The 53,345-nt window shown below is 40.9% G+C and carries 47 protein-coding genes and 1 CRISPR repeat array; of the genes, 31 read left to right on the plus strand and 16 right to left on the minus strand.

Annotation, left to right across the window (positions count from 1 at the left end; translation table 11 throughout):
- The first annotated feature begins 92 nt into the window (after window positions 1–92).
- Window positions 93–296: a DUF3173 family protein gene (locus tag ADI74_RS08935; protein ID WP_000498227.1), complete on the plus strand. Its 204-nt coding sequence runs from the start codon at window positions 93–95 to the stop codon at window positions 294–296.
- Window positions 289–1,404 (plus strand): tyrosine-type recombinase/integrase, encoded by a 1,116-nt coding sequence (locus tag ADI74_RS08940; RefSeq protein ID WP_049538400.1) that lies wholly within the window; start codon window positions 289–291, stop codon window positions 1,402–1,404. Before ADI74_RS08935 ends, ADI74_RS08940 begins: the two co-directional genes overlap by 8 nt.
- A gap of 169 nt (window positions 1,405–1,573) precedes the next feature.
- Here the strand turns inward: ADI74_RS08940 and rpmG are convergent, their stop codons facing one another.
- Both rpmG and rpmF read right to left on the minus strand, forming a co-directional pair.
- The gene (gene rpmG / locus ADI74_RS08945) at window positions 1,574–1,723 is read right to left on the minus strand and encodes a 50S ribosomal protein L33 (RefSeq protein WP_001265622.1); all 150 of its coding nucleotides are present in this window, start codon (window positions 1,721–1,723) and stop codon (window positions 1,574–1,576) included.
- Window positions 1,724–1,738: 15 nt separating this feature from the next.
- A complete protein-coding gene (rpmF, locus tag ADI74_RS08950) occupies window positions 1,739–1,921 on the minus strand; it encodes a 50S ribosomal protein L32 (protein ID WP_000290417.1) in 183 nt (60 codons plus the stop codon).
- A 220-nt stretch (window positions 1,922–2,141) separates the two neighbouring features.
- On the opposite strand from rpmF, the gene ilvD reads away from it, so the two are divergent.
- Complete coding sequence (ilvD, locus tag ADI74_RS08955; RefSeq protein WP_049538401.1) at window positions 2,142–3,845, plus strand: dihydroxy-acid dehydratase; 1,704 nt, start codon at window positions 2,142–2,144, stop codon at window positions 3,843–3,845.
- 165 nt (window positions 3,846–4,010) lie between these two features.
- Here ilvD and ADI74_RS08960 read toward each other — a convergent pair whose 3' ends face one another.
- Window positions 4,011–4,352 (minus strand): metal-sulfur cluster assembly factor, encoded by a 342-nt coding sequence (locus ADI74_RS08960; protein WP_049538402.1) that lies wholly within the window; start codon window positions 4,350–4,352, stop codon window positions 4,011–4,013.
- Window positions 4,353–4,519: 167 nt separating this feature from the next.
- Here ADI74_RS08960 and hisS point away from each other — a divergent pair, with 167 nt between their 5' ends.
- From hisS to ADI74_RS09015, 11 genes are all read left to right on the plus strand, one after another.
- Window positions 4,520–5,800, plus strand: coding sequence for a histidine--tRNA ligase (gene hisS, locus ADI74_RS08965; RefSeq protein WP_049538403.1), 1,281 nt, complete (start codon window positions 4,520–4,522; stop codon window positions 5,798–5,800).
- A 143-nt stretch (window positions 5,801–5,943) separates the two neighbouring features.
- Entirely contained in the window at window positions 5,944–6,147 is a 204-nt protein-coding gene (locus ADI74_RS11130) for a helix-turn-helix transcriptional regulator (protein WP_000916947.1), read from the plus strand.
- Entirely contained in the window at window positions 6,147–6,350 is a 204-nt protein-coding gene (locus ADI74_RS11365; RefSeq protein ID WP_049538405.1) for a hypothetical protein, read from the plus strand. Before ADI74_RS11130 ends, ADI74_RS11365 begins: the two co-directional genes overlap by 1 nt.
- Window positions 6,347–6,697 carry a PspC domain-containing protein gene (locus ADI74_RS08980; RefSeq protein ID WP_049538407.1) on the plus strand — a complete coding sequence of 117 codons (351 nt, stop codon included), beginning with the start codon at window positions 6,347–6,349 and terminating at the stop codon, window positions 6,695–6,697. The genes ADI74_RS11365 and ADI74_RS08980 overlap by 4 nt, the downstream gene beginning before the upstream one ends.
- 18 nt (window positions 6,698–6,715) lie before the next feature.
- Window positions 6,716–7,450: a DUF3169 family protein gene (locus ADI74_RS08985; protein ID WP_049538408.1), complete on the plus strand. Its 735-nt coding sequence runs from the start codon at window positions 6,716–6,718 to the stop codon at window positions 7,448–7,450.
- A 10-nt stretch (window positions 7,451–7,460) separates the two neighbouring features.
- Complete coding sequence (locus ADI74_RS08990) at window positions 7,461–8,285, plus strand: ABC transporter ATP-binding protein (RefSeq protein ID WP_049538411.1); 825 nt, start codon at window positions 7,461–7,463, stop codon at window positions 8,283–8,285.
- The gene (locus ADI74_RS08995; protein ID WP_049538412.1) at window positions 8,278–8,976 is read left to right on the plus strand and encodes an ABC transporter permease; all 699 of its coding nucleotides are present in this window, start codon (window positions 8,278–8,280) and stop codon (window positions 8,974–8,976) included. The genes ADI74_RS08990 and ADI74_RS08995 overlap by 8 nt, the downstream gene beginning before the upstream one ends.
- A gap of 9 nt (window positions 8,977–8,985) precedes the next feature.
- The gene (locus ADI74_RS09000) at window positions 8,986–9,627 is read left to right on the plus strand and encodes a CPBP family intramembrane glutamic endopeptidase (RefSeq protein WP_049538413.1); all 642 of its coding nucleotides are present in this window, start codon (window positions 8,986–8,988) and stop codon (window positions 9,625–9,627) included.
- A gap of 17 nt (window positions 9,628–9,644) precedes the next feature.
- Complete coding sequence (locus tag ADI74_RS09005; protein ID WP_049538415.1) at window positions 9,645–9,875, plus strand: hypothetical protein; 231 nt, start codon at window positions 9,645–9,647, stop codon at window positions 9,873–9,875.
- A 158-nt stretch (window positions 9,876–10,033) separates the two neighbouring features.
- On the plus strand, window positions 10,034–11,797 hold the full coding sequence (gene aspS, locus ADI74_RS09010; RefSeq protein WP_049538417.1) for an aspartate--tRNA ligase: 1,764 nt from the start codon (window positions 10,034–10,036) through the stop codon (window positions 11,795–11,797).
- Window positions 11,775–12,716, plus strand: coding sequence for a YitT family protein (locus tag ADI74_RS09015; protein ID WP_049538419.1), 942 nt, complete (start codon window positions 11,775–11,777; stop codon window positions 12,714–12,716). The genes aspS and ADI74_RS09015 overlap by 23 nt, the downstream gene beginning before the upstream one ends.
- 30 nt (window positions 12,717–12,746) lie before the next feature.
- Here the strand turns inward: ADI74_RS09015 and ADI74_RS09020 are convergent, their stop codons facing one another.
- The 5 genes from ADI74_RS09020 to ADI74_RS09045 all read right to left on the minus strand — a co-directional run bounded on the left by ADI74_RS09020 (window position 12,747) and on the right by ADI74_RS09045 (window position 18,337).
- The gene (locus ADI74_RS09020) at window positions 12,747–13,733 is read right to left on the minus strand and encodes a LacI family DNA-binding transcriptional regulator (RefSeq protein ID WP_049538420.1); all 987 of its coding nucleotides are present in this window, start codon (window positions 13,731–13,733) and stop codon (window positions 12,747–12,749) included.
- Window positions 13,734–13,742: 9 nt separating this feature from the next.
- Entirely contained in the window at window positions 13,743–14,543 is an 801-nt protein-coding gene (locus ADI74_RS09025) for a DUF1189 domain-containing protein (RefSeq protein ID WP_049538421.1), read from the minus strand.
- 259 nt (window positions 14,544–14,802) lie between these two features.
- Window positions 14,803–15,645, minus strand: coding sequence for a sugar ABC transporter permease (locus ADI74_RS09035; RefSeq protein ID WP_001065649.1), 843 nt, complete (start codon window positions 15,643–15,645; stop codon window positions 14,803–14,805).
- Between the two features lies 1 nt (window position 15,646).
- Window positions 15,647–16,939 carry a carbohydrate ABC transporter permease gene (locus ADI74_RS09040; RefSeq protein WP_049538423.1) on the minus strand — a complete coding sequence of 431 codons (1,293 nt, stop codon included), beginning with the start codon at window positions 16,937–16,939 and terminating at the stop codon, window positions 15,647–15,649.
- 126 nt (window positions 16,940–17,065) lie between these two features.
- Window positions 17,066–18,337 carry an extracellular solute-binding protein gene (locus tag ADI74_RS09045; RefSeq protein WP_000095461.1) on the minus strand — a complete coding sequence of 424 codons (1,272 nt, stop codon included), beginning with the start codon at window positions 18,335–18,337 and terminating at the stop codon, window positions 17,066–17,068.
- A gap of 477 nt (window positions 18,338–18,814) precedes the next feature.
- Between ADI74_RS09045 and malQ the strand changes: the two genes are divergently transcribed.
- From malQ to ADI74_RS09075, 6 genes are all read left to right on the plus strand, one after another.
- On the plus strand, window positions 18,815–20,332 hold the full coding sequence (gene malQ / locus ADI74_RS09050) for a 4-alpha-glucanotransferase (RefSeq protein WP_049538424.1): 1,518 nt from the start codon (window positions 18,815–18,817) through the stop codon (window positions 20,330–20,332).
- Window positions 20,333–20,354: 22 nt separating this feature from the next.
- Window positions 20,355–22,613 (plus strand): glycogen/starch/alpha-glucan family phosphorylase, encoded by a 2,259-nt coding sequence (gene glgP / locus ADI74_RS09055; RefSeq protein ID WP_049538425.1) that lies wholly within the window; start codon window positions 20,355–20,357, stop codon window positions 22,611–22,613.
- A gap of 238 nt (window positions 22,614–22,851) precedes the next feature.
- On the plus strand, window positions 22,852–23,754 hold the full coding sequence (locus ADI74_RS09060) for a helix-turn-helix domain-containing protein (protein ID WP_049538427.1): 903 nt from the start codon (window positions 22,852–22,854) through the stop codon (window positions 23,752–23,754).
- A gap of 197 nt (window positions 23,755–23,951) precedes the next feature.
- Complete coding sequence (locus tag ADI74_RS09065; RefSeq protein ID WP_049538429.1) at window positions 23,952–24,161, plus strand: hypothetical protein; 210 nt, start codon at window positions 23,952–23,954, stop codon at window positions 24,159–24,161.
- A gap of 82 nt (window positions 24,162–24,243) precedes the next feature.
- Window positions 24,244–25,068, plus strand: coding sequence for an ABC transporter ATP-binding protein (locus tag ADI74_RS09070; RefSeq protein ID WP_049538431.1), 825 nt, complete (start codon window positions 24,244–24,246; stop codon window positions 25,066–25,068).
- Window positions 25,061–25,810, plus strand: a complete 750-nt coding sequence (locus tag ADI74_RS09075) for an ABC transporter permease (protein WP_049538432.1) — start codon at window positions 25,061–25,063, stop codon at window positions 25,808–25,810. Before ADI74_RS09070 ends, ADI74_RS09075 begins: the two co-directional genes overlap by 8 nt.
- Window positions 25,811–25,913: 103 nt before the next feature.
- Here ADI74_RS09075 and ADI74_RS09080 read toward each other — a convergent pair whose 3' ends face one another.
- Entirely contained in the window at window positions 25,914–26,762 is an 849-nt protein-coding gene (locus tag ADI74_RS09080) for a putative RNA methyltransferase (protein ID WP_049538434.1), read from the minus strand.
- Window positions 26,763–26,816: 54 nt separating this feature from the next.
- Window positions 26,817–28,073 carry a tyrosine--tRNA ligase gene (gene tyrS / locus ADI74_RS09085; RefSeq protein ID WP_049538436.1) on the minus strand — a complete coding sequence of 419 codons (1,257 nt, stop codon included), beginning with the start codon at window positions 28,071–28,073 and terminating at the stop codon, window positions 26,817–26,819.
- Between the two features lie 140 nt (window positions 28,074–28,213).
- Here tyrS and pbp1b point away from each other — a divergent pair, with 140 nt between their 5' ends.
- From pbp1b to ADI74_RS09115, 6 genes are all read left to right on the plus strand, one after another.
- Window positions 28,214–30,715 (plus strand): penicillin-binding protein PBP1B, encoded by a 2,502-nt coding sequence (pbp1b, locus tag ADI74_RS09090; RefSeq protein WP_049538439.1) that lies wholly within the window; start codon window positions 28,214–28,216, stop codon window positions 30,713–30,715.
- A 76-nt stretch (window positions 30,716–30,791) separates the two neighbouring features.
- Window positions 30,792–31,703, plus strand: coding sequence for a DMT family transporter (locus ADI74_RS09095; RefSeq protein WP_049538440.1), 912 nt, complete (start codon window positions 30,792–30,794; stop codon window positions 31,701–31,703).
- Between the two features lie 85 nt (window positions 31,704–31,788).
- Window positions 31,789–32,487 carry a 2,3,4,5-tetrahydropyridine-2,6-dicarboxylate N-acetyltransferase gene (gene dapD / locus ADI74_RS09100; protein ID WP_049538442.1) on the plus strand — a complete coding sequence of 233 codons (699 nt, stop codon included), beginning with the start codon at window positions 31,789–31,791 and terminating at the stop codon, window positions 32,485–32,487.
- Window positions 32,488–32,548: 61 nt separating this feature from the next.
- The gene (locus ADI74_RS09105) at window positions 32,549–33,679 is read left to right on the plus strand and encodes an N-acetyldiaminopimelate deacetylase (RefSeq protein ID WP_049538443.1); all 1,131 of its coding nucleotides are present in this window, start codon (window positions 32,549–32,551) and stop codon (window positions 33,677–33,679) included.
- Between the two features lie 11 nt (window positions 33,680–33,690).
- Entirely contained in the window at window positions 33,691–34,230 is a 540-nt protein-coding gene (locus ADI74_RS09110) for a 5-formyltetrahydrofolate cyclo-ligase (RefSeq protein ID WP_049538445.1), read from the plus strand.
- A complete protein-coding gene (locus tag ADI74_RS09115; RefSeq protein ID WP_049538446.1) occupies window positions 34,214–34,894 on the plus strand; it encodes a rhomboid family intramembrane serine protease in 681 nt (226 codons plus the stop codon). Before ADI74_RS09110 ends, ADI74_RS09115 begins: the two co-directional genes overlap by 17 nt.
- Before the next feature lie 46 nt (window positions 34,895–34,940).
- Window positions 34,941–36,958: direct repeats of the CRISPR family, unit length 36 nt; unit sequence GTTTTGGAACCATTCGAAACAACACAGCTCTAAAAC.
- Between the two features lie 90 nt (window positions 36,959–37,048).
- On the opposite strand, the gene csn2 is transcribed toward ADI74_RS09115, so the two are convergent.
- The 6 genes from csn2 to ADI74_RS09145 all read right to left on the minus strand — a co-directional run bounded on the left by csn2 (window position 37,049) and on the right by ADI74_RS09145 (window position 45,492).
- Entirely contained in the window at window positions 37,049–37,711 is a 663-nt protein-coding gene (csn2, locus tag ADI74_RS09120; protein WP_049538448.1) for a type II-A CRISPR-associated protein Csn2, read from the minus strand.
- A complete protein-coding gene (gene cas2, locus ADI74_RS09125; protein WP_002895389.1) occupies window positions 37,701–38,045 on the minus strand; it encodes a CRISPR-associated endonuclease Cas2 in 345 nt (114 codons plus the stop codon). The genes csn2 and cas2 overlap by 11 nt, the downstream gene beginning before the upstream one ends.
- Entirely contained in the window at window positions 38,042–38,908 is an 867-nt protein-coding gene (gene cas1, locus ADI74_RS09130; RefSeq protein WP_049538451.1) for a type II CRISPR-associated endonuclease Cas1, read from the minus strand. Before cas1 ends, cas2 begins: the two co-directional genes overlap by 4 nt.
- The gene (gene cas9 / locus ADI74_RS09135) at window positions 38,908–43,038 is read right to left on the minus strand and encodes a type II CRISPR RNA-guided endonuclease Cas9 (RefSeq protein ID WP_049538452.1); all 4,131 of its coding nucleotides are present in this window, start codon (window positions 43,036–43,038) and stop codon (window positions 38,908–38,910) included. Before cas9 ends, cas1 begins: the two co-directional genes overlap by 1 nt.
- Window positions 43,039–43,554: 516 nt before the next feature.
- Window positions 43,555–44,454: a UTP--glucose-1-phosphate uridylyltransferase GalU gene (galU, locus tag ADI74_RS09140; RefSeq protein ID WP_049538453.1), complete on the minus strand. Its 900-nt coding sequence runs from the start codon at window positions 44,452–44,454 to the stop codon at window positions 43,555–43,557.
- Window positions 44,455–44,475: 21 nt separating this feature from the next.
- Window positions 44,476–45,492, minus strand: a complete 1,017-nt coding sequence (locus ADI74_RS09145; RefSeq protein WP_049538455.1) for an NAD(P)H-dependent glycerol-3-phosphate dehydrogenase — start codon at window positions 45,490–45,492, stop codon at window positions 44,476–44,478.
- Window positions 45,493–45,698: 206 nt separating this feature from the next.
- On the opposite strand from ADI74_RS09145, the gene ADI74_RS09150 reads away from it, so the two are divergent.
- The 5 genes from ADI74_RS09150 (at window position 45,699) to gltX (ending at window position 53,108) form a co-directional block, all read left to right on the plus strand.
- Window positions 45,699–47,405: an ABC transporter ATP-binding protein gene (locus ADI74_RS09150; RefSeq protein WP_049538458.1), complete on the plus strand. Its 1,707-nt coding sequence runs from the start codon at window positions 45,699–45,701 to the stop codon at window positions 47,403–47,405.
- 1 nt (window position 47,406) lies between these two features.
- Entirely contained in the window at window positions 47,407–49,173 is a 1,767-nt protein-coding gene (locus ADI74_RS09155; protein WP_049505383.1) for an ABC transporter ATP-binding protein, read from the plus strand.
- 139 nt (window positions 49,174–49,312) lie between these two features.
- Window positions 49,313–50,002, plus strand: coding sequence for a gamma-glutamyl-gamma-aminobutyrate hydrolase family protein (locus ADI74_RS09160; RefSeq protein ID WP_042768238.1), 690 nt, complete (start codon window positions 49,313–49,315; stop codon window positions 50,000–50,002).
- 168 nt (window positions 50,003–50,170) lie between these two features.
- Complete coding sequence (locus tag ADI74_RS09170) at window positions 50,171–51,520, plus strand: glucose-6-phosphate isomerase (protein ID WP_000018244.1); 1,350 nt, start codon at window positions 50,171–50,173, stop codon at window positions 51,518–51,520.
- Between the two features lie 127 nt (window positions 51,521–51,647).
- Window positions 51,648–53,108: a glutamate--tRNA ligase gene (gene gltX / locus ADI74_RS09175; RefSeq protein WP_049538461.1), complete on the plus strand. Its 1,461-nt coding sequence runs from the start codon at window positions 51,648–51,650 to the stop codon at window positions 53,106–53,108.
- The last annotated feature ends 237 nt before the right edge of the window (window positions 53,109–53,345 follow it).

The following is a 53,345-nucleotide window of genomic DNA, read 5'->3' on the forward strand; positions in this document are numbered from 1 at the left end:
TGGAATAGATGCAAAAAAAAGATGCGTGAAAATCAATCACACATCAAAATAAAAAACCAAAATAATTATAACATGAAAAGGAGAAAAATGCTATGTTCGTAACAAAAGAAGATTTGAAAAAATTGGGTTTTGGAAATTATCAGGCTTATAGTTTGATTAAACAGGCTAAGGCTTTGATGGTACAAAAGGGCTTTGCTTACTATAATTCTAAGGGATTAGGTCAAGTTCCTGTTGAAGCTGTTGAGGAAATTCTGGGTACAAAATTAAATTTTGAGGAAGTGGAAGAATATGCCTAAAATCCCTCATGTATATTATGACAAGGCTAGTAGCTCTTATTATGCGGTTGCTTCTCTGGGTTTTGATGAAGTGACTGGTAAAAGAATGCAGAAAAAGAAAAGAGGGTTTAAAACTCAAACAGAAGCCAAGAAATGGTATGATGATTTTATAGCGAAACACTCGAAAAAAGCTATTGTACATGGTGCGACTTTAACGGTTAAGTTGTTCCTGGAAAAGTATTTTATTCCACATTACAAGAATAAGGTGACAGCTCGGACATTTATGACCTTTTCTTCTAAGTTGAAAAGATTGAAATATTTTTATCCTATGAAAATGGTTGATGTTAAACCTATTCATATAAAAAAATGGCATACAGACATCTTGGAAGAGGGGCTATCTAATAACTATTTGAAAGATTTACATCAAACAGTAAAAGAGCTATTTGATATGGCGCTTACTTTGGGTGTTGTGAGCGAAAATCCTGCTCGGCAGGTTGGAAATATGAAGAGGACTAGAAAAAAGGTTGATTTTTGGACAAAGGAAGAATTTGAAAAATTTATTAAAACCTTTGAAAAAGATGATATTGTAGAACATTTGAAATATATCTGTTTTCTATTTCTCTTTATGACAGGATTGAGGATAAGCGAATTACAAGCTTTAACATGGGAAGATTTTGATTTTGAGAATAAAGCTGTACAAGTCAATAAGTCTATGTTTTATCAAAATAAAAATAATTGGCAAATTAACCCTACAAAAACATTTTCAAGCAATAGAAAAATTTATCTTGATGATACGACGATTAAGGCGCTATCCTCATGGAAAAATCATCAGAAGCAGTTAGGAAAAATAAGTTTTGTCTTTTCTTGTAACTGTTTACCTGTGACTAAGACAATGCTTGCTAATAGCATGAAGAAGCACGGAGAAATAGCTGAAGTCAAAAGTATTCGTATACATGACTTAAGGCACTCCCACGCAAGTCTATTGCTGTCTTTGGGTATGAATGACCTAGAACTTAAAAATAGGTTAGGACATGCGGATATACAGACGACTTTAGGAGTATATTCCCATCTTCGCCCTTCAGCTATGAAAGAGGTAGCGGATAAACTAGAGGGGGTAATATCGCTTTAATTTCAATCACGGCTTTCGTATCACTAGCGAAGTCTGTTATACGAAAACGGAGATTATAAAAAGGTAGCAAGATTATGTCTTACTACCTTTTTTGTTGCCAAAATGTTCCCACTCGGCTAGTATTAAGTGTTTAAACGTTGATTTAACGCTATTTTCACTAATTTAACTCTTATTTAACTTCTGTAAACACAACGTGTTTGCGAAGTTTTGGTGAGTATTTCTTCAATTGAAGACGGTCTGGAGTGTTACGTTTGTTTTTAGAAGTAAGGTACAAGCGTTCACCAGATTCTTTGTGTTCAAGTGTAATATTTACGCGCATGGTATCTCCCTTCTATTATTCAGCTGATGCAGCTTTAGCGATTTTACGTCCTTTGTAGTATCCTTTAAGTGATACACGGTGAGAACGTGAGTAATCTCCAGTAGTTTCGTCAAAGTTTACAGATGGAGCTGTTACTTTGTAGTGTGTACGACGTTTGTTTTTCTTCGCTTTTGAAGTGCGACGTGCAGGTACTGCCATTTTCTTTTCTCCTTTAGGTATTTAAATTCGATTCAATCTACTGATTTTCATCAACCATACTAGGATAACACATTTTTTTTGTAAAGTAAAGTTACTTGACAAAAAAAGATGAAAAAATTAGAAGCTAGTAATCGAAATTTTCTGAAAATTCAAGAATTTTATTCTGTTCTTCATGCGGAAATTGTGCTATAATGGTAAAAACTGAAATGGGAGGGATAAGATGACAGAATTAGATACACGTCACCGTAGTAGCGTTTATGACAGCATGGTTAAATCGCCAAACCGTGCCATGCTTCGTGCGACTGGAATGACAGATAAGGACTTTGAAACACCGATTGTGGGAGTGATTTCGACTTGGGCGGAAAATACCCCTTGTAACATTCACTTGCATGATTTCGGGAAATTGGCCAAAGAGGGTGTCAAATCGGCAGGTGCTTGGCCTGTTCAGTTTGGAACGATCACCGTAGCGGATGGGATTGCCATGGGAACGCCTGGGATGCGTTTTTCTCTAACATCTCGTGACATCATCGCGGACTCAATCGAGGCAGCTATGGGTGGTCACAACGTGGATGCCTTTGTCGCTATCGGTGGCTGTGACAAGAACATGCCTGGTTCTATGATTGCCATTGCCAACATGAATATCCCAGCTATTTTTGCCTATGGTGGAACCATTGCACCGGGAAATCTTGATGGAAAAGACATCGATTTGGTTTCTGTCTTTGAGGGAATCGGGAAATGGAACCACGGTGATATGACAGCTGAGGACGTGAAACGTCTCGAATGCAATGCCTGCCCTGGCCCTGGTGGTTGTGGTGGTATGTATACAGCTAATACCATGGCGACAGCTATCGAAGTTCTCGGTATGAGTTTGCCAGGATCTTCCTCTCACCCAGCTGAATCAGCTGACAAGAAAGAAGATATCGAAGCAGCAGGACGTGCTGTTGTCAAGATGCTGGAGCTTGGTCTCAAACCATCAGATATCTTGACTCGTGAAGCCTTTGAAGATGCTATCACTGTAACGATGGCTCTCGGTGGTTCTACAAATGCCACTCTTCACTTGCTTGCCATTGCCCATGCGGCTAATGTTGACTTGTCACTTGAGGACTTCAATACGATCCAAGAGCGTGTGCCTCACTTGGCTGATTTGAAACCATCTGGTCAGTATGTCTTCCAAGACCTCTACGAAGTCGGTGGTGTCCCTGCGGTTATGAAATATCTCTTAGCGAATGGCTTCCTTCACGGAGACCGTATCACATGTACTGGTAAGACAGTTGCTGAGAACTTGGCTGACTTTGCAGACCTCACACCAGGTCAAAAAGTCATCATGCCACTGGAAAATCCAAAACGTGCAGATGGACCATTGATCATCTTGAACGGGAACCTTGCCCCTGATGGAGCAGTTGCCAAGGTATCAGGTGTTAAAGTGCGTCGCCACGTTGGACCAGCTAAGGTATTTGACTCAGAAGAAGATGCTATCCAGGCTGTTTTGACAGATGAAATTGTTGATGGCGATGTAGTCGTTGTTCGTTTCGTAGGACCTAAGGGTGGTCCTGGTATGCCTGAGATGCTATCCCTTTCATCCATGATCGTTGGTAAAGGTCAAGGAGACAAGGTTGCTCTCTTGACAGACGGACGTTTCTCTGGTGGTACTTATGGTCTGGTTGTCGGACATATCGCCCCTGAAGCTCAGGATGGGGGACCGATTGCTTACCTCCGTACAGGCGATATCGTTACAGTTGACCAAGATACCAAAGAAATTTCCATGGCCGTATCCGACGAAGAACTTGAAAAACGCAAGGCAGAAACAACCTTGCCACCACTCTATAGCCGTGGTGTCCTCGGTAAATACGCCCATATCGTATCATCTGCTTCACGCGGAGCCGTGACAGACTTCTGGAATATGGACAAGTCAGGTAAAAAATAAACTCAAAAAGCAAGCCATCTTCGGCTTGCTTCTTTTCATCTTCAAAAGTGATTTGCCTGCTTATACTCAATAAAAATCAAAGAGCAAACTAGAAAGCTAGGCGCAGGCAGTACTTGAGTACGACAAGCCGACGCTGACGTGGTTTGAAGAGATTTTTGAAGAGTATTAACGAGGTGGCAGTCCAAGGGCAATACGGCCATAGCGACTGATTCGTGTAATCTTCCAAGCGGGCGACCAGGTAACTTCAACTTTGACATCTTCGATACCCTCGATTTGTTTCAGACCTGCGACGATTTCGATAGGCAGGCTTTCAGCGCAATCACAGGCAGTGTCGGTGAAGGTCATGACAATCTTACAGAGATCCGTTTCATCCAGATTGATTTCATAAATCAGCCCTAGATTGTAAACATCCAATTCCACATCTGTATCAAAAACTTTCTCTAGTTTTTCGATAATTTGGTCTTGTAAGGCCAAAGCGCGGTCATTGATTTTGATATCGTCTCTCATAACAGTCCCTCCACGTGATAAATATCCTCTATTTTCTCATAATTCTGACAATTTGGCAAGTTTTTGATGAATTTTATGAAAAGACTCTCTTGAGATTTTCTACTCTCACTGTTTTAATCCCTCTATTTATGGTAAAATAAGACTATTAAGTTTAAAGAGGATTCCCTATGAAATTACAAAAACCAAAAGGAACGCAGGATATTTTACCTGCTGAGTCTGCCAAGTGGCAGTACGTTGAGGGCTTTGCCCGTGAAATTTTCAAGCGCTATAATTACGCAGAAGTGCGCACGCCTATTTTTGAGCATTACGAGGTCATCAGCCGCTCTGTCGGAGATACAACGGATATCGTAACCAAGGAAATGTACGATTTCTATGACAAGGGTGACCGCCATATTACCCTCCGTCCAGAAGGAACTGCGCCCGTTGTCCGTTCCTATGTGGAAAATAAACTCTTTGCTCCAGAAGTGCAAAAGCCAAGTAAGTTCTATTACATGGGACCTATGTTCCGTTATGAGCGTCCGCAAGCAGGTCGTTTGCGCCAGTTCCACCAGATCGGTGTTGAGTGTTTTGGCTCAAGCAATCCAGCTACCGATGTGGAAACCATCGCTATGGCAGCCCATTTCTTGAAAGAGATTGGCATTAAAGATGTGAAACTGCACCTTAACACTCTAGGGAATCCTGAGAGCCGTGCGGCCTATCGTCAAGCCTTGATAGACTATTTGACACCGCTCAAGGAGACCTTGTCTAAGGATAGCCAACGTCGCTTGGAGGAAAATCCTCTTCGTGTCTTGGACTCTAAGGAAAAAGAAGACAAGGTGGCAGTAGAGAATGCGCCGTCTATCTTGGACTTCCTTGATGAAGAAAGCCAAGCCCACTTTTGTGCTGTGCGGCAGATGCTTGAAACTCTCGGAGTAGACTACATCATCGATACCAATATGGTGCGTGGTCTGGACTACTACAACCACACAATTTTCGAGTTCATCACTGAAATCGAGGGCAATGAATTGACAGTCTGTGCGGGTGGTCGCTATGATGGCTTAGTTGCCTATTTTGGTGGTCCTGAGACTGCTGGATTTGGATTTGGACTTGGTATAGAGCGCCTGCTTCTCATTCTTGAAAAGCAAGGTGTGGCCCTTCCTATAGAGAACGCTCTAGATGTTTATATCGCAGTTTTGGGTGAAGGAGCAAATGTTAAGGCCTTGGAGTTGGTACAAGCCCTTCGCCAACAAGGTTTCAAAGCAGAGCGTGATTACCTCAACCGTAAACTCAAAGCTCAATTCAAGTCAGCCGATGTCTTTGCGGCTAAGGCTCTCATTACTCTAGGTGAAAGTGAAGTCGAAAGCGGACAAGTGACGGTTAAGAACAACCAAACTCGAGAAGAAGTTCAAGTGTTACTTGATACTATCAGCCAAAACTTCTCAGAAATCTTTGAAAAATTAGGCTTTTAATAGTAGAAAAACTGGTCAGGACCTTATTCCTGACCTTTTTCTTTTGCAAAATGACAAAAATCATAAACTTTTTGACAAATATAATTGTCAAAAAGAAAAAGATGTGTTACAATATAAGCAAGTTAAGAGAAAAGGAGAAAGGAATGCTTAAAAATCGTTTAAAAGAGCTTCGAGCTCGCGATGGTCTCAATCAAACCGAACTGGCCAAGTTAGCAGGGGTTTCCAGACAGACCATTAGCCTACTAGAACGGGACGAATACACCCCGTCGATTGTGATTGCCCTGAAGATTTCACAGATATTCAATGAACCAGTCGAGTCGGTATTTCGTATAGAGGAGGATGAGTGATGAACAAGTGTAAAGTGATTTATTATCTATCTATAGTTGTGTTTATCGTAAATCTTTTAGCTATGATTGGAAGCCTATTTGGTTGGTTTACAATTGTTGAAAGTAAATACCTCTTCTGGATTAACATAGTTTTACTATTAGTCTTTAGATGGGTAGAGAGAAAGATAAAGTTTAAAGAGATCCTAAAAGGAGAAAAGTTATGAAAGAGTTTTTAGCGGGTTTTCAAGTCGATACTGAGAACAAAGAATTTGCCGGTGTTTGTGCAGGTTTAGGAAATTATTTTAACATTCAAGCCAATATCGTTCGTTTGGTGACAGTCTTGTTGTTTCTCTCTTCTACGGAGATTGGGATTATAACAGTAACTCTCTATGCCTATCTAGCAGGTTGGCTTGGGAATGAACTCTTGGGAGATGGAGCAAAAAAAGCAAGAAATCAAGCTATTCTCTTACTTACTGTTTGTTTGATTTTAGTATCACTTGGAACAGAGGGTTTGACAGCAATTTATGAATCAGGAAAAGCTTTTGGTCAGTGGTTAGTTGGATTGGTGTAGTTTAGAAAGAAGATGAATATGAAAAATAAACGTGTATTGTTATTTTTAATGTCTGTTGTCTTGGGATGTTTCTTGGGCGTGTTTGTAGGGATGTTTAAGGCTGTTGCCGAATCCAACGGAATTATTTTAGATGTAAAAGTCTTGATACCATGGATATCAGCTATTTGTTTACTGTTAGGTTTCATTGGCATTCTTTTGACTTTCAATTTCTTAAAGAAAAGCAGAACATTTCACTCCTTGTATCAAGAGGAAATGGATGATAATCTGAATGAAACCTATTATGTGCAAATGAATCGTAATCTTGAGTTTGGGACAGTTGCTTTTAATATTACAGGTGTAGCGATTCCATTGGCTATTTTTATCTCATTAAATGAAGTGATTATATTGCATACGAGCCATCAAACATTTTTCCTTTCTTTCTTACTCTTTGTGGGATTCTTAATCGTTCAAAAATATTTTTATAAGACCATTGCGATTGTTCGTCAGTTTGATTTGGCATTTTTCTCTACACCAAAGGATGTTTTGGACTATATAAATTCTCATGATGAAGGGGAGCGTCAGGCTAATTTGGAACAGAGTTTTCGAATTTTATTCCAATTACACCAATATGTCTTACCAGCCTTATATATTTTTCTTCTTATCATTTCTTTTCTGACAGGTGAGATTCAGCTGCTAGCTTTCTTGCTTGTAGTAGCGATCCATATTTATATCAATGTGATGCAATTACCTATGGTAAAACGCTATTTCAAATAAAGGAGTTTCTATGATTCGTGTTGAAAATGTAAGCAAAAGTTTTGGGAGTAAAAAAGCTCTTCATCAGATTTCTTTTGAGATTAAGGAGGGTGAAATCTTTGGTTTTCTTGGTCCTTCTGGCTCAGGTAAAACAACCATGATCAATGTCTTGACAGGTCAGTTGGCTGTAGATCAAGGTAAAACAATTTTGTTAGGTAAGAATTCTCAAGATTTAACCTCAAATGATTTGGAACAAATCGGGATTGTTAGTGATACCAGTGGTTTTTATGAAAAGATGAGCCTCTATAAAAATCTGCTCATTTATGCAAAATTATATGGTCTTAAAGCTTCTAGAGTAGATACAGTACTTGATCAAGTTGGGTTATCAGATGCCAAAAACATTATCGCAGAAAAACTATCCACAGGTATGAAACAACGGATGTTCTTGGCTCGTGCTCTTCTAAATGCTCCCAAAATCCTCTTTCTGGATGAGCCAACAAGTGGTCTTGATCCTACCACCTCAAAATCGATTCATGCTCTCTTACAAGAATTGAAGCAGGCTGGGACAACGATTTTCTTAACAACCCACGATATGAATGAAGCAACCTTGCTTTGCGATCGCCTCTCTCTTTTAAATAAGGGAATCTTGATTGAGTATGGTAGCCCACAAGAGATTATCCAGAAATACCATGTGGATAAAAAGGTTCGTTTACGCTATCAAGATGGACGCGAACAAGTGGTTCCTTTTGAAGAATTGCCTCATTTGAATACGACAAATCTGATAGCTGTTCATTCTTGTGAACCGACTTTAGAAGAAATCTTTATTAGATTGACAGGAGAAAAGTTAGATGTTTAGAAAATTAAATGCCCTTCTTTGGTTAAGGTTACAAGTTCTTATTAGCAATTCAACCTTGTTAGCGACATTATTGATGCCTTTTGGACTGACTGTTCTATATAATGAGTTCTTAAACAAGAGTGGAGAATTAAGTATGTTTCTCCTTTCTATGAGTTTGACGATGGTCTTGAGTATGGGAAGTGGTTATATGGTATCGATTATGATGGCTGAGGATAAGGAAAAACGTAATCTTAAATCACTTATACTAAGTGGTGTGACAGCAACAGAGTATACTTTGAGTATGATGGCTCTTCCTCTTCTCGTGATGCTTCTTTCGATGGTTGTTCTACCTCTATATCTAAAAGTTGACTTGACAAACTACTTTCTTGTCTATGGTCTCTATCTGCTTTTGGCAACTATCAGCATGATCTTTCTTAATCTTCTTATCGGTGCAGTATCAGATACTCAGTCTAAGGCGCAAGTGTATAGTATTTTTCCTATGCTGACTTTCTCTTTCTTGCCCATTCTTGCCGTTCAAAATGACACTGCTCAAAAACTGTTGGACTATTCCTTCATTGGGCCTTTGGTAAGTCTGTTAAAAGCAGGTGGTGGAGAGTTATCTTTGAGAAGTCTCGGTCTTTTGCTAGCATGGATTCTTTTACTAGGATTAGCTAGTCTCTTTGTATTGAAAAATAGTTATAAAGGAAAATAGGAGCCTCATATGAAACTACTTAAAAACCTTGGCTGGTTTCTTCTAGCTGTTCTATCCTTTTTCTTTGGCTATGGTCTGGTTCAGAGTATGGCTTTATCAGCGCTTGACCTAGGGGCTCCGATCTTTGGAGTCTTGCCACTTTATATTGTCCTGTCAGGGGCCTATGTTTATGGAGTTTACAAATGGTATCAGACACAAAAGGTTAGCATCCAGACGACTGCTTTTAATCGTTATATCTGGTTGCCAACTCTGGTTTTGCTAGTGGCGATTACAGCCCAGTTCTTTTTACCAGATGATCCGTCGGTCAATCAACAAATCGTATCACAACTGACAGTTGCTCAGCCTGTCTTTGGTTTCTTTATGGTAGTGGTCTTTGCTCCTCTGACGGAAGAACTGATTTTTAGAGGGATGTTAGCGTGCTATCTCTTTCCTAAGCAGGACAATAGCAAACAGACAGCTCTGTTTCTCCTTGTATCAAGTGTACTATTTGCCTTGATTCATTTTCCAGGGACTTTGCAACAGTTTTTCGTCTATGCTAGTCTGGGATTGAGTTTGGGTCTGGCTTATGTAAGCCGAAAAGGCCTTCTTTACAGCATTTCTTTACATGCCTTGAATAATTTAATCGGCTTTTTGATGATACTCATGCTATAATAGAGTCAGGAGGTCACATGAAACGAGTAATTTTATTAGCAGTGATACAGGCAGTCGTTCTCTTCTTTATTATTGGGGGCCTTGCCTATGCCTTTAAAGGCGATTTCTTTTACAACAATCTAGCAGTAGTTTTTGCACCTATTGCAGGAATCATGCGTTTTGCGACGGCCTATGCAACAGCGATTGTTCTGCCTAAAAAAGCGGCTGAAATCGCAGAAAAACGTAAAGAGGGTCAAGAATCAAAATAAGAAAATCCGATGGCGTCTTCATCGGATTTTTCGATGTTGTCACTATTTTTTAGCTCTTCGTTTTGATTTTTACAGACAATCAAACTTTTCTGCTGATTTTCATGAAGAGCCTGCGCTTTTATGGTAAAATAGTAACAGAATAAAAGAGGAGAGAAAACATGAAACGTAGTATGTATGCTGGTCGTGTTCGTGAGGAACACATCGGACAAGAAATGACCTTGAAAGGATGGGTTGGTCGTCGTCGTGACCTTGGTGGTTTGATCTTTATCGACCTTCGTGACCGTGAAGGAATCATGCAGTTGGTTATCAACCCTGAAAAAGTTTCTGCAGAGGTTATGGCAACAGCTGAAAGCCTTCGTAGCGAATTTGTCATCGAGGTGACTGGACAAGTCGTTGCGCGTGAGCAAGCCAATGATAAATTGGCGACTGGTGCAGTTGAGTTGAACGTGACAGCTCTTACAGTGCTGAATACAGCCAAAACAACACCTTTTGAGATTAAGGATGGGATTGAGGCAAATGACGATACACGTTTGCGTTACCGTTACCTTGACCTTCGTCGTCCAGAGATGTTGGAAAATCTCAAACTTCGTGCCAAGGTGACTCACTCTATCCGTAACTACTTGGATGAGTTGGAGTTTATCGATGTGGAAACACCCTTCCTTTCTAAGTCAACACCAGAAGGGGCGCGTGACTATTTGGTTCCATCTCGTGTCAATAAAGGGCATTTTTACGCTCTTCCTCAAAGTCCACAAATCACTAAACAGCTCTTGATGAATGCTGGGTTTGACCGTTACTACCAAATCGTTAAATGTTTCCGTGATGAAGACTTGCGTGGAGACCGTCAGCCTGAGTTTACCCAGGTCGACTTGGAAACGTCATTCCTTAGTGAGCAAGAAATCCAAGATATCACAGAAGGCTTGATTGCGCGCGTGATGAAGGAAACAAAAGGGATTGAAGTAACCCTTCCCTTCCCTCGTATGAAGTATGACGATGCTATGGCCCTTTATGGTTCTGACAAGCCTGATACTCGTTTTGACATGTTGCTTCAGGATTTGACAGAAGTGGTCAAAGGTGTCGACTTCAAGGTCTTTTCAGAAGCTCCTGCAGTTAAAGCTATCGTCGTTAAAGGCGCTGCAGACAACTATTCACGTAAAGACATCGACAAGATGACCGAAGTAGCCAAACAGTACGGTGCCAAAGGTCTTGCTTGGGTCAAGGTTGTGGATGGAGAATTGAACGGACCAGTTGCTAAGTTCTTGACGGACATTCAAGCAGAGTCGACAAATGCCCTTGGTTTAGAAGACAAGGATTTGGTTCTCTTTGTGGCTGATACACTTGAAGTGGCGAATGCAACCCTTGGTGCCCTTCGTGGACGTATTGCCAAAGAACTTGGCTTGATTGACAGCGACAAATTCAACTTCCTTTGGGTTGTTGACTGGCCGATGTTTGAATGGTCTGAAGAAGAAGGTCGTTACATGAGCGCCCACCATCCATTCACCCTTCCACAGGAAGAGACAGCTCACGAACTAGAAGGTAATTTGGCTAAGGTTCGTGCTATTGCCTACGACATCGTCTTGAACGGTTATGAGCTGGGTGGTGGTAGCCTTCGTATCAACCAAAAAGACCTCCAAGAACGCATGTTTAAGGCTCTTGGTTTCTCAGCTGAAGAAGCCAATGACCAGTTTGGTTTCCTTCTTGAGGCTATGGACTATGGTTTCCCACCACACGGTGGTTTGGCTATCGGACTTGACCGATTTGTTATGCTCTTAGCAGGAGAAGAAAACATCCGTGAAGTCATTGCTTTTCCTAAGAACAACAAGGCGACGGATCCAATGACACAAGCCCCATCAACAGTCGCTCTCAAACAACTAGAGGAACTCAGCTTACAAGTAGAACAAGATGAAACAAGCAAAACAAATTAAGCGGTGGCGCTATTATCTGCGCCGCTTTGCTTATCAGATAAAGATGTTACGAGTCTTGCAGGGCATCTCTAAGGAAAAATATGATGAGAAGATTTCTGCTTCTCTGGTATACGGTTTTCTATCAGCAGTTGCGGTCAATTTCTTTTTCCAACCAGGGCATGTTTATTCGAGTGGTGCGACAGGTTTGGCGCAAATTATCTCCAGTTTGAGTACTCATTGGTTTGGTCTCCAACTACCCGTATCTGCAACCTTTTATGCCATTAATATCCCACTGATGATTTTGGCTTGGTATCAGATTGGACATAAATTTACAGTTTTTACCTTTATCACGGTATCCATGAGTTCTCTTTTTATCCAGTTTATGCCCGTTGTGACGCTGACAGAGGATCCCATTATCAATGCTCTCTTTGGGGGTGTTGTCATGGGCTTGGGGATTGGTTTTGCGCTCCGTAACAATATTTCTAGCGGAGGTACAGATATCGTCAGTCTGACAATTCGAAAGAAAACGGGTAAAAATGTCGGTAGTATTTCTTTCCTGGTAAATGGGACCATCATGCTGATAGCGGGGTTGACCTTTGGTTGGAAATACGCCCTCTACTCTATGATTACCATTTTTGTCTCCAGTCGTGTGACAGATGCGGTCTTTACCAAGCAAAAACGGATGCAGGCCATGATTGTGACCAGCAATCCTGACAAGGTAATCGAAAAAATCCATAAAAAATTGCACCGAGGGGCTACCATGATCCATGATGCAGAAGGAACCTATAATCATGAGAGAAAAGCAGTCTTGATTACGGTTATCACGCGAGCAGAGTTTAATGATTTTAAACACATCATGAAACAGGTCGATCCGACAGCCTTTGTCTCTGTATCCGAAAATGTCCACATCCTAGGACGATTCGTAGAAACAGACAATTAGACATGAAAAAACCAGCTCTGGAGCTGGTTTTTATTTTTCGATAATTTTGTGGGCAATCAACTGACGGTAACAAATCTGTCTATTATTTTTCGCGTCATTGATAATCTGTAAAATCGTTTCAAATGATGTTCGTCCAAGTTCAAGACTGTTGATGTCAACATAGGCTACTAGATCGAGTCGAGGATTGACAGAGTCAAAACTCAAGACGGGAACATTTAATTGGTGTTTACTGATGTAGTCGCAAACCCCTTCAGCTAGAAGGCTGTCGGTTGTGATGATGGCATCAATCTGCGGATCGTGTTTGAAGAGGCGCTTACTAAATTGATACCCCTTTTCTTCTAGAAATTCATTTGCAAAGTAGGTCAGATTCGTATCAATCGAAAGTTGGTGTTGTTTGAGTGCCAATTCGTAACCTTTTAGACGATCTTGTGTAACGAAAAGTTTCTTTGTTCCTCCGATAAAGGCGATTCGTCTGCACCCCTTTTTGATGAAATACTCTGCTGCATCAAAACCAGCTTGGACATTATCATTGTCGACAAGGGGGATAAAGGGTGAGAGGGATTTTCCTAGGATGAGGAAGGGGAACTGCTCATCAGCGACCAGCTTGACTAAGGGATCCTCCTCTTCGGCATAAAGGAAAATCAAACCATCCACACGTTTGCCGTAAACCATCTGTGAAATAGCTTTAAGGCGCTCTTTTTCGTCTTTACCTGTTGCAATCTGAATAGCATAGTGGTTTTCAGAAGCGACCTGAGCGATACCACGGAGGACAGATGGGAAGAAAGGATTTTGGTAGAAGGCATCCGAGTCGTCAGGCAATACCAAACCAATAACTTGAGTATAGCTACTAACGAGGCTACGAGCATTGAGATTGGGATGGTAGTTGAGTTCCTTCATAGCCTTGTGAACTCGTTTTTTGGTTTCATCACTAATTGTTGATTTGTTTTGAATAACGCGGGTTACAGTTGAAGGTGAGACACCTGCAGCCTTGGCCACATCTTTAATCGTAACGGGCATAAAAATCTCCTATTTATGATAATCTGGATCGCGGTAATGTGTTTTATAAAAGATGGTGACCAGATAAAGAACAAAAAGAATGTTTTGTACAGTGATAAGGGTTGTCATATTTTGGCCGAAAAGTCCCAAAATAAGTGTAATCAAAGTTGGTAATCCTAAACAGTTCAAGATAAAATGGTAGCACTCTTTAAAACTCCTAAATGAAAAGAGGCGTGATTTTTTGGTGATATAAAGGAGAAAACTAGCTCCAAGAGAGACAATGAAAAAATTCAATCCAAAGAGGAAGCTTGCACCAAGAACGAGAAAGAGACTGATATAGACCCGATTTTGTTGGTACCAATCTTTAGAAATGGCCTGGGTAAGATCTTCCTTACTCTGGAAACTCTCCGTTTGAATCGCGTGGTAGCGAATGCGGGTCAGTTCCTTGCTTTCCTTGCTGATGATGAGTTCTTCAGTATCAAAATGAAGTTGTAAGTCCTTTGGCAATTCCTTACTTGAACTTGGACCAATCAGAAGAGAAGCTTGCTGATTTTTAGTTCCAGCATAGCTCAGTTTTCCATCTATTATCTGCGCATTCTCCGACAAATCCATGATTGCTTCATCTGTCAGGGGTGTGTAGACATTATCGATAAAGGTATCCAGTGGATACGTTTCCTGCGAGCTGTTTTGAATGGCAATTGGAACCATGGACAAGCTGATGAGGAAAATGCTAGTAAAGAGAAGTTGAAACCAGTTGAGTCCGAAACGTTTTGACAGGGGCTTACGAAATCCCCAGATACTAGTAAAATACGAGAATGGATATGGAAGCATAGGCATCTTTCTAAAAGTGTTTTCTATATGAGTATTATTATATAGAGAAATGTGCTTTATTTCAAGTCTAGGAGATAAATTGCTTGTTGCAAGAATATTATTTACAGTAACAATCGCTAATACTCAATGAAAATCAAAGAGCAAACTAGGAAGCTAGCCGCAGGTTGCTCAAAGCACAGCTTTGAGGTTGGAGATAAAGCTGACGTGGTTTGAAGAGATTTTCGAAGAGTATCAAATGAAAAAGGGTGGCGGGGATAAATTATCCCTTGTCGCCACCACTTGTAAGTCCTGAAACAAAGTTCTTTTGTAGGAAGAAGAAGAGAATACAGATAGGAAGGGCGATGAGGATAGCACCTGCTGAGAAGTAGGCAATCTTCAAGTTTTTCACATTGCTGACAAAGGTCTGGAGACCGACGGCAACAGTAAAGTATTCTTTCTCACGAAGCAAGAAACTAGAGAGGATATAGTCTCCGAAAGGTCCCATGAAGGCCCAGAGAGCTTGTACAGCCACCATTGGGCGAACAAGTGGGAGAACAATTTGCCAGAAGCGGCGGAAGTGTCCTGCACCATCTAGTTTTGCAGATTCGTCTAGAGACATTGGTACTGTGTCGAAGTAGCCTTTCATGAGCCAAGCGTTCATAGGGATACCGCCACCAACGTAGAGGAAGATGAGGAACCAGCTTTGGTTAAGGGCGTTCAACATAAGGGCCATAACGAAGAAGGCTGTCAAAGCGGCCATAGTTGGCACCATTTGGATGATCAAGAAGAAGACCAAACTTTGTTTACGAGCCAAGAAGTTGTAACGGCTGTAGGCATAACCAGCAAGTACGATGATACTTGTTTGAACAGCCATTGTAATCAAGGCGATAATCAAAGTGTTGAGGTACCAAGTGCCGTACAAGGTTTCAGTGAAGAGCCCTTGGAAGTTGGCGAAGCTAAAGTCGACGTTAGCATCTAGTTTAAAAGCTACGACGTTACCAGACTTGAAGGCTGACATAATGGTAATCAAAAGTGGATAGATAATCACGATTGAAAGACCAATCAAGTAGAGGTAAGTGAGGGTTTGAGTCAGTCTACGTTTGAGTTTGATTGAGTTATTCATCTTAGACGTCCTCCATATCGAATGCGTGTAGTTTCTTGAATGCAATCATAGAGATAGAGATGACAATGATAGAGATGATCAAGGTAACAGCTGCCGCCATAGAGTATTGAGGAGATGTACCTGTTGTCAAACGATAAATCCATGAGATCAAGATATCAGTTGAACCGGCTCCACCACCAACGCTACCAGGACCTCCGCCGTTGAAGAGGTACATGATAGAGAAGTTGTTAAAGTTGAAGGTGTATTGGCTGATCAATGTTGGTGCCGCAACAGCCAAAATCATAGGGAAAGTAATGTTGCGGAATTTTTGCCAAGCATTGGCACCATCGATGTAAGCCGCTTCGTAGAGGTCGTTAGGGATTGACTGCAAGATACCCAAAGTCAAAACGTAGATGTATGGGAATCCTAGCCAACCTTGCATCATAATCAAGGCAATCTTCGTCCAAGTTGGGTCTGTTTTCCAAGGGATAAGAGCACCGTCAAGGAAAGGAAGAACCTTAGCCAAGATAGGCAATACTTGAGTGTTAATCGCTCCGACACTATCGTTAAACATGTTTGAGAATGTCAAGATAGTGATGAAAGCTGGAACAGCCCAAGGAAGAAGGAAAATAACACCAAAGATACGTTTTCCTTTGATAAATGGTTGGTTAGCAATGATAGCGGTGAAGATACCAATCACAATCTGCAAAGTAGAAGCAGACAAGGCCCAGATGATGGTCCATGAAAGAACGGCACCGAAGGCTGAACGGAAGGTACTTAAGCTCCAGATGTTTGTAAAGTTAGTTAAACCAACCCAGTCCAACAATTTGTTTGGTGGCAAGTGTTGGAAGTCATAGTTGGTAAAGGCAATCATCAAGGTTACGATAACTGGGAAGATAATTGCAAATGTCATCGCTACATACGATGGGATAATCAAAAGGTATGGGAATCCATTCTCATAAATACCTTTGATCATATCTTTAAAAGTACGTGGGATAGGAATTCCATTGTTAATACGTTTTGCGATTGTATGTGCATCTTTAATATTTGAGAAATAAAAGAGCACATAAACGACTACAAAGATTAAATGGAAGGCACCACGAATCAGCATAAAGAGGGAATTATCACGACCTGGCTTGTCACCAAGAGTGATCAAATTGTGCAATTCAGGGGCTGCAAGTGCTAGGAAATAAAGAACAAATACAATAGTGACACCAAGGAAGATAAAACCTTTGGCCTTTTGTTTATTGTAAATCTGTCCTAACCCAGGAATTACTGAAAGCAAGGCTGCTTTGCTAGGTTGTTGGTTTTCCATGAATACTCCTTTCATAGGATACGAGATTGAAGTTTGTCTCCAATCACTAGATAGGAAACTGCAATCATTCGTAAATTTATAAAATCAAAGGGGGATTTGTATTCTCCCCCCTTGTAACGAATTCAATTATTCACCAAATTTTTGTTTGATTGTTTCTTTGATCAATGTTACAGCATCGTTAGCAGCTGTCTTAGCATCTTTCTTACCGCTTACAGCATCAAAGAGCATTGTTTTAGCTGGATCCCAAACTGCTGACATTTGAGAAATGTTTGGCATTGGTTGAGCGTTCTTGAACTGTTTGATAACAGCTGTTGTCAACTCATCGTTTTTACCTTCAGCGTATGAACGAGCTTCAGTGTTAGCTGGGATTTCGTTAGTTGCATCGTAGAATGCTTTTTGTTGTTCAGTTGAAACAAGGAAGTCTACAAATTTTTGTGCAGCTTCAAGGTTCTTAGTGCTTGATGGGATGATCCAAGCTTTACCACCACCGAATGGTGTGTATTCTTTACCATTTGGAAGAGTTGGAATAGTAGCAACACCGTAGTTTACTTTAGCATCTTTGAATGCTTGAGCTTTCCAAGGACCGTCGATGATAGCAGCTGTTTTACCTTCTTGGAATTGAGTTTGGATCAAGTTTGCAGCACCTTCAGTATCTTGCATACCTTTAGGCCATTTTTCATACCAAGATTTAGCGTAGTTGACACCAGTGATAGAACCGTCGTTTGCAAGACCGATGTCTTTAGCGTCTTTACCGTTTTGTCCGAATACGTAACCACCGTTACCAGCAAGAAGTCCGTATGCGTAGTAGAAGTTTGTCCAGTCAGCTAGGAATGCAGTAGTTTTGCCATCTTCACCAGCGAAAGCGTATTTGCTGTCTTTAGCAAGTTCTTCTAATTCAGCAAAAGTTTTTGGAGCTTCTTTCAGCAAGTCTTTGTTGTAGTACATAACAAGTGACTCGATAACGGCAGGAGCACCGTAAACTTTACCGTCAGCAGCTGTTACAAGAGATTTAGTTTTATCATCTGTTTTAGCGCCGTCGCTCAATGTAACTTCTGAAAGTTGTCCGTCAGTACCAAGGCTACCTACGCGGTCGTATGGTGCCATCATAACGTCAGCAGCTTGACCTGATTGGTTGTCAAGAGAAAGTTTGTCAAGTCCACCAAGTTGGTCACCTGATTTGATGTTAACTTTTGTACCTGATTCTTTTTCATAAGCTGCAGCAACTTTTTCAGCGTAGGCTTTGTATTGGTCTTCAACGTAGAAAGTGATTTCTTTTGCTTCAGATGAGCTAGTATCAGCTGCTTTATCAGCAGTTTTGCTTCCGCAAGCTACCAAAAGTAAGCTAGCAAGAGTAGCAGTTCCGAGCACAGCAGCGCTCTTCATGAATTTAGATGACATAGTGTATTCCTCCTAAAGAATAACAAAAATAATTTAATGAGAAAACGCAAACGTTTTCTTTTACGAACCTAGTATAACACAAATAGAAAACGGTTGCAAGCTTTTTTAGAAAAAAAATTAAAAAAATTTTAAGGTTTCAAACATTTGTCAATGCCTTTATATAGGAAGAAACTGAAAGGTTTTCTTTTTCTTGATTTGAAAACGTACAAGGGAAACGATTGCATTGATTAGGCTGATTTCTTAGCAAAAATGAAGCTGTTATTTATTTCAACTATCTTAAATTAGAAAAACTTTATAAGAAAAGTTTTCGTTTCATAAAATAACAGTGGAACCAAGATTCATTCGAAGAAAAAGAAATCAAAAAAAGTTTCTAAAACCGCTTGCATTTGTTTTTGAAATGCGTTATACTTAAAATAACGCAAACGTTTGCGCCTTGATTTGCGCAACGTTTTATTACAAAATACATGAGGTGCTATTATGAAAAAACGTCAGAGTGGTGTGTTGATGCACATCTCTTCTCTTCCAGGAGCTTATGGGATTGGATCATTTGGCCAAAGCGCCTATGATTTCGTTGACTTCTTGGTTCGTACCAAGCAACGTTACTGGCAAATCCTTCCTCTAGGAACAACTAGTTATGGAGATTCTCCTTATCAATCCTTCTCAGCTTTTGCCGGGAACACGCATTTTATCGATCTTGACATCTTGGTAGAGCAAGGCTTGTTGGAAGCTAGCGATTTTGAAGGAGTTGACTTCGGTAGCAATCCAGCAGAAGTTGACTATGCTAAGATCTATTATGCACGTCGTCCTCTTTTGGAAAAGGCGGTCAAACGTTTCTTGGAAGTGGGAGATGTCAAAGCTTTTGAGAAATTTGCTCAAGACAACCAAGCCTGGCTTGAACTCTTTGCTGAGTATATGGCGATTAAAGAGCATTTTGACAATCTAGCATGGACAGAATGGCCAGATGCAGATGCTCGTGAGCGTAAAGCTTCAGCGCTTGAAAGCTACCGTGAGAAATTAGCAGACAAGTTGGTTTACCACCGTGTGACTCAATACTTCTTCTTCCAACAATGGTTGAAATTGAAATCATACGCTAACGACAACCACATCGAGATCGTTGGGGACATGCCTATCTACGTTGCGGAAGATTCAAGCGACATGTGGGCAAATCCACACCTCTTCAAGACAGATGCCAGCGGCAAGGCGACTTGCATCGCAGGATGTCCGCCAGATGAGTTTTCTGCAACTGGTCAACTTTGGGGGAACCCAATCTATGACTGGGAAGCAATGGACAAAGACGGTTACAAATGGTGGGTTGAACGCTTGCGTGAAAGCTTCAAAATCTACGATATTGTTCGTATCGACCACTTCCGTGGCTTTGAATCTTACTGGGAAATTCCTGCTGGTTCCGATACAGCGGCCCCTGGTAAATGGGTGAAAGGTCCAGGCTACAAACTCTTCGCAGCCGTTAAGGAAGAACTTGGTGAGCTGAACATCATCGCAGAAGACCTTGGCTTCATGACAGATGAGGTTATCGAGTTGCGCGAACGTACTGGCTTCCCGGGGATGAAGATTCTTCAATTTGCCTTCAACCCAGAAGATGAAAGTATCGATAGCCCACACTTGGCACCTGCTAACTCTGTTATGTATACAGGAACACACGACAACAATACGGTTCTTGGTTGGTACCGTAATGAAATCGATGATCCAACTCGTGAGTACATGGCTCGTTACACGAACCGTAAAGAGTATGAAACAGTGCCACACGCAATGCTTCGCACAGTATTTTCATCAGTGAGCTTCATGGCTATTGCCACTATGCAAGATTTGCTAGAATTGGATGAGGCGGCTCGCATGAACTACCCATCTACTCTTGGCGGAAACTGGTCTTGGCGTATGACTGAAGATCAATTGACACCAGCTGTCGAGGACAATTTGCTTGACTTGACTACAATTTATCGCAGAATTAATGAAAATTTGGTAGAATTAAAGAAATAAGACAATATCAGGAGACACAAAAATGTTACCACTAAAAGAATTTGTACAAAAACGTTACAATAAAACCATTGCAGAATGTAGTAACGAAGAGCTTTACCTTGCTCTTCTTAACTACAGCAAGCTTGCAAGTAGCCAAAAACCAGTCAACACTGGCAAGAAGAAAGTTTACTATATCTCAGCTGAGTTCTTGATTGGTAAACTCTTGTCTAACAACTTGATTAACCTTGGTCTTTATGACGAAGTTAAGAAAGAACTTGCTGATGCAGGTAAAGAGTTGATCGAAATCGAAGAAGTAGAATTGGAACCATCCCTAGGGAATGGTGGATTGGGACGTTTGGCAGCCTGCTTTATCGACTCAATCGCTACTCTTGGTTTGAACGGTGACGGTGTAGGACTTAACTACCACTACGGTCTTTTCCAACAAGTTCTTAAAAACAACCAACAAGAAACGATTCCTAACGCTTGGTTGACAGAGCAAAACTGGTTGGTACGCTCAAGCCGTAGCTACCAAGTGCCATTTGCACACTTTACCTTGACATCAACTCTTTACGATATCGATGTACCTGGTTACAAGACAGCTACTAAGAACCGCTTGCGTTTGTTTGACTTGGATTCAGTTGATTCTTCTATCATCGAAGATGGTATCAGCTTTGACAAGACAGACATCGCTCGCAACTTGACTCTCTTCCTTTACCCAGACGACAGCGACAAGCAAGGTGAATTGCTCCGTATCTTCCAACAATATTTCATGGTTTCAAACGGTGCGCAATTGATTATTGACGAAGCAATCGAAAAAGGAAGCAACTTGCATGACCTTGCGGACTACGCAGTTGTACAAATCAACGATACTCACCCATCAATGGTGATCCCTGAATTGATCCGTCTTTTGACTGCACGTGGTATCGAACTTGATGAAGCAATCTCTATCGTTCGTAGCATGACTGCCTATACTAACCACACCATCCTTGCTGAAGCCCTTGAAAAATGGCCTCTTGAATTCTTGCAAGAAGTGGTTCCTCACTTGGTACCAATCATTGAAGAATTGGACCGTCGTGTGAAAGCAGAATACAAAGACCCAGCTGTCCAAATCATCGACGAGAGCGGACGTGTACACATGGCTCACATGGATATCCACTACGGATACAGTGTTAACGGGGTAGCAGCACTCCACACTGAGATCTTGAAGAACTCAGAGTTGAAAGCTTTCTACGACATCTACCCAGAAAAATTCAACAACAAAACAAACGGTATCACATTCCGTCGTTGGCTCATGCATGCTAACCCACGCTTGTCTCACTACTTGGATGAAATTATTGGACGTGGTTGGCACCATGAAGCGGATGAACTTGAAAAACTCTTGTCTTACGAAGATAAAGCAGCCCTTAAAGCAAAACTTGAAGAAATCAAGGCTCACAACAAACGTAAATTGGCTCGTCACTTGAAAGAACATCAAGGTGTGGAAATCAATACAAACTCTATCTTTGATATCCAAATCAAACGTCTTCACGAGTACAAACGCCAACAAATGAACGCTTTGTATGTGATCCACAAATACTTGGATATCAAGGCTGGTAACATCCCTGCTCGTCCAATCACAGTATTCTTTGGTGGTAAAGCAGCTCCTGCCTACACAATCGCTCAAGACATCATCCACTTGATTCTTTGCTTGTCAGAAGTGATTGCAAACGACCCGGCAGTAGCTCCACACTTGCAAGTAGTGATGGTTGAAAACTACAACGTTACTGCAGCAAGCTTCCTCATCCCAGCATGTGACATCTCTGAACAAATCTCACTTGCTTCTAAAGAAGCTTCAGGTACTGGTAACATGAAATTCATGTTGAACGGAGCTTTGACTCTTGGTACTATGGACGGTGCTAACGTGGAAATCGCTGAATTGGTTGGCGACGATAACATCTACATCTTTGGTGAAGATTCTGAAACTGTTATCGACCTTTACGCAAAAGCAGCTTACAAATCAAGCGAATTCTATGCTCGTGAAGCTATCAAACCATTGGTTGACTTCATCGTCAGCGACGCTGTTCTTGCAGTAGGTAAGAAAGAACGCTTGGAACGTCTTTACAACGAATTGATTAACAAAGACTGGTTCATGACTCTCCTAGACTTGGAAGACTACATCAAGGTGAAAGAGCAAATGTTGGCTGACTATGAAAACCGTGACGCATGGTTGGATAAAGTCATCGTTAACATTGCTAAAGCAGGATTCTTCTCATCTGACCGTACAATTGCTCAGTATAACGAAGATATCTGGCACTTGAACTAAGATACAAATTCATACTAATACATTTTGTAAAAAGCGAGTTTCAATTGAAATTCGCTTTTTTTGTATGCTTGAGTAGAAATAGACCTCTGATATTCTATTGAATAGGGTTGTAGTTTGCACTTGATTTTCATTGAGTATTATCATTATTTTTATCTGAAAATTGTAAGAAAGTGTGTTAAAATGGAAACGTGTACAAGTAGTTGTTTGAATATCAAATTAGAATTTGAAGAGGCTTATTATGAGTAATTTAGAAATTGGGAAACGGATTCGTACCTTACGGACTGAAAAGGGATTGAGTAGGGAAGCCTTTTGTGGAGATGAAAAAGAACTGACTGTTCGTCAGTTGGGCCAAATTGAAACAGGAAATAACTTGCCCAGTTTAGCGAAACTAGACTATATAGCCAAAGTATTGGGAGTTTCAATATCTCAGCTAATTGACGAGGGCTTGTTAATTGTTCCTAAAGAGTATTTAAAACTAAAAACGAAATTGATTCGTCAATCTATTCATGGAGATGAAGAAAAAATCCACCAACGTGAAGCTATCTTTGAAGACATTCAAGAACGTTTTTATGATCAACTCCCTGAGGATGAACAAATAGCAGTTGAGGTTCTACAAGCTATTGATGATGTATATGTTTCTGAAAATGCCGAATTTGGAGAAGGTTTAATTGAGGAATATTTTGAACAAACAATGTTACGAACAGAATATTCGACAAATGATTTACTACTGTTGTACTTGTATTTTTTGTCTCTAGCTGTTAATTCAGAACGAGATGAAATAACTTTAAAAAAAGTTTGTCTAAATATTGTATCTCAAACAAATTACGAAGATGCCAGTTATACTCATCTATTGCAAAGGGTACTTATAGGATTAGTTCTTTATCAAATCGATATTGATTATCATGAATTTATTCCTGAAATATTGAGTATGTTAAGAGAAATTATGATTGAAATAGGAGACACTAGTTTAAAACCCACAGTTGATTATTTAGAAGCAAAGTATTACCTCTATGGTAAAGGAAATGAAGAAAAAGCCCTACAGTATTACGACAAAGCTATTATGGGAGCAGAGTTTTTAAATGATAATTTATTTAAAAACCAAGTTTTAGAGGAAAAAAATCTAGACTTCCCAAACATTTGATTTGTACATAATAGATATTATTTTCAATAACTGAAACAACAGGACATAAATGTCAGTAGACAAAGATGTCCTGTTGTTTTTTATTGTAGAGGATTACAATAGACAATGTAAGGAATAACAATAATACAGAGAAGGAGATAGTATGTTTTTATCAGCATTAGCTACTATTACAGCCACTATTTTGTTTTGGAGATAACATGGAAAATATTAACTATTATTTAGAAGAAAAAGAAGTTAAGTCAAATTATTTAATAATAAAAAACTGTCTAGACAGTCGAAGGTTATGTAAAGTGACAATAGATGACAAACTATTTAAATTACTTTTGTTACTTCCAAATGAGGTTAAAGAAATTAAACTCTCACCAGAATTTAAGAGCAAAGTAAAAGTTATTGATATAACAAACTAGAAAGGAAATGCTATGATATTTATTCCAATGCCTATGTTATGGTGGTTGTGGTTCAAAAAATAAAGGAGAAAGAGGCTGAAAGATGATTAAAGTAGAGAGAGTTACTAAAAGTTTTGAAGATAAAGTTGCTTTAAACAATATTAGTTTTGTAGTAAATGAAGGAGAGATTTTTGGATTCCTAGGTCCGTCTGGTTCAGGAAAAACAACAATGATCAATATCTTGACAGGACAGCTACCTGCTAATAGCGGAAAGACAGAATTGTTGGGTAAAGATTCTCAAAAATTGCTCCCTTCAGATTTTGAAGAGTTAGGCTTAGTGGGAGATACAAGCGGTTACTATGAAAAATTGAGCTTGTACAAAAATTTGCTATTTTTCGCAAAACTATATGATACTTCAACAAATCGAATTGAGGAAATTCTCAAACAAGTTGATCTGTATGATAGCAAAGATACTCCAGCTGAAAAACTTTCTACAGGCATGCGTCAACGAATGCTTTTAGCTCGTGCCTTAATCAACTATCCTAAGGTATTATTTTTAGATGAGCCTACGAGTGGATTAGATCCTACTACATCAAAGAAAATTCATAAACTATTACAAGAATTGAAAGAAAAAGGAACAACAATCTTTTTAACCACTCATGATATGAATGAGGCAACTCTTTTATGCGATGATTTGGCTCTTTTGAATAAAGGCCATCTTGTTGAGCAGGGAAGCCCTAAAGATATCATCCAAAAATATAACACGGAAAAGAAAGTCGAACTTACTTATAGCGATACAAGTAGAGAAATAATCAACTTCGAGGCCTTGAAAGAAGAGAACTACCAAAAAATTATGATGATTCACTCATGTGAACCAACACTTGAAGATATTTTTATTAAATTGACAGGAGAAAAATTAGATGCTTAAACGAATTTTAGCCCTTATTTGGTTGAGGACACAAGTATTATTGAATAACAAAAACACTTTAGTACAGGTAATATTCCCGTTCTTTCTAGTTCTGCTTTTCCAAAATTTCATGAATACTGATGGAACTCAAGGGAAAACATTGCTATATAGTAGTTTAACAATGGCCTTCTCATTCTCTTCAGGTTCAATGATTTCAAGTTCGATTGCAGAAGAAAAAGAGAAAAGAATTTTTAAAACTCTTGTTTTAAGTGGGGTTCGCCGTGGAGAATATCTTGTTTCTGTTCTATTTTATCCTGTAATCTTTGCCTCAGCAGCAATTATTGCCTTCCCTATAATGGTTGAATTTGATTTTGGAACAGATTACCCTGTATATCTTGCTGTAGTTTCGTTAGTAGCCTTATGTACTATACTTCTGAATTTAGTTATTGGCTCTATATCAGAAACACAAACACAGGCTCAAGTGTATGGTTTAATTCCCATGTTAGCTTTATCATTCTTACCAATGTTTTCACAAGTTAGTTCAGAAATTAAGAATTTTATGGATACAACTTTCTTAGGTATTTATGTTGATTTCTTTAATAAAGCTGATTTTAAATTAAATTTTGATAGTTTAATCGTATCTCTTTTATGGATTGTTGGATTATTTGGGCTAAGTTATTGGGCTCTCAAAAATACAAAAAGACCAAAACTTCGAAAACTAACCATCGATAAACTTCATAAACTGTCACTGCTAAAAGTATAGGATAGGAGGTGAAATGGAGATAAATTTAAAATATCTCGGTTTTCTATAATCAAATCCGCACCTTAATCAAGTGTGCGGGTTTTGTCTTATCTGAAAGATTTAATTACTCTGCTTTCCCAACCAAAATCTCTGCTTCGATGGTGATCTCAGTCAACTGACTCCAGTCAATCTTAGTATGGTCGACGTGAAAGAGTAAGGGTGTCATGGCAAGCAGGGCTTGACGTTGCTCTGCTGTGATATGCTTTGTTAGGGAAGCTATTTGGATAGATTGGATGCTGAAATGTTCCTGGAAATGTTCTTTGATATCTTGATTAGAATAGTCCTTCTTTGTCAGCTGGTTCTGCACCATTTGACGGATTTCTTTGAGGTGATTTTCAGTTGGGATGACCTTGATCAAGATACCGTCTTTGGATAAAACGCGACGAAATTCCCCATAGTTAGCAGGGGAAAAGATATCGAGCAGGATATCCATACTGGCGTCTTTTATAGGAAGTCTAGCCAGATCACCGACAAACCAATTGACTGCCCAGTTGGGTTCACTCTTAGCAGCGATTTGGACCGAGTCTTTTGAAATATCAAAGGCATAGAAGGTTTTGTCCGGGTGACTTTCTTGGAGTTTACGAGAGTAGAAGCCTTCGCCACAACCGATATCTAAAATTGTTTGGCTAGTTTTAGAATTTGTAAGCAGGTCTGAGATGGTTTCTAAAATGGCTTGATAAAAGCCAGCTTCTAGGATTTGTTGACGGTTTTGAAAATTTTCCTTGTCGTAGTTAGTGGATTGTTTGATTTGCGGTGCTAGATTGACATAGCCGAATTTTGCCAGATCAAAAGAATGGCGGTTGCTACACTTGAGGCTAGACTCTACCAAGGTGAGATTTTCTTGGCAGATGGGGCAGGCAAAGGAGCTAGCAGTAGCAAAACGTTGAAGTTTGGGTTTGAGGTTTGTATTCATAGTTTTAGTCTAGCAAAAAAAGGACTGGATGGCAAATGCCTCCAGTCTGCTTTTTTAGTATGTAAGAACGAAGTATTTTTTCTTCCCGCGGCGAATAACAGTTAGTTCGTTTTCTAACTTATCTGCGTCACTCAAGACATAGTCAAGGTCTTGGATGCGGTCGCCGTTGACGTAAATAGCTCCATTTTGTACGTCTTCACGGGCTTGGCGTTTTGAGTTAACCACGCCAGAAGATACAAGAAGTTCAACGATGTTGTGATTTTCGTCTGCCTGTACTTGGTAGTTTGGCACTCCACGAAGTCCTTGTTTGAGTTCTTTGACAGAAAGGTTTTTGATGTTTCCAGCAAAGAGTTGCTCAGTGATGTTAAGGGCTTCTTTGTAAGCTTCTTCTCCGTGGACAAGAGTCACGACTTCACGAGCCAGGATTTTTTGAGCTAAGCGTTCGTGTGGAGCTGCTTCAAACTGTTTGCGGATGTCTTCGATCTCATCAAGTGTCAAGAAAGTAAAGATTTTCAAGAAGCGAACAGCGTCAGCGTCCATGACGTTCATCCAGAATTGGTACATTTCGTATGGAGAAGTCTTTTCAGGGTTGAGCCAGACTGCGTTTCCTTCTGATTTACCAAATTTCTTACCAGTCGCATCAGTAATAAGGGGAACTGTGATAACATGACCTGTCTTGTCAGCCTTACGACGAAGCAATTCGGTACCAGCTGTCATATTTCCCCACTGGTCAGAACCACCGATTTGCAGGGTAACATTGTGGTCTTGATTTAGGACATAGAAGTCGTACCCTTGCATGATTTGGTAGGCAAACTCTGTGTAAGAAATCCCTGTTTCGATCCGTTTTTTAACAGACTCCTTGCTCATCATGTAGTTGACAGTGAAGTATTTTCCGATATCACGGAGGAAGTCAATGAAGCTGATGCTGCCAAACCAGTCGTAGTTGTTGACCATGACAGCTTTATTTTCACCATTTTCAAAGTCAAGAAAACGAGAAAGTTGTCCTTGGATAGACTTGACCCAGCCCTCTACTGTGTCTTTTGTTTGGAGACTACGTTCAGCATCTTTGAAGGACGGATCTCCGATGAGACCTGTAGCACCGCCAACGAGCGCATAAGGTTTGTGACCTGCTAGTTGCAAACGACGACTGGTCAAGATTGCGACAAGGTGGCCTAGGTGAAGACTGTCAGCAGTTGGATCGTAGCCAGTATAATAAGAAACTTGACCTTCTTCTAGGGCTTTACGCAAAGCTTCTTCATCAGTCGTTTGAAAAATCAAACCACGCTCTTTTAGCTCATCAAAAATGTGCATATGTCTTTTCTCCTTTTTAAAATATTGTTTCTACCTATTGTATCACAAACTTGGGCAATAGCCTAGTGGAATAGGGAAGAAAGTGCCTATTTTATTGAAAGTTTACCTTTTATGGTATAATAGAGAAAGTGAGGACATTCATGAAAAAAAGAATTGATGAATTAAAAACAAAAATGCTGCATTTTTTCCAGCAACTAACTGCCAAATGGAAGAAAAAACAAGCAAGTACAAATGCTGATAAGAAAGTAGCTTCTTCTAACAAACTCAAAAGGGTAGGGTCCATTTTTGCTAAGATTTTGAGTGCTTTTAAAGTGACCTTCAACACTCTCTTTATCCTAGCCTTTATCGGAGGTCTTTTGGGAGCGGGTGTGGCCATGGGCTATGGGGTTGCTCTATTTGACAAGGCCAAGGTACCTCAAACAGAGGAATTGGTCAAACAAGTGAAGGATATTGCCTCTATCTCAGAAATTACCTATGCTGACGGAAGTACCATCGCTTCGATTGAAGGAGATCTATTGCGTACGTCAGTCGCTTCGGAGGCTATCTCAGATAATCTCAAGAAGGCTATCATTGCGACAGAGGACGAGCATTTCAATGAGCATAAGGGAGTTGTGCCTAAGGCCGTTATTCGTGCGACTCTGGGGACCTTTGTCGGGCTAGGATCGTCTAGTGGTGGTTCGACCTTGACGCAGCAGGTCATCAAGCAACAAGTAGTGGGGGATGCTCCCACTCTGGCTCGTAAGGCTAAAGAGATTATTGATGCTCTAGCTTTAGAACGGGCCATGGGTAAGGATGAGATCTTGACAACCTACCTTAATATTGCTCCTTTTGGACGCAATCATAAAGGTCAAAATATTGCAGGTGCCCAGCAGGCTGCAGAGGGGATCTTTGGGGTTAAGGCTTCGGATTTAACGGTCCCTCAAGCAGCCTTTATCGCAGGTTTGCCACAAAGTCCTATTAGTTATTCCCCTTATGAATCTGACGGCAGTATGAAGAGCGATGAGGATATGGCTTTGGGAATTAAGCGTGCCAAGGATGTCCTCTACAATATGTATCGGACAGGAGCTCTGAGTCAGGAAGACTACGACAAGTACAAGGATTATGACTTCAAGCAAGACTTTCTACCATCAGGTAGTGTCAGTGGTACTTCGCGCGACTATCTCTACTATGCAACCTTGGCAGAAGCAACGGATCGGATGTACGACTACCTCATCCAGAGAGATAATGTTTCTGCGCAAGAACAAAAAAATGAATCGATCCAGAAAGCTTATCGCGATCTAGCGACGAAGGAAATCGAGAATGGTGGCTATAAGATCACCACGACTATTAATAAAAATGTTCATGCTGCGATGCAAAATGCGGTTGCGACCTACGGATATCTGCTAGATGATTCGACAGGCCAGCCTGAGGTGGGGAATGTCCTCATGGACAACCAAACAGGAGCTATTCTTGGGTTTGTCGGTGGTCGCAATTATCAAAAAAATCAGAACAATCATGCCGTTGACACCAAACGTTCTCCAGCTTCAACCACGAAACCTATACTGGCCTATGGTATCGCGATTGACCAAGGTTTGATGGGAAGTGCAAGTATCTTATCAAACTATCCAACCAACTTTTCAAACGGCAATCCCATCATGTATGCCAATAGTCCTGGTACGGGCATGATGACCTTGGGAGAAGCCCTTAACTACTCATGGAATATCCCAGCTTACTGGACTTATCGTACACTTCGAGAGAAGGGTGTTGATGTCAAGGGTTATATGGAAAAAATGGGTTACGAAATCCCAGAATATGGCATTGAAAGTTTACCGATGGGTGGAGGAATAGAGGTTACAGTTGCCCAGCATACCAACGGGTATCAGACTCTGGCCAACAACGGAGTTTACCATAAGAAACATATGATTACGAAGATTGAGTCAACGGATGGTCGAGTGGTCTATGAACATAAGGATAAACCTGTCCAAGTTTACTCAAAAGCGACAGCGACCATTATGCAAAGCTTGCTTCGCGATGTCATTTCATCTCGGATTACTTCAAGTTTCCAGACAGACTTGACGACTATCAATCCATCCCTAGCTCGTGCTGACTGGATCGGAAAAACTGGTACGACTAATGAAGATGAAAATATGTGGCTCATGCTTTCGACACCTAGATTAACTCTAGGTGGATGGATTGGGCATGATAATAATCATTCACTATCACGTGGAGCTGGTTATTCCAATAACTCTAATTATATGGCCCACTTGGTCAATGCTATCCAGCAAGCTGAACCTGGAATATGGGGAAATAATCGCTTTAATCTTGACCCAAGTGTGACTAAGTCCCAAGTTCTCCGATCAACAGGTCAAAAGCCCGGCAAAGTTTCCATCAATGGTAAGGAAATCGAACTTTCTGGTTCTACAGTGACAAGCTACTGGGCTAGCAAAGAAGGGGCGCCAGTAACCACTTACCGCTTCGCCATCGGAGGCAGCGACGCAGACTATCTGAATGCTTGGAAAACCATTCTTGGAAGCCTACCTGCAGTGACTCCTCCAAGTTCAAGCAGTGGATCAGGATCAAGTTCAAGCAGTAGCTCAGGGGCAAATTCGAACAACAACACTCAAAGTGGTTCGTCAGGTCGTTCCCGTCTATTTAATCGATAATAAAAAAAGTAGCAAGAGGCAATTTTTCTTCTCTTAGCTACTTTTTTCTTTTTCTATTTCGTGTTACAATAAGGGAATGAATAAGTATCAAAAGAAGATTTTTAAGGGAACCTTGTATTCACTGTTCTCAGGTCTGATTTGGGGGATTTGCGGGATTTTAGGAGAGTATTTTTTCACTCATTACCCAGTATCGTCTGGTTGGATTACCTCTATGCGTTTGCTGGTGGCGGGGAGTTTGGTTTTAGCTTTATCTGCCTTTCAGTTGCGTGGTCGCTTGTTGGATATCTGGAAAGATAAGAAAAATTATCTACCTTTTTTAGCCTATGCTATTCTAGGTATTTTTTCTGTGCAGTTTTTCTTCTATCTTTGTGTTGAGTATTCCAATGCGACGACGGCAACCATTTTACAATTTATCAGCCCCGTTTTTATTTTGTTTTACAATCGCATTGTCTACCAGAAGAAGGCTTCGATTACAGCGATTCTCTATGTTTTGATTGCCATGCTAGGTGTTTTTTTGATGGCCACAAAAGGGGACTTGTCCCAGTTGTCCATGACACCCTTGGCTCTAGTGACAGGCTTGCTCAGTGCAGTAGGCGTCATGTTTAATGTCATCCTGCCCCAACGATTTGCCCGCCACTATGGTTTTGTACCCACTGTTGGTTGGGGGATGATTCTCGCAGGGCTCTTTAGCAATCTGCTCTATCCAGTCCATCATATCACCTTCCAGTTGGATGCTACCAGTCTGTTGATTTGTTTGATTATTGCCGTATTTGGAACAGCTTTTGCCTTCTTCCTATCTATGAAGGCCGTCTCTCTTGTTTCTCCTCTAGTTGTCTCTGTAGTGAGCGCTAGCGAGCCTCTCTCCTCAGCGCTATTGAGCGTCCTCTTTCTCGGTCTCGTCCTAGATGGATTTCTAGTTTTGGCCATGATTTTAATCATTGTTCCTATGGTCTTCTTGTCTATCGAAGAAGCCAAAGAAGGGAAGTAAAGACGATTATTTTGATAGTTTAGGCTTCAAATTTGAAGCCTTTTTTGGTAGAATAGGTATCATTATAATGAACCAGGAGGCGCCTATGACTGCCACAAAAATGAATGCCCAAGAAATCATCCAATTTATCGCCAATGCGGAAAAGAAAACCAGTGTCAAAGTAACTTTTGAGGGAGAACTTGCAACTGCTTTACCAAGCTCTGTTGTCAAACTAGGCAATGTCCTATTTGGAGATTGGAAGGATATCGCTCCGCTTCTCGAAGGCTTGGTAGAAAATCAAGATTATGTTGTCGAACAAGATGCTCGTAATTCGGCAGTTCCCTTGCTAGACAAGCGTACTATCAACGCTCGTATCGAACCAGGTGCTATTATCCGCGATCAAGTGGAAATTGGTGACAATGCTGTTATCATGATGGGAGCGGTTATCAATATCGGAGCAGAAATCGGTGCAGGAACCATGATTGATATGGGTGCTATCCTTGGTGGTCGTGCCATCGTTGGGAAGAACAGCCACGTTGGTGCAGGGGCAGTTTTGGCAGGTGTGATTGAGCCAGCTAGTGCCGATCCAGTTCGTGTCGGGGACAATGTTCTTATCGGAGCTAATGCAGTGGTCATCGAAGGTGTCCAAATCGGTAGTGGTTCAGTTGTCGCTGCAGGAGCTATCGTGACTCAAGATGTCCCAGAAAATGTAGTGGTAGCAGGCGTTCCAGCTCGTATTATCAAAGAAATCGACAGCCAAACCCAACAAAAAACAGCGCTAGAAGATGCGCTTCGTACCTTGTAAAAATAAAAAGAGGCGGATACTTCTTCCAGCCTCTTTCTTCTATCAAAAGGAGGATCGATAGATGTTAGATTTGATTCAGATTCGACGAGATTTACACCAGATTCCAGAGATTGGCTTGGAGGAGTTCAAGACACAGGCTTATTTGCTGGATGTGATTGAAAAATTGACTACGGGCAAGGACTTTGTTCAAGTTCGTACTTGGCGGACAGGAATTTTGGTCTACCTGCAGGGAATTCAGCCGGAGCGAACCATTGGTTGGCGAACAGACATTGATGGTCTGCCTATTGTCGAACAAACAGGTCTACCTTTTGCTTCCCAACATCAAGGTCGCATGCATGCCTGCGGACATGATTTTCACATGACCATTGCCTTGGGCTGTCTCGAGCGTGCTCTTGAGGAGCAAGCCAAGAATAATTTGCTCTTCCTGTTTCAACCTGCTGAAGAAAATGAAGCTGGTGGTATGCTCATGTATGAGGATGGTGCTTTTGGGGACTGGCTACCAGACCAGTTTTATGGACTCCATGTTCGTCCGGATTTGAAGGTTGGACAGATTGCGACCAATACACACACTCTCTTTGCAGGGACTTGTGAAGTGAAGATTCGTTTCAAAGGAAAAGGTGGGCACGCAGCCTTTCCGCATGAAGCCAATGACGCCTTGGTGGCTGCTAGTTACTTTGTAACTCAAGTACAGTCAGTGGTTAGCCGTAATGTCAATCCCATCGAGGGAGCAGTGGTGACCTTTGGCCTTTTCCAAGCTGGAACAACCAACAATGTCATCACAGATACAGCCTTTTTACATGGTACCATTCGCGCCTTGACCCAGGACATGAGTCTCTTGGTGCAAAAGAGAGTTAGGACAGTAGCGGAGGGAGTTGCAGCATCCTTTGGGATGGAAGTCGAAATCGAACTTAAACAAGGGGGCTACCTCCCTGTTGAGAACAATCCAGCCTTGGCGCGTGAACTGATGGACTTCTTTGGAGAAAAAGAAGGAATCGAGTTGATTGATATCGAGCCTGCTATGACTGGTGAGGATTTTGGTTATCTTCTTTCGAAGGTAGACGGCGTTATGTTTTGGTTAGGTATCGATAGTCCTTACGCCCTGCACCATCCTCAGATGAGCCCCAAGGAAGAAGCCTTAGCTATTGGAGTGGATGCGGTCTCTAGCTTTCTTCAAAAGAAGGCAGCAGAGTAGAGGTGCTGGCTATGAAAGCAGAACTACGAAAGCAAGTCTTACACGAAATGAAGGCTTTATCTCAGGAGAAAAAACAGGCTATGGATCGAGCTTTAACAGAACGATTTTTGAATCATCCTGTTTACCAAGAAGCCAAGGTTATCGCAACCTACCTCTCTTTCCCGCATGAGTTTCAAACACAGGGACTGATTGATCAGGCGCTGAAGGACGGCAAAAAAGTTTTGATACCCAAAACCTATCCCAAGGGGCACATGGAGTTTGTGGTATATGATCCGCAGCAGTTGGCAAAAACTTCCTTTGGCTTACTGGAACCGCAAGGGGACTTGGAAGTTGTGGATCCGTCTCAGATTGATTTGATTCATGTTCCAGGCTTGGCTTTTACAAGAGAGGGGTATCGGATTGGATATGGCGGAGGTTATTATGACCGCTATCTGGAACATTTTGCTGGTCAGACCATGAGTACAATCTATCCTTGTCAAATCCAAACATTTAATCCAGATAGCCACGATATTCCCGTTCAGGAGGTATTGATCTATGAAGGAAATCTTTGATAAACGTCACCCTGTGACTAGTTTTTTCCTCCTAGTGACTGGCTTGGTATTTTTACTGATGCTGATTACTACGGGTATCAACTTTGATCAGGTCAAAACTCTGTTTCAGTTTGGAGCTATGTATGGACCAATCATTCGCCTGTTCCCAGAGCAGATCTGGCGCCTTTTTTCGGCTATATTTGTGCATATAGGTTGGGAACATTTCATTGTCAATATGATTTCACTCTACTTTCTTGGACAACAGGTGGAGGAGATTTTCGGCTCTAAGCAGTTCTTCTTTCTCTATCTCTTATCAGGAATGATGGGCAATCTCTTTGTTTTTGCTTTCACACCGAAAGTCCTAGCAGCAGGTGCCTCCACTTCTCTCTATGGATTATTTGCTGCGATTATCGTCTTGCGTTACGCAACTCGCAGCCCCTATATCCAGCAGTTAGGGCAATCCTACCTGACGCTTTTCGTGATAAATATCATTGGAAGTGTTCTGATTCCAGGAATCAGCCTAGCAGGGCATATTGGTGGCGCAGTAGGCGGTGCCTTTCTAGCAGTCATCTTTCCAGTTAAATGGGAGAGAAAGATGTATAGTACCAGTCAGCGAATTGGAGCAACCCTACTTTTTGTCGCACTAGCCGTTTTCCTTTTCTACAAAGGAATGAGTTATGTGTAAGGGGGAATAGTTAAAAGCTACTCAAAAAATGAGTAGCTTTTTATGTAGATTGGCACCATTCGAAACAACACAGCTCTAAAACGATAAAATTTACCCAAGTCAAATTGAAAAAGTTTTGGAACCATTCGAAACAACACAGCTCTAAAACAAAAATTCAGCAAGGATAGTTCAAATGAACGTTTTGGAACCATTCGAAACAACACAGCTCTAAAACGACAAGATATTATGGTTCATGGGGGCGTTAGTTTTGGAACCATTCGAAACAACACAGCTCTAAAACATTGACATTACCATCATAGATATAATGCAAGTTTTGGAACCATTCGAAACAACACAGCTCTAAAACATGTGTTGGATTATCAATGAATTGCTTAAAGTTTTGGAACCATTCGAAACAACACAGCTCTAAAACCAAAGTGATTGCTGAGAAGAGAGATCCTGAGTTTTGGAACCATTCGAAACAACACAGCTCTAAAACGTTTTGTAAAATCTTCAATTTGTACTTTTGGTTTTGGAACCATTCGAAACAACACAGCTCTAAAACTCGGAGTTATTGAGAATAACCTTGAAATCAGTTTTGGAACCATTCGAAACAACACAGCTCTAAAACGGAGCGGTTACACAACCGAAAGAAGCGGTAGTTTTGGAACCATTCGAAACAACACAGCTCTAAAACAGTGTTCAGGAGAATTCAACAAAAGATATTGTTTTGGAACCATTCGAAACAACACAGCTCTAAAACCTTGCCATAGGTACTGTGGTTACGACAGTTGTTTTGGAACCATTCGAAACAACACAGCTCTAAAACTTTGGGACGGCACGGTTCTAAAAATCTGTTGTTTTGGAACCATTCGAAACAACACAGCTCTAAAACGCATTAGTAGTAGTTTATCGTCTGGCCAAGGTTTTGGAACCATTCGAAACAACACAGCTCTAAAACTTGATAGTTTCATAAAGGAACATGAAGAAGGGTTTTGGAACCATTCGAAACAACACAGCTCTAAAACAAAAGGTCAAATCCGCAAAGTTCGAACGAGGTTTTGGAACCATTCGAAACAACACAGCTCTAAAACTAAATTGATGATGGAACAAACCCCAGCAGGTGTTTTGGAACCATTCGAAACAACACAGCTCTAAAACGCCGTACCAGTAAAATCCCTCATCGTGTGTGTTTTGGAACCATTCGAAACAACACAGCTCTAAAACCATTAAGTTTCTCAATGTCACCAGTAAATCGTTTTGGAACCATTCGAAACAACACAGCTCTAAAACTGTCCTCTATTCTAATTACTACTCTGTTATGTTTTGGAACCATTCGAAACAACACAGCTCTAAAACTCTCTAATCTCTGAAGTATAGGCTACTAGTGTTTTGGAACCATTCGAAACAACACAGCTCTAAAACACACCAGCCATGGCATTTACTACCGCACTGGTTTTGGAACCATTCGAAACAACACAGCTCTAAAACCGTCTGCGTTACTTTTCGAAACCGCTGAGTGTTTTGGAACCATTCGAAACAACACAGCTCTAAAACAGTCCAGTTGGCGCCGATTCTTGTACTTTTGTTTTGGAACCATTCGAAACAACACAGCTCTAAAACAAATGGGAGAAGGAGACGGCACGGAAGAAGGTTTTGGAACCATTCGAAACAACACAGCTCTAAAACAAAAGGTAAATGGGTCAAACTGAAAAAACAGTTTTGGAACCATTCGAAACAACACAGCTCTAAAACCCAACCATCTCAGGAACCTGTTCTAAGAAAGTTTTGGAACCATTCGAAACAACACAGCTCTAAAACTTAAGGCTGTCACATCTACCGACAGTCTTAGTTTTGGAACCATTCGAAACAACACAGCTCTAAAACTACCCTTACGAGTTAAGCGGATTGTGTCACGTTTTGGAACCATTCGAAACAACACAGCTCTAAAACCTAAAGGGGACATGGAAAAGCAAGTCAAAAGTTTTGGAACCATTCGAAACAACACAGCTCTAAAACGTAGCGACAGATTATGGACGAGGGTATCTAGTTTTGGAACCATTCGAAACAACACAGCTCTAAAACCTCGTAGAAAAATTTTTCTCACGAAATTTCGTAATCGCGCCATTTGTCCCAGCCAGACTTCAGCTCGTCAGGTTCCAATTGTTACTCTTATTATACCATATTTTCAGGGTTCAAGAAATAGTCTTGATCCAGCACATACTGGGGAAAATCATAGACTTTTCGAGGTTCGACAAATAAAACACTTAGTTGATTGAGTTGGATATACTCTATCAAATTTACTAACTCATCCTTTGATAGATAGGCGGATGCATTGATGAAAACAAGGAGTTTCTTTTTAGAAAGATATTTAAAAACCTGGACAATTTCTAGCATTTTTTCAAAAGGTGTATCACTCAGGGTTTCGACTTTGACACCAAGTGCATCGATTAACTCTAGAATGGTAATTTCATCATACTCTAGGTCTAACTCGTTTTCCAAACACTCAAATGCCAGCAATTCTGTAATCGTAGCAACCAACTTTTCAATCATGGACTTGACTTCGGGCTTGTCATTGAGTTGATTTTCTAAATCAACATGTATCAGCTTGAGCATGGCAGGTGAGTTGAGATTGTATCCTAAGACATCCGTTATCACTAATAACTCAGCCTCTTTCAGTGCTTTTAGATTTCTATCAAACAACTTCAACTCCCCATCATCAGTATATTGGTAGAACTGCTTGACAATGGTTGAAAAGGTAAACTGGTCTTCCAACACTAAAAAAGTTGCATTTTCAATAGTTAATGGTTCATCTAATAGCGGGAAATTAATCTTCATCTCGAGGCTCCTCTCCTAGAAAGACCAAGCGTGCGTCGGAGTTTGCTACGCTGGTATTTCGCTCGCCATTTAAGTAAATCATGCGAGAAAACTGCTTTTCTGTAACGGTTAAGAGAGTAATGTTTCCTTTCTTAGGGTTATGAGTCTTGAGTCGCTCAATCATGGCGTTATTAGCAGAGTTGTTGAGCAAGAGCTTGCTATAGATGGAGAATTGGTGCATGATAAATCCCTCATCTATGAGGAACTTCCGAAATTTCCGATAGGCTTTGCGTTCCTCAGCTGTATCAACGGGCATATCAAACATTAAAATCATACGCATATATCGATAACTCATATCCTAAACTCAGGAACTCCTTTCTCAGGTTGATTAAGAGCTTGGATGACTTTCTTAGTATAGTCACTGATGATATTGGACAGGTACATATCTTTACCATTGTAGTGAAAGGTATTTGAGAAAATAGTAAAAAGTTCTCGCTTGATTTTGACAAAAGAACTGTTTCGATTTTCATAGACAATTCTATCAATAATCGGACGGAAAGGCTCCATAATATCACTAGCTAGGTTGAATTGATTGAACTGGTTTGCATGTTTCAAGCCAAACTGAGTCATGCAGCCAGACAAGACAATCTCACGCGCAAACATACTCAAAATCAAGGTGTAACCGTAGTCCAAGGCAGCATTGACATCACTATCTTGCTCACGACTAAAATCATTTCCAAACAAGGTGTTGAAATAAATACGAGCTGCGTGTCCCTCACGGTTACTAGGATCAAATAAATCCAACCCATGATAGAGATCGATGATGGACTGACTCTTTTCCAAAAAACCACAACTCCCCAGATAAAAAGCCTGATTGAGAATTTTTTGTGCAATAATGGTGGTCCAAACTTGTGCTTTAGTCTCCTCGCACCATGTGATTTGACGAGAGAGTTGTAAACTGGAATCGTGTCGACCATAGTAAGGCATTAAGTATGCCGTCGGCAAGCGTTTATCATCACAAAAAATAACCAGAATATTTTCATCCACCAATCGTTTGATTAGCATAGTGGAGAGAACGATATCCGTCGTCTCCAAAAGCAGGATGTCCACCTCGGACAGGTGAATCAACTCTGTCCGAGAGGCATCTTTAAAAATCAAGTGGTTGTTCTTGTAGGAGAGTTTAGAGTGCGTATTGACAACAACGGTTCTCCATCCCATTAGTCTTCTCCCAGTTTGCTTAAGTCAATCCGAGTCTCGTAGAGACCAGTGATGGATTGGTGGATGAGGGTGGCATCTAAAAATTGTGAATTTGGCTTATATCTTACACTTGATTGACTAATTTCAACACCAAGGAATTTAAAAGCTCCAGGAGCTCCAAATGATGTGAGTTTCAAGAGCGAGATAAAGGATTCGCTTAACTGATAAATATCTTTATCGGCTTGCTCAAACGCTTGTTGTAATAATGATTCAACATTTGGTTTTTGGATATATTTTTTAGATAAAGAAATGATTGTTGTTAGTAATTCTTTAAATTCATTTTGATGTGCTTCCACATACTGTTTATGAATTGGTTCACTAATTTTATTAATTCGCTGTGTGTGGTAAAGCAAAGCAGTGAAATGGTAAGGTAAAATCAATTCGTTACCTTTTTGCAACTCAATAGAGCTTGCTAATAATCTTCGTTGTCCACCATTGAACTCAAAGAGACTATACTTAGGTAGTTTTATAATAAGATTAGGATTGATATTTTTGTAACCACATTCTTCAAGATATGCGATTGGATTTGATTCGAATATCTTTTTATCTTGAACGGTAATTCCAATCATCTCTTTGATTCTCTTTAACTTTTTAGTCTTTCCTTTTTCAATATCTGCTATAACAAGAACTGAATAAGCGATTGTAGGTCTCGCATAGCCACCATATTTTTCAGGTGATAGACCAGATTTGATAGGGATTAGTTTACTTGCGTCAACTACTTTCTTCTTGGACACAATATTGTTATCAAACAGACCACCATTTTGTCCAACGGTTTGTTCTTCTGTCTTCTTCACAATATTCACCTGCGGAAGTGATAGAATTTTTTTGATTGTTGCGAAATCTTTTTCCTTATTCCAAGCGATTTCTCCAGTGTCTTTAGAGTATTCGATATTTTCTCTTTTTACGATAGTTCCGTCTGCGTAATGTACTTCCTCTTTAAAGAAGTTCAACAAGTTTGAGTAGAAGAAATACTTTTCCGTTGCTTTTTCAATGTCTTTAGGATCTTTGGATCTTGAGATGTATCTCTTAAGATCGTACTTTTGATAGTCACCATAGACGAATTCAGGCTCTAGTTTAGGATATTTCTTAAGGATAGCCTTAGCCACTACTGCATTTAAGTAGGCATCATGCGCGTGGTGGTAGTCATTGATTTCCCGCACCTTGTATAACCCAAATTCTTTACGGAAGTTGGAAACTAGGTTGGATTTCAAAGTGATGATTTTGACATTACGGTTCTTCTTATCCTTCTCAGTCACTTCTGTATTGAAGCGAGAGTCCAAGATCTGCGCAACATGTTTTGTGATCTGTCGTGTTTCAACTAGTTGCCGTCTGATAAAGCCAACTTTATCCCGCTCATCTAGTCCGCCACGTTCAGCCTTGGTTAAATTGTTAAATTTACGGTAGGAAATCAATTTGAAATCCAACAATTGTTGCCAAAAAACCTTCATCTTATCAACTACTTCAAGACATGGGACATTATCAGATTTCCCACGGTTCTCTTTTGAACTAGTCAAGACACGGTTGTCAAGAGAATCATCTTTTATAAAGGCCTGTGGGATGATGTGGTCAATGTCACAACTGCTTAGCTGGTTGATATCAAGGGCTTCTCCAGTATACATATCTTTCCCGTTTTGGAGATAGTAAAGGAAGAGGCGATCATTTTGAAGTTGATTATTATCTGTTGGATGTTCTTTTAGAATTTTGGAGTTAAGTCCAGATGCTAAGATTTTTAATGAATTTTCAATTCGCTTATATCTTTGTTGAGAATTCTTTTTCCCCCTGGTAGTTGTCTGATTTTCGCGAGCCATTTCAATAACAATGGACTCAGGTTCGTGTCCCATAACCTTGACAAGTTCCTCAACAATCTTGATACTTTGTAAAATCCCCTTTTTAATAGCAGGGCTTCCTGGAAGCTCTTGGACAACTTGCTTCACATCATTTGTCTTCCCAAACACTTGAGCTTTTTGGATAATTTCTTTGAAAGAAAGCCCGTCATCATTGATTAACTGCATAAAGTTACGATTGCTGTAGCCGTCGTCAATCAGATAATCAAGAATCGTTTTGCCAGTTTGTTTATCACGGATACCGTTAATCAGCTTGGCAGAGAGTTTCCCCCATCCAGTATAATGTCGACGGGTTAGAGCCTTGATTACTTTTTCATCAAAGATAGAATCATACTGAGCAAGGCGTTGCTTAATCATCTCTCGATCTTCAAAGATTGTTAGCGTGTGGACAATATTTTCAAGAATCTCTTCATTTTTAGAATCGTCCATAAATTCTTTATCCTTGATAATCTTGAGCAAATCATGGTAAGTAGAAAGACTGGCGTTAAATTGTTTTTCAATCCCTTTTAGTTCGATTCCATCGTAGCCATCAACATTGTGTAGATACTGAATGATGTCTTTTTCAGTTACTTTTCTTTTCTCTTTGAATAGTTGATTGACAATTTGCTTCTTCTGCCCACTATCAAGGAATTGATAGTCTCTCAATCCTTCTGCAATAAATTTTACTTTTGTTAATTCATTATAGACAGCAAATGTTTCATACAAGAGACTATGCTTAGGCAAAACTTTTTCTTCTGGCAGATACAAGTCATAGTTAGTCATCTTATTGATGAAGTCTTCTGCAGAGCTTGCTTTATCAACAATTTCTTCAAAATTCCAAGGTCTTATTGCTTGATCAGAATTTCGAGTCAGCCAAGCAAAATCACGATTGCCCCGAGCCAATGGACCAACGTAGTAAGGAATACGGAAGGTCAAGATTTTTTCTATCTTTTCTTTATTTTCCTTCAAGAATGGATAATGTTCTCCTTGCCGACGGAGAATGGCATTCATTTCTTGAAGATGAATTTGATGAGGAATAGAACCATTATCGAAGGTGCGTTGTTTTCTCAAGAAGTCTTCACGTTCAATTTTCTCAAGGAAATAGTCTGCTCCTTCGAATTTAGAGAGAAGATTTTTGATATATTTGTAAAATGCTTCTTGTGTGGTCTTGCCATCGACATACCCAGCATACCCATCCTTAGATTGGTCAGAAAAAACTTCATCATATTTTTCTGGAAGATTGTTTTTGATGAATTGTTTTAAAGATGCCAAATCATTTTGGTGATTTTGATAGCGCTCAATCATAGACGCCGATAGTGGAGCCTTGGTTGAAGGATCTGTGACAGTCAAGATACCTGATAGCAGAATGGCGTCATAGAGTTTTTTAGCAACTAGGAAAAGGTCTGCAAAACCATCTCCAATTTGTCCGAGTAAGTTTTCCAAATCTTCATCATAGGTATCTTTAGAGAATTGTAGTGGAGCTTTTTCTTCCAAGTCAAAATGTTTCTTAAAGTCAGCTTGATTTCCTACAATCAACTTAAGAAATTCTGAAAAGAGACCAGTGGACTTTTCGTCAGGAAAGAGTTTTAGAACGCGTTCTCTCTTTGCAGATTTACTAATTTTATCAGAAAAAATCGCTTCTACTTGTTCGTTTTGTCCGCTAAGTGAACTTCCTTCAAAGGTGTTATCGTAAATGTTTATAAACTCGTTAAAGATTTTTTGAATATCATTGTTTTTAATATCGAAAGCTTCTTCATATAAAAAATGCCCACGGTATTTAATCATATGAGCTAATGCTAGATAGATTAAGCGCAAGTCAGCTTTTTCTTTTGAGTCCGCCAGCTGTTTCCTCAAATGATAGATAGTTGGGAAATTTTTATGATATTCTTTTTCTTCTGCTAAGGTAGCAAAAATAGGGTATTTACTTCCTCTTTTATCCTCAGGAACTAAAAAGGAGTCATCTAGTCGATGAAAGAAACTACTATCCACCTTGTTCATTTCCTCAGCAAAGATTTCTTGAAGATAACGAAGACGATTTTTCCGACGAGTATAGCGACGACGTGCTGTTCGTTTTAGACGTCTATCTTCAGCAGTAGTCCCTTCATCAAATAATAAAGCTCCAATCAGATTTTTCTTGATAAAATGTTTATCAGTATTGCCCAGAACTTTCATCTTTTTCGATGGTACCTTATAGTCATCCGTAATGATGACCCATCCGACGCTGTTTGTTCCGATATCAAGTCCGATAGAGTAAGGTTTGTTGCTCATTTAGGTTTCTCCTTTGGGTTATACTCTTTAAGTTCTCATTAGTAAACGCTAATATATTAACTTTAGCTAAATTATATATCTTTTGAATATTAAAATCAAGAAATTCTAAAACGTTTTCAACATGTAATTTTTTAATCTTATAAAATGAAGTGTTATTCTATTTTATAACAATTTATTCTTGCAATTTTTAAAAGAAAAGTATACAATACAAGTGTTGGAATTATTCGAAACAACACAGCAAGTTAAAATAAGGCTTTGTCCGTACACAACTTGAAAAAGTGCGCACCGATTCGGTGCTTTTTATTTTATTATACTAATTCATTGTACTCCTATTTTTGTTAAAAAACAAATAATATCATAGCGCTTTCATGAAGTTTGAGACCGTTTCGATGGAGTTTATAAGTAAGTGAACTGAGAAATACAGATTCCTTTTTAAGTAGATGTTTTAAAGAATAGCAATACAAAAAAGAACCAGGATAATTAACTATCCTAGTTCTTTTTATATGGAATTTTCTTCTATTCCCCCCCAGCCAGCTCTTTTCCGAGTTGGATGAGGTAGTCTTTCAAGTCGTCTTTGACTTGTGGATGTTTGAGAGCGTAGTCGATGGAGGTTTTCATAAAGCCAAACTTGTCTCCGACATCGTAACGAGCCCCTTTGAACTCACGAGCAAATACACGTTGTGTTTTATTGAGGGTATCGATTGCATCTGTCAGCTGAATTTCATTTCCTGCACCTGGAGCTTGGTTTTCGAGGATTTGGAAAATTTCAGGCGTGAGGAGGTAGCGTCCGATAATAGCAAGGTCGCTAGGAGCATCCTCTGGAGCTGGTTTTTCAACAAAGGTTTCAACACTGTAAAGGCCGTCTTTTCCTTCGCCTTGCGGAGCAATAACCCCATAGGCAGATACTTCGTCATGAGGGACTGGCATGACAGCGATAGTAGACGCGTGGGTACGCTCGTAGTCATCCATGAGTTGTTTGGTAAGTGGAATAGCCTTTTCGTCTGTGATATCCATCAAGTCATCACCAAGCATAACGACAAAAGGTTCATTTCCGACGAAAGCCTTGGCTTGCAAAACAGCATCTCCGAGACCGCGTGGATGAGTTTGGCGGATAAAATGCAGACGCATGCCAGTTGTTTCATCAACTAGCTTCAAAAGATCTGTTTTCCCTTTTTCTTTAAGGTTGTATTCCAATTCAAAGTTTGAATCGAAGTGGTCCTCGATGGAACGTTTTGACTTACCTGTAACAACCAAGATATCTTCGATACCAGATTTGAGGGCTTCTTCAACGATAAACTGGATAGTTGGTTTGTCTACGATTGGCAACATTTCCTTTGCCAAGGCCTTAGTTGCTGGGAGGAAACGAGTTCCCAATCCAGCGGCAGGGATGACTGCTTTTCTGACTTTTTGTTTCATAATGTTCCTTTCTATAAGGGTCTAAGACCATTCGTTTTCTGCTTTAAATTCATTGTTCATGATGTCAGTGATTGCTTCTTTGATATTGACACCTTCATAGATAACTCGGTAGATGGCCTGTGTGATTGGCATGTAGACACCCAATTCCTGAGCCAGTTCGTAAGCTGCTCGAGTTGTTGAAATGCCTTCAATGACCATACCCATGTTTGCTTCGATGTCTGCTAGGGATTCTCCACGGCCGAGAGCATCACCGGCTCTCCAGTTACGAGAGTGGACAGATGTCCCCGTTACGATCAAATCACCAACTCCAGAAAGCCCGCTATAAGTCAGAGGGTTAGCTCCCAGAGCGACCCCTAGACGGGTGATTTCAGCTAAGCCACGGGCAATGATAGCTGCCTTGGCATTGTCGCCAAACCCTAGACCATGTAATGCACCTGCACCAACTGCGATGATGTTTTTGAGAGCACCAGCGGTTTCAACCCCGATAACATCCGTATTAGTATAGAGACGGAAGTAGTGATTGCTAAAGAGATTTTGGACGTACTGGGCCGTTTCAAGGTCTTTAGAGGCTGCAGTGATCAAGGTAATATCCCGTACAATCGTTTCCTCAGCATGGCTAGGTCCTGAAACAACAACGACTTCACTACGGAGGTCAGCTGGAATTTCCTCTTCAAGAATAGTTGATAGACGTTTGTGGCTATCTGGTTCCAATCCTTTGGAGGCATGCATGATGACAACCTTGTGCTCAAGCACCTTTGCTACTTGTTGGGCAACCAGTCTCGTTACTTTTGTTGGGACCACAAATAAAACAGCATCCACATTCTTTAGTGTTTCTTCTAAGTCATGATAGGCTTTAATTTTTTCGTCGAGTAGGATATCTTTGAAGTAGCGTTTGTTGGTATGGTGGTTATTGATTTCATCAATTTGGTCAGAAATATTTCCCCAAATTCGAACCTCGTGTCCATTGTCGTTTAGGACCTGCGAAAGGGCAGTTCCCCAAGAACCAGGACCCAAGACAGCGATGGTTTGTTTCTTCATCTTTTCCTCCTTGTAAGAGTTCTTCCTTCCATTTTACCATAAAAAGCCTTTTCATGCATCATCTGTAGATGAAAGCGCACTAATTTATAATAAGGAGACTTCTTTGACAAGATGTCTCTTTTTTGCTAGAATAGCATCAATATGAACGAATGAGAAGGAGCTGACGTAGGATGTCGCTCCCTTTATCTATTTTATTAGGAGGAAATATGCTGATTAAAAAAATAAAAACCTATAAATGGCAGGCCTTGGCATCCTTAATGATGACAGGCTTGATGGTTGCGAGCTCGCTCTTGCAACCGCGCTATCTGCAAGAGGTGTTAGAGGCTTTGTTGGCTGGTCAAAATGAGGCTATTTATAGTATCGGCGCTTGGCTGATAGGAGTAGCCCTAGTCGGTCTGGTGGCAGGTGGGGTCAATGTGACACTTGCAGCCTATATTGCCCAAGGAGTGTCTTCGGACCTTCGGGAAGACGCTTTTCGCAAGATCCAGACGTTTTCTTATGCCAATATCGAGCAATTCAATGCGGGTAACCTTGTCGTCCGTATGACCAATGATATCAACCAAATTCAGAACGTGGTGATGATGGCTTTTCAAATTCTTTTCCGTCTCCCTCTTCTCTTTATCGGTTCCTTTATTTTGGCGGTTCACACTCTTCCATCACTTTGGTGGGTGATTGTCCTCATGGTGCTCCTAATCTTTGCACTAACTGCCATCATGATGGGGATGATGGGGCCACGATTTGCTAAGTTTCAAACCCTTCTTGAACGGATCAATGCTATCGCTAAGGAAAATCTACGTGGTGTGCGCGTAGTCAAATCCTTTGTACAAGAAAAAGCACAATTTGATAAATTTACCGAGGTTTCTGATGAACTTCTCGGCCAAAATCTTTATATCGGTTATGCCTTCTCAGTTATAGAACCCGTTATGATGCTAGTCGGCTATGGAGCGGTCTTCCTCTCTATCTGGTTGGTGGCTGGAATGGCTCAGTCAGATCCATCTGTTGTGGGCTCTATTGCTTCCTTTATCAACTATCTCAGCCAGATTATCTTTACCATCATCATGGTTGGATTTTTAGGAAATTCTGTCAGTCGTGCCATGATTTCCTTGCGTCGTATCCGCGAGATTCTAAATACCGAGCCAGCGATGACCTTTAAAGATCTCCCAGACGAAGAGTTAGAAGGAAGTCTCTCTTTTGAAAATGTGACCTTCACCTATCCTAATGACGATGAGCCTATGCTGAAGAATGTAACCTTTGATGTTGCGCCTGGTCAGATGGTGGGTGTGGTTGGAGCGACTGGAGCAGGGAAGTCTACCTTGGCTCAGTTAATTCCACGACTGTTTGATCCGCAGGAGGGATCTATCAAGATTGGTGGAAAGGATATTCGAGACGTCAGCGAGGGAACCTTACGTAAAACAGTTTCCATCGTCTTGCAACGTGCTATTCTCTTTAGCGGGACCATTGCAGATAATCTTCGTCAAGGAAAAGGCAATGCCAGCATGTCAGAAATGGAACGTGCAGCACGGATTGCCCAAGCCAGTGAATTTATCGGACGCATGGAAAACAAATTTGAGAGTCAGGTTGAAGAACGTGGCACCAACTTCTCTGGTGGACAAAAGCAACGGATGTCCATTGCCCGTGGGATTGTCAGCAATCCCCGTATCCTGATTTTTGACGATTCGACTTCGGCCTTGGATGCCAAGTCAGAGAGACTCGTACAGGAAGCTTTGAACAAAGACCTGAAAGGGACGACCACGATTATCATCGCTCAAAAGATCAGTTCAGTCGTCCATGCAGACAAGATTTTGGTTTTGGATCAAGGACGTTTGATTGGAGAAGGACGGCATGCAGACTTGGTAGCTAACAATGCCGTCTACCGCGAAATCTACGAAACACAAAAGGGAAAGGAGGAATAAAATGAAAACCGTTCGATTTTTCTGGAATTATTTTAAAGTTTACAAGTTCTCCTTTGTCATTGTGATTCTGATGGTTGCAGTTGCGACGATTGCCCAAGCCCTCTTTCCAGTTTTTTCAGGCCAAGCAGTGACGGAGCTCGCTAACCTAGTTCTGGCTTATCAAAATGGAACTTCCGAACTAGCCTGGCAGAGTTTATCAGCTCTGATGCTGAATCTAGCTCTAGTTGTCCTCGCCTTAGTGGTATCCAGTTTGATTTACATGACCTTGATGACTCGTGTGATTGCTGAGTCGACAAATGAGATGCGTAAGGGCCTCTTTGGCAAACTTTCTCGTTTAACGGTCTCTTTCTTTGACCGCCATCAGGATGGTGACATCCTCTCTCGCTTTACGAGTGACTTGGATAACATCCTTCAAGCCTTCAATGAAAGCCTAGTTCAGGTCATGAGCAATATTGCTCTTTACATCGGTTTGATTTTTGTCATGTTTTCAAGAAATGTGACGCTCGCCCTGATAACAGTAGCCAGTACTCCAGTAGCCTTTCTCATGTTGGTTTTCATCGTGAAAATGGCCCGCAAGTACACTAATCTCCAGCAAAAAGAGGTAGGGAAACTCAACGCCTACATGGACGAAAGTATTTCAGGGCAGAAAGCTGTTATCGTACAAGGAATTCAAGACGACATCGTAGCAGGCTTTGTGGAGCAAAATGAGCGCGTGCGCAAGGCAACCTTTAAAGGGAGAATGTTCTCAGGCATCCTCTTTCCTGTTATGAATGGGATGAGCTTGGTCAATACGGCCATCGTCATTTTTGCAGGTTCGGCTGTCTTGCTGAACGATCCAAGTATCGAAACAACGACAGCCCTAGGTTTGATCGTCATGTTTACCCAATTTTCTCAGCAGTACTACCAGCCGATTATCCAGGTGGCTGCGAGTTGGGGGAGCCTCCAGTTGGCCTTTACTGGGGCGGATCGTATCCAAGAAATGTTCGATGCAGAAGAAGAGATTCGTCCGCAAAATGCGCCTGCCTTTACGGAATTGCGAGAAGGCGTTGAAATCAGTCACATTGATTTCTCTTATGTGCCAGACAAGCCGATTTTAAAAGATGTTAGCATTTCAGCTCCTAAGGGGCAGATGATAGCAGTTGTCGGTCCGACTGGCTCAGGGAAAACGACCATCATGAACCTCATCAATCGTTTCTACGATGTGGATGCAGGCAGCATTTGCTTTGATGGCAAAGACATTCGTGACTACGACTTGGACAGCCTGCGGAGTAAGGTCGGTATTGTCTTGCAGGATTCGGTCTTGTTTAGTGGAACGATCCGGGACAATATCCGCTTTGGTGTGCCAGATGCCAGTCAGGAAATGGTCGAAGCAGCTGCCAAGGCAACTCATATTCATGACTACATTGAAAGCTTGCCTGACAAGTATGATACCCTTATTGATGATGAGCAAAACATCTTCTCAACTGGTCAGAAACAATTGATTTCCATCGCCCGGACCTTGATGACAGATCCCCAAGTCCTAATCTTAGATGAAGCGACTTCCAATGTGGATACCGTAACAGAAAGCAAGATTCAACATGCCATGGAGGCAGTTGTAGCAGGTCGAACCAGTTTTGTCATTGCCCATCGTCTCAAGACCATCCTCAATGCCGATCAGATTATTGTCCTCAAAGATGGGGAGGTCATTGAACGTGGAAATCATCACGAGTTGCTCAAGCTTGGTGGCTTCTACTCAGAACTGTATCACAATCAATTTGTCTTCGAATAAAAAAGAAGTTGTCCTCGTTGGGTAGCTTTTTCTTATCCATAAAAAATACTTATCACGGTCTTTAAAAAAACATATTAGACAGGAAAGGGTTGGAGTGATAAGATAAGACTGTCGCAAGAAAATCGAAAGGAGACACATCATGGCTAGAACGGTTGTAGGAGTTGCTGCAAATCTATGTCCTGTAGATGCAGAAGGGAAAAACATCCACTCATCTGTATCCTGTAAATTTGCAGAGAGCATTCGTCAAGTCGGTGGTCTTCCTTTAGTAATTCCTGTAGGGGATGAGTCCATTGTTCGCGATTATGTAGAAATGATTGACAAACTCATCTTGACAGGTGGGCAAAACGTCCATCCTCAGTTTTATGGAGAGAAAAAGACCATTGAGAGCGATGATTACAACCTTGTACGCGATGAGTTTGAACTAGCTCTCTTGAAAGAAGCGCTCCGTCAGAATAAACCAATTATGGCAATCTGTCGCGGAGTTCAGCTGGTCAATGTTGCTTTTGGTGGTACTCTCCACCAAGAAATTGAAGGTCACTGGCAAGGCTTGCCTTTTGGGACATCTCATACTATTGAGACAGTAGAAGGAAGCGTGGTGGCTAAGTTGTTCGGAAAAGAAAGTCAGGTCAACTCAGTCCATCGTCAAAGTATTAAAGATCTGGCGCCTAATTTCCGTGTGACTGCTATTGATCCAAGAGACCAGACCATCGAAGCGATTGAGTCTGTCGACGAGCATCGTATCATCGGCTTGCAGTGGCATCCAGAATTTCTGGTCAATGAAGAAGACGGCAATTTAGAACTATTTGAGTATTTATTAAATGAATTGTAACGGTTAGAATCTCTAGCCGTTTTTATTCGTCCTTTCAGATTTTTTATATTTCAGCAAATTTACGCAAACGTTTGAATTCTGATAAAAATTGGGCAAATTCAATAAAAAAGCTTGAAAAAATCGAAGGTAAGCGTTATGATAGAAAAGAAGAAATTTTGGAGGAATATCATGTCACATATTAAATTTGATTATTCAAAAGTTTTAGACAAATTTGTTGCCCCACATGAAGTGGAATACATGCAAGCACAAGTAACAGCTGCAGACGAATTGATCCGTAAAGGAACTGGTGCTGGTAGCGACTTTTTGGGTTGGTTGGACCTTCCTGAAAACTACGACCGCGAAGAATTCGACCGCATCTTGAAAGCTGCTGAGCAAATCAAATCAGACAGCGATGTCTTGGTTGTAATCGGTATCGGTGGATCTTACCTTGGTGCCAAAGCAGCTATCGACTTCTTGAACCACCACTTTGCTAACTTGCAAACAAAAGAAGAACGCAAAGCTCCACAAATCCTTTACGCAGGAAACTCAATCTCATCTACTTACCTTGCTGACTTGGTAGAGTACGTAGCTGACAAAGACTTCTCAGTAAACGTGATTTCTAAATCAGGTACAACAACAGAACCAGCGATCGCTTTCCGTGTCTTCAAAGAACTCTTGGTTAAGAAATACGGTCAAGAAGAAGCCAACAAACGTATCTATGCCACAACTGACCGCCAAAAAGGTGCTGTTAAGGTTGAAGCAGATGCCAACGGTTGGGAAACATTTGTTGTTCCAGATGACATCGGTGGACGCTTCTCAGTATTGACAGCAGTTGGATTGCTTCCAATCGCTGCATCAGGTGCAGATATCAAAGCCCTTATGGAAGGTGCCAACGCAGCTCGTAAGGATTATACTTCAGACAAGATTGCTGAAAATGAAGCTTACCAATACGCAGCCGTTCGTAATATCCTTTACCGTAAAGGCTACGCTACTGAAATCTTGGTAAACTACGAACCATCACTTCAATACTTCTCAGAATGGTGGAAACAATTGGCTGGTGAGTCAGAAGGAAAAGATCAAAAAGGGATTTACCCAACTTCAGCAAACTTCTCAACTGACTTGCACTCGTTGGGACAATTTATCCAAGAAGGAACTCGTATCATGTTTGAAACAGTTGTTCGTGTTGACAAACCACGTAAGAACGTGATCATTCCTACTTTGGAAGAAGACCTTGACGGACTTGGTTACCTTCAAGGAAAAGACGTTGACTTTGTAAACAAAAAAGCGACTGACGGTGTTCTTCTTGCCCACACTGACGGTGATGTACCAAACATGTACGTGACTCTTCCTGAGCAAGACGCTTTCACTCTTGGTTACACTATCTACTTCTTCGAATTGGCTATCGCCCTTTCAGGTTACTTGAATGCCATCAACCCATTTGACCAACCAGGTGTTGAAGCCTACAAACGTAACATGTTTGCCCTTCTTGGAAAACCAGGATTTGAAGAATTGAGCAAAGAGCTTAACGCACGTCTATAATAGAAGAAAAGAGTGGCTTGCCCACTCTTTTTACTCCCTTTATTCGTAGACATTGGACTCAGGCGAGACTTGTGATATAATATAGAAAGCAAAAAGGCAGACGCCTAGAGACTTTATAGGAGAAACTATGTCAAAAGATATCCGCGTACGCTACGCACCAAGTCCAACAGGACTACTACACATCGGAAATGCCCGTACAGCATTGTTTAACTACCTTTACGCACGCCGTCATGGTGGAACTTTTATCATTCGTATCGAAGATACTGACCGTAAACGCCATGTTGAGGATGGTGAACGTTCACAGCTTGAAAACCTTCGTTGGTTGGGGATGGACTGGGATGAAAGCCCAGAAACTCATGAAAACTATCGCCAATCAGAGCGTTTGGAACTCTATCAAAAATACATCGACCAATTGCTAGCTGAAGGAAAAGCCTACAAATCTTATGTTACAGAAGAAGAATTAGCAACAGAACGTGAACGCCAAGAAGCAGCTGGCGAAACACCACGCTACATTAACGAATACCTTGGTATGAGCGAAGAAGAAAAAGCAGCTTACATCGCAGAACGTGAAGCAGCAGGCATTATCCCAACTGTTCGTTTGGCTGTCAATGAGTCTGGTGTCTACAAGTGGCATGATATGGTCAAAGGTGATATCGAGTTTGAAGGTGGCAATATCGGCGGTGACTGGGTGATTCAAAAGAAAGACGGATACCCAACTTACAACTTTGCCGTTGTTATCGATGACCACGATATGCAAATCTCTCATGTTATCCGTGGAGATGACCACATTGCCAACACACCAAAACAGCTCATGGTATATGAAGCGCTTGGTTGGGATGCACCTGAGTTCGGTCACATGACCTTGATTATCAACTCTGAAACGGGGAAAAAATTGTCTAAACGCGACACCAACACCCTTCAGTTTATCGAAGACTATCGTAAGAAAGGCTATTTGCCAGAAGCAGTCTTTAACTTTATCGCCCTTCTTGGTTGGAACCCAGGTGGTGAAGATGAAATTTTCTCACGTGAGGAATTGATTAAACTCTTTGACGAAAACCGCCTCAGCAAGTCTCCTGCAGCCTTCGATCAGAAGAAACTGGACTGGATGAGCAATGATTATATCAAGAGAGCTGACTTAGCAACCATTTTTGAAATGGCCAAACCATTCCTTGAAGAAGCAGGACGATTGACTGATAAGGCTGAGAAATTAGTAGAACTCTACAAACCACAAATGAAATCAGTTGACGAAATCGTTCCATTGACAGATCTTTTCTTCTCAGACTTCCCAGAGTTGACAGATGCAGAGCGCGAGGTCATGGCAGGAGAAACTGTTCCAGTTGTTCTAGAAGCCTTCAAAGCGAAACTAGAAGCAATGACAGATGAAGAATTTGTAACAGAAAACATCTTCCCACAAATCAAAGCAGTCCAAAAAGAAACAGGTATTAAAGGAAAAAATCTCTTCATGCCGATTCGTATTGCTGTATCAGGTGAAATGCATGGACCAGAATTACCAGACACCATTTTCTTGCTCGGACGTGAAAAATCAATTCAGCATATCGAAAACATGCTGAAGCAGATTTCTAATTAAGTAGGTAAAATGTAGGGATATGAGCTCATCCTTTCTTGGAGAGTAAGAGAAGGTCCTTTAAATTAAAAATCAAAAGAGTCGGTTAATCTGGCTCTTTTTGATCGTCTTCCAAGAATTTGCATAGGTTGAAAAAAAGTTCTTGACAAAGTAGGAAAAGTAGGTATAATAGAAAGAGTTGAAAAGCTCAGGTCCGTTGGTCAAGGGGTTAAGACACCGCCTTTTCACGGCGGTAACACG

Origin of the sequence: Streptococcus pseudopneumoniae (assembly GCF_001074565.1) — a bacterium.
In the GTDB taxonomy this organism is placed as follows: domain Bacteria; phylum Bacillota; class Bacilli; order Lactobacillales; family Streptococcaceae; genus Streptococcus; species Streptococcus pseudopneumoniae_J.

What these genes read in the sequence shown, in the direction of transcription:
- ADI74_RS08935 (WP_000498227.1), top strand. Translation starts at nt 93, where the DNA reads ATGTTCGTAACAAAAGAAGATTTGAAAAAATTGGGTTTTGGAAATTAT.
- ADI74_RS08940 (WP_049538400.1), top strand. Translation starts at nt 289, where the DNA reads ATGCCTAAAATCCCTCATGTATATTATGACAAGGCTAGTAGCTCTTAT.
- rpmG (WP_001265622.1), bottom strand. Translation starts at nt 1,723, where the DNA reads ATGCGCGTAAATATTACACTTGAACACAAAGAATCTGGTGAACGCTTG.
- rpmF (WP_000290417.1), bottom strand. Translation starts at nt 1,921, where the DNA reads ATGGCAGTACCTGCACGTCGCACTTCAAAAGCGAAGAAAAACAAACGT.
- ilvD (WP_049538401.1), top strand. Translation starts at nt 2,142, where the DNA reads ATGACAGAATTAGATACACGTCACCGTAGTAGCGTTTATGACAGCATG.
- ADI74_RS08960 (WP_049538402.1), bottom strand. Translation starts at nt 4,352, where the DNA reads ATGAGAGACGATATCAAAATCAATGACCGCGCTTTGGCCTTACAAGAC.
- hisS (WP_049538403.1), top strand. Translation starts at nt 4,520, where the DNA reads ATGAAATTACAAAAACCAAAAGGAACGCAGGATATTTTACCTGCTGAG.
- ADI74_RS11130 (WP_000916947.1), top strand. Translation starts at nt 5,944, where the DNA reads ATGCTTAAAAATCGTTTAAAAGAGCTTCGAGCTCGCGATGGTCTCAAT.
- ADI74_RS11365 (WP_049538405.1), top strand. Translation starts at nt 6,147, where the DNA reads ATGAACAAGTGTAAAGTGATTTATTATCTATCTATAGTTGTGTTTATC.
- ADI74_RS08980 (WP_049538407.1), top strand. Translation starts at nt 6,347, where the DNA reads ATGAAAGAGTTTTTAGCGGGTTTTCAAGTCGATACTGAGAACAAAGAA.
- ADI74_RS08985 (WP_049538408.1), top strand. Translation starts at nt 6,716, where the DNA reads ATGAAAAATAAACGTGTATTGTTATTTTTAATGTCTGTTGTCTTGGGA.
- ADI74_RS08990 (WP_049538411.1), top strand. Translation starts at nt 7,461, where the DNA reads ATGATTCGTGTTGAAAATGTAAGCAAAAGTTTTGGGAGTAAAAAAGCT.
- ADI74_RS08995 (WP_049538412.1), top strand. Translation starts at nt 8,278, where the DNA reads ATGTTTAGAAAATTAAATGCCCTTCTTTGGTTAAGGTTACAAGTTCTT.
- ADI74_RS09000 (WP_049538413.1), top strand. Translation starts at nt 8,986, where the DNA reads ATGAAACTACTTAAAAACCTTGGCTGGTTTCTTCTAGCTGTTCTATCC.
- ADI74_RS09005 (WP_049538415.1), top strand. Translation starts at nt 9,645, where the DNA reads ATGAAACGAGTAATTTTATTAGCAGTGATACAGGCAGTCGTTCTCTTC.
- aspS (WP_049538417.1), top strand. Translation starts at nt 10,034, where the DNA reads ATGAAACGTAGTATGTATGCTGGTCGTGTTCGTGAGGAACACATCGGA.
- ADI74_RS09015 (WP_049538419.1), top strand. Translation starts at nt 11,775, where the DNA reads ATGAAACAAGCAAAACAAATTAAGCGGTGGCGCTATTATCTGCGCCGC.
- ADI74_RS09020 (WP_049538420.1), bottom strand. Translation starts at nt 13,733, where the DNA reads ATGCCCGTTACGATTAAAGATGTGGCCAAGGCTGCAGGTGTCTCACCT.
- ADI74_RS09025 (WP_049538421.1), bottom strand. Translation starts at nt 14,543, where the DNA reads ATGCTTCCATATCCATTCTCGTATTTTACTAGTATCTGGGGATTTCGT.
- ADI74_RS09035 (WP_001065649.1), bottom strand. Translation starts at nt 15,645, where the DNA reads ATGAATAACTCAATCAAACTCAAACGTAGACTGACTCAAACCCTCACT.
- ADI74_RS09040 (WP_049538423.1), bottom strand. Translation starts at nt 16,939, where the DNA reads ATGGAAAACCAACAACCTAGCAAAGCAGCCTTGCTTTCAGTAATTCCT.
- ADI74_RS09045 (WP_000095461.1), bottom strand. Translation starts at nt 18,337, where the DNA reads ATGTCATCTAAATTCATGAAGAGCGCTGCTGTGCTCGGAACTGCTACT.
- malQ (WP_049538424.1), top strand. Translation starts at nt 18,815, where the DNA reads ATGAAAAAACGTCAGAGTGGTGTGTTGATGCACATCTCTTCTCTTCCA.
- glgP (WP_049538425.1), top strand. Translation starts at nt 20,355, where the DNA reads ATGTTACCACTAAAAGAATTTGTACAAAAACGTTACAATAAAACCATT.
- ADI74_RS09060 (WP_049538427.1), top strand. Translation starts at nt 22,852, where the DNA reads ATGAGTAATTTAGAAATTGGGAAACGGATTCGTACCTTACGGACTGAA.
- ADI74_RS09065 (WP_049538429.1), top strand. Translation starts at nt 23,952, where the DNA reads ATGGAAAATATTAACTATTATTTAGAAGAAAAAGAAGTTAAGTCAAAT.
- ADI74_RS09070 (WP_049538431.1), top strand. Translation starts at nt 24,244, where the DNA reads ATGATTAAAGTAGAGAGAGTTACTAAAAGTTTTGAAGATAAAGTTGCT.
- ADI74_RS09075 (WP_049538432.1), top strand. Translation starts at nt 25,061, where the DNA reads ATGCTTAAACGAATTTTAGCCCTTATTTGGTTGAGGACACAAGTATTA.
- ADI74_RS09080 (WP_049538434.1), bottom strand. Translation starts at nt 26,762, where the DNA reads ATGAATACAAACCTCAAACCCAAACTTCAACGTTTTGCTACTGCTAGC.
- tyrS (WP_049538436.1), bottom strand. Translation starts at nt 28,073, where the DNA reads ATGCACATTTTTGATGAGCTAAAAGAGCGTGGTTTGATTTTTCAAACG.
- pbp1b (WP_049538439.1), top strand. Translation starts at nt 28,214, where the DNA reads ATGAAAAAAAGAATTGATGAATTAAAAACAAAAATGCTGCATTTTTTC.
- ADI74_RS09095 (WP_049538440.1), top strand. Translation starts at nt 30,792, where the DNA reads ATGAATAAGTATCAAAAGAAGATTTTTAAGGGAACCTTGTATTCACTG.
- dapD (WP_049538442.1), top strand. Translation starts at nt 31,789, where the DNA reads ATGACTGCCACAAAAATGAATGCCCAAGAAATCATCCAATTTATCGCC.
- ADI74_RS09105 (WP_049538443.1), top strand. Translation starts at nt 32,549, where the DNA reads ATGTTAGATTTGATTCAGATTCGACGAGATTTACACCAGATTCCAGAG.
- ADI74_RS09110 (WP_049538445.1), top strand. Translation starts at nt 33,691, where the DNA reads ATGAAAGCAGAACTACGAAAGCAAGTCTTACACGAAATGAAGGCTTTA.
- ADI74_RS09115 (WP_049538446.1), top strand. Translation starts at nt 34,214, where the DNA reads ATGAAGGAAATCTTTGATAAACGTCACCCTGTGACTAGTTTTTTCCTC.
- csn2 (WP_049538448.1), bottom strand. Translation starts at nt 37,711, where the DNA reads ATGAAGATTAATTTCCCGCTATTAGATGAACCATTAACTATTGAAAAT.
- cas2 (WP_002895389.1), bottom strand. Translation starts at nt 38,045, where the DNA reads ATGAGTTATCGATATATGCGTATGATTTTAATGTTTGATATGCCCGTT.
- cas1 (WP_049538451.1), bottom strand. Translation starts at nt 38,908, where the DNA reads ATGGGATGGAGAACCGTTGTTGTCAATACGCACTCTAAACTCTCCTAC.
- cas9 (WP_049538452.1), bottom strand. Translation starts at nt 43,038, where the DNA reads ATGAGCAACAAACCTTACTCTATCGGACTTGATATCGGAACAAACAGC.
- galU (WP_049538453.1), bottom strand. Translation starts at nt 44,454, where the DNA reads ATGAAACAAAAAGTCAGAAAAGCAGTCATCCCTGCCGCTGGATTGGGA.
- ADI74_RS09145 (WP_049538455.1), bottom strand. Translation starts at nt 45,492, where the DNA reads ATGAAGAAACAAACCATCGCTGTCTTGGGTCCTGGTTCTTGGGGAACT.
- ADI74_RS09150 (WP_049538458.1), top strand. Translation starts at nt 45,699, where the DNA reads ATGCTGATTAAAAAAATAAAAACCTATAAATGGCAGGCCTTGGCATCC.
- ADI74_RS09155 (WP_049505383.1), top strand. Translation starts at nt 47,407, where the DNA reads ATGAAAACCGTTCGATTTTTCTGGAATTATTTTAAAGTTTACAAGTTC.
- ADI74_RS09160 (WP_042768238.1), top strand. Translation starts at nt 49,313, where the DNA reads ATGGCTAGAACGGTTGTAGGAGTTGCTGCAAATCTATGTCCTGTAGAT.
- ADI74_RS09170 (WP_000018244.1), top strand. Translation starts at nt 50,171, where the DNA reads ATGTCACATATTAAATTTGATTATTCAAAAGTTTTAGACAAATTTGTT.
- gltX (WP_049538461.1), top strand. Translation starts at nt 51,648, where the DNA reads ATGTCAAAAGATATCCGCGTACGCTACGCACCAAGTCCAACAGGACTA.